Below are 55,962 nucleotides of genomic sequence, written 5' to 3' on the forward strand. Positions count from 1 at the left end.
AGGACCGAGACCAGCCCCTGCGGTGACCAGCCGATCAGGCGCGCGAAGGCACTGTCCGGCGCAAGCGCCACGCCGCCCAGCACCGCCAGCCAGACCAGAACCGCCGCCAGCACCAAGCGCCAGCCGGAAACGCCCAGCCAGATCAGCCAGCCCAGAAAAATCAGATAAAGCAGCAGCCACCACAATTGCGTGACCACGATCATGATGGTCAGGAAAATGAGAACGGGCATCAGCCCCGCCCGGTCGAGCAGCCGCAGGCGCCGCGCGCGCCCCTGGCATCGGTCATGGTATCGGTCATTGCGGTGCCGGGCGCTCTGCTGCGGCGCGCGGCCGATCCGCGATCAGACATACCGGGCATAGTGGCTGACATCCGAACGCCCCCTTTTGAACCGCGCAAACCTAGCAGCATCTTTTCCGGTTAGGAAGGCGGCCGGCTAGCACAGCAACCCGGCCGCGAGCAGCGCGACCGGAATGCCATAAGCCGCCCACAAGGCCAGCCCCGCCAGCGCCAGCGCCAACGCGGCCGCCGCAAGCGCGAACCGATGCCGGCGGGTCAGGGGCGGAAGGGCGCCACTCATTCCGCGGCCTGCAGCCGGGGCAGCGGCGCATCCTTGATCGGCCAATGCAGCAGAGCGGCAAGGACGGCAATGACGATCGAGACCTGCCAGGCGAAATCATATGAGCCGGTGACGCTATAGGCATATCCCGCGCCCCAGGCTCCGAAGAACGAGCCGAGCTGATGCGACAGGAAGACGATGCCGAACAGCGTCGAGACGTAGCGGACACCAAAGATCTGGCCGACAAGGCCGCTGGTCAGCGGAACCGTCCCAAGCCAGAGAAAGCCCAGGGCGCAGGCAAAAAGCGTGGCCGATAGCGCGGTGATCGGAAAGGCAAGAAACAGCGCCATCACCACCCCCCGTGCAAGATAGATGCCGGAAAGGACATGCTTCTTGCGCCAGCGATCCGCCGACATGCCAAAGACATAGGACCCGAGGATGTTGAACAGCCCGACCAGCGCCAGCGCCCTTGCGCCGATCGCCGGGTCCAGCCCCTTGTCGGCCAGAAACGCCGGCAGATGGGTGCCGATGAAGGCGACGTGGAAGCCGCAGACGAAGAAGCCGGCATTCAGCAGCCAGAAACCGGAATGACCGGCGGCCTCGCGCAGCGCCTCACCAAAGCTTTGCGCGCCCGCATGGCCTGTCACCGGCTGCGCCGGCCGTCCGGCCACGCCAATGGCAAGCAGGACCATCACGCCGGCCAGTCCGGCATAGATCAGAAAGGTCTCGCGCCAGCCAAAGGCACCGATCAGCCCCTGCGCGACCGGCACCAGCAGAAACTGGCCGACCGAGCCGCCCGCCGTCACGATTCCGGCCGCCAGCCCGCGTTTCTGGGGCGGGACCGCGCGGATGGCGGCCCCGATCGCGACAACGAAGGTCACGCCCGTCATCGCAAAGCCGACAAGAAGGCCCAGCGTCAGATTGAGCCCGACCGCGCCCGAGATCATCGATGCAAGCGCCAGGCCAAGCGCATAAAGCGCGCCGCCAGCCGCCGCCACGCGCCCCGCCCCGTGCTTGTCGGCCATGGCGCCGACAAAGGGCTGCGCCAGCCCGAGGATCAGGTTCTGAACCGCGACGGCAAGGCCGAAGGCCTCCCGGCCAAGGCCGATATCCTGCTCGATCGGGCGCAGGAACAGGCCAAAGGACTGTCGGATGCCCATAGCGATGGTGACAAGCATTGCCGCACAGATCAGGACGATCCAGGGATTCCTGGGCGCCGCGACGATCCGGGGATCATGGGACTGGGTCATGGGCATACTTCCGTTGGGGAAATCCACCCGAACCAGAATCGGGCTTGAGGAATATAGATAACAATCATAATCTATTTTGGCGAGACCCAATCCGCCAGCAGCAAAAACATCGCACAGGAAGGAAAAGCCGATGAAAGACAACGATCTGCCGAACCGGCTCTATCTGGATGACCTGCGGGTCGGCCAGGAATTCACCAGCGGCGAGCATCACCTCGACGCAGAGCAGATCATCGCCTTCGCGACCGAGTTCGATCCGCAGCCCTTCCATCTTGACCCCGAGGCCGCGCGCGACAGCTTCTTTCAGGGGCTTGCCGCCAGCGGCTGGCACACCATGGCGATCACCATGAAACTGCTGGTCAAAAGCATGCCCTTTGCGCAGGGGATCATTGGCGCAGGAGGCGAAATCTCGTGGCCGCGCCCGACGCGACCGGGCGACATCCTGCGCGCGAAAAGCCGCATCATCGCCATCCGGCCATCGCGGTCAAAGCCCGACCGGGCTATGGTGCAGACCCACAGCCTGACGCTGAATCAGGCGGACGAGATCCTGCAGGATTTCACCGCGAACCTGCTGGTGTTCAGAAAGGAGACCTAGCTTGGGACGATCCTCGGCCGAGCAAGCCCAGCAGAACCGCGCGAGAATCGTCGAGATCGCCAGCGGAATGTTTCGCGCGCGGGGCATCGAAGCGGTTTCGGTCGCCGATATCATGGCGGCCGCCGGCATGACGGTCGGCGGGTTCTACAAGCATTTCGCCTCGAAAGAGGCGCTGGTCGACGAGGCGACCGCGCTTGCCTTCGACGAGGCGCTGGCGCTGTGGGGCAGGATCCTCGGCAAGGACGACGCGACCGCGGAGGCGTTGCGGGCGCGGCTGGTCGAACAATACCTGCGGCCCAATCCGCAGCGGCATTGCCCGATCATCGCCTTCGCCCCCCATGTCGCCCGAAAGGACGGCGACGCCGCCGCGCGCCTTGCCTATGACAAGGGCACCGGGGCGCTTCTCGGGGCGTTTTTTGGTGCGGACCCGCAGGCCATGGCAGAGAACAGGATCGCGGAAGCCGACCCGGAGGTGCTGGTTCTGTTCGCCGCCATGGTCGGGGCGCGCGTTCTGGGCGAGGCTGCCGGCGATGCCGATTGGGTGCGTGCCGTCAAGAAAGCCGTGGTCGATGCCGTGGCGCAGCAAGGATCCGGCTGATCCGTGTGGACAGGGCGCGGGCCCGCCGCCAGCCGTTGGCCTGACGGGCTGCGACGATCAGAGAAACTCGCGATAGGCCCGCGAATCCCATGGATGGTTCCAGTTCGGGATCGGCGTGCGCCAGTCGGGGCCGTAGGTCACTTCCAGATATTTTATCGGATTGCGCGGAATCGGACAGTCGCCGCCAAAGAACCGCAACGTCTGGGTCGGGAACACATCCGGCATCGCCAGACCGCCCCGCGCACTGGGGAACCAGGACACGCGCTCGTCGGGATCGATGAAGCCGATAAAGATATCCGTGCCCGCAAAGCCCTTGCGGGCCGTGGTCAGGTGGCTGATATTCTTGCTTTCCGGGGCGACGAACCCTTCCTCGCCAAGCAGCTGGCGCAGCCTGGCCAAAGTCGCGCCAAAGCTTGCCCCCTCGTTGGCGGGCAGGGCGATGATCAGGTCCATGTCATCGTCATGCGGGATGAAATCATGGTCCCGGATCATTCCCAGAACCGAACCGAAGCCAAAGCTGACATGCGGGGTGATCTCGCGCTTCAGCAGATCGGCGATTTCAAGCGCCCGTTCGACATATTTGCTTTTCTGCGGGTCGCTCCAGAACCGGAATGAGCGCCTGACCCCGTGATTGCCCCATTCCAGCTGCCGCTGGAACAGATAGCCGGCATTCACGGCATTGATGATCTGCTTCTTGTCTTCGGGCGCAAGCGACTTGTCGGCGCGCATCTGGTGATAGGCGTCCCAGAACGCGCCGGCCAGAACCAGGCCACAATAGTGATCCAGCCGCGCGCCGAGGGGATCGCCGTCAGGTGCGGCGGCCCGTCCGTCGACGAGCGCCGCCACCCTTGCGTCCAGCGTCATGCAGCGACCTTCCGGAACACCGTGCGCGCGACATAGGCATCATCCTTGAGGTATTTGGCGAAACCGAAGCCCTCGACCTCATATTCAACCGAAAAGCCGAAGCTCGCGGCATTGGCGATCACCTGCGAGGGCTCGACAAAGCGGCGGTAATGCGCGGCCGTCACCTTTTCGCCCGCCGCGTCGCGGACGGTGCGATATTCGACGGCCAGACGGTCGCCCTCATGCAGGGCGGCGCTCATGCCTTCGAAAAAGGCAAGCTCTTCGGATTCGGTGATCGCGTGCAGGAAGAACCGGGCATAGGCCAGTGCAGGCCCCTCGGAATGGGCACGCGCCTGACGCAGCGCATCGCCGAAACCGGCGCTGCCGACGGTCGAGCAGATGAACGAGATATCACTCAGCGACTGTGCGTTGCGGCTTTCCTCGCATTTCGCGATGGCCGAGGACGAACCGTCAATGGCGACGACCTGAAAACCGTGGCGGGCAAAGAACAGGCTGTCGCGCCCGTTTCCGCAACCGACCTCGATGATCAGATGCGCATCGCCGGCCTCCTGCGCGACGAAGGCCGCGAACTGCGACGGCGCCGACAGCTTCATGACCTCACGCGACGCGTAATATTGGTTCCAGTAATCGCCTTTTTCCTGGGGAACAGCTTGTAGCAACGCCTGGGCCTCCATCTGCGCCTCGTAAATAGATGCGGGAACATTTCATGACAGTAATGCGACGTCAACATCTCCTGCGCCGATAACACCGCCGTCAAGGGGGTCTCGGCCCCCGCCGCCGATCAAGATTGCGCGAAGACCACAAGGCTGAACCCGCCCTCGCCCGGCCTGCGCCGCTGCACGCGATGCGGCAGATCGCAGGCGGCATCCGGCCGGCCGCGACCACATTGGCGGCTTGCCCGGTCCGTTTTCCCCGTGACCATTCCCCGCCAGAGGGCTAACAACGATATCCGAATCGTTGCAAATCGGGGGTTATTTCGTTGCATCCCTATAAGCACTTCCCGGAGCGGGCATTCTGGAACCGGGCTGTATCGAACCGCCATGTCTCGACGCTGTCCGAGCTATTCGATGGAATGGGCCCCTTGGCCAGGGCGCAGATCGCGACCGCAGGAAGCTGCTTCGCCCAGCATATCGGCCGCGCCCTGCGCAAGCGCAATCTGGGCTATCTGGACCTTGAGCCCGCCCCGTCCTTCCTGACCCCGGACGAGGCTAACCGGCTTGGCTACGAGCTATATACCTGCCGCTACGGGAACATCTACACGGTGCGCCAGCTTCTGCAGCTGTTTCAGGAGGCGCATGGCACGCGCCAGCCCCTGGACGGGATCTGGACGACCAAGGGGCGTCATTTCGATGCGCTGCGACCGGGCCTGCAACCCGACGGCTTCGAGACCGAGGACGAGGTGCGCGTCCTGCGCGACGCGCATCTGGCGGCCGTGCGCGAGATGTTCGCGCGCGCCGATATCTTCGTCTTCACCCTGGGCCTGACCGAGGCCTGGGAAAGCCTTGAGGACGGCACCGTCTATCCTTCGGCGCCGGGCGTCATCGCCGGGGATTACGACCCCAAGCGCTATGGCTTCGTCAATTTCCGCTATCCCGAGGTCTACCGCGATTTCGAGACCTTCCTGCATCTGCTGCGCCAGTGCAAACCCGGCGTGCGCGTGCTGCTGACCGTCTCGCCGGTGCCGCTTGCGGCAACCGCCAGCGGCGATCATGTGCTGGTCGCCACCACGCAAAGCAAGGCCACCTTGCGCGCCGTCGCCGGCGATCTGGCCGCGGAACATGACGATGTCTTCTATTTCCCAAGCTATGAGGTCATCACCGGCCAGCCGACCCGCCACGGCTTTTATGCGCCCGACCTGCGCAATGTCGTGCAGGCCGGCGTCGATACGGTGATGCAGCATTTCTTCGCCCCCGAACCCGAGATCGCGCCCCCGGCGCCAAGCGCGCCCGCCCCACCGGACGTGGCCGCCGGCTACGAATATTGCGAAGAGGCCCTGCTGGGGAAACTGTCATGAAGGTCACCATTTTCGGCGATTCCCACCTTCACACGCTGCGCAATAGTGCCGCAGAGCTTGGCGACGAGCACGAGGCCCGATTCCTCGTCAATCATGCGCTGAACTGGATCGCGCCGCAGCTTGTGGCCGAAAAGGGCGGGATCCGCGCGCGGGCCGATAACGTCAAGAACTTCACGCCGCTGAATGTCCTGCTGCTGCCCGAGGGGCGGCTCTATTTCTCGGGCATCCTGCATACCGCGCCATATACCCGCGCGCGCGACTGGCGGAGCTTCTGCCCCTGGTCGATCCAGAAGGACCATCCCGATCTGCAACCGATCAGCGATGCCGCGTTGCAGACCTGGATCGAGCGCGAGACGGCAGCGCGGCTGAGCTTTCTGTTCGAACTGCGGTCGAAGGGCTTCGACATCTGCGTGATCGAGGCACCCCGCCCCTTGGAGCGCGCACCCGGCATGCATGACATCCGACCCGCCGTCATGGCCCGGGTCGACGCGATCTGCCGCAGCTTCATCTTGGCGCGGCTGGCGGAAATCGGCGTGCGGGTGATCGAGGTGCCGCCGGAAACGGTGTCCGGGGGCTTCACCACCGCGGAATTCAGCTCCGGCAATCCCAAGGATCCGCATCACGGCAATCTCGAATATGGCCGGCTGATGGTGCAGCGGATTCGCGACGACCTCGCGAACGTGGCCTGACCGCAAAACCAAGCCCAAGGCATCGATCTTGCCACGATGGTGCGGGTGGAGGGACTTGAACCCCCACGCCTTGCGGCGCCAGAACCTAAATCTGGTGCGTCTGCCAATTTCGCCACACCCGCAACGAGGGGGCTTCTAGCAAAGCCGCAGCGCCGGCGCGAGCGGTTTCTTACGGTGCCGCCGTGATCCGCTCCATGTCGCGAAACAGGCCCGGAATCTCCTCCGGCAGGTCATCGGCGATCAGACCGGGGCCAAAGCGGCGGGCGGCGGCGGCATGCAGTCCTGCGCCGGTCGCGGCGGCGTCCAGAGGCGGCAGGCCGCGCGCGAGCAAGCCGGTGATGATCCCGGCCAGAACGTCGCCCGATCCGGCCGTGGCAAGCCAGGGCACGTCGAAGGCCGAATGGATGATTGCCCGACCGGGAATGGCGGGGCCGTCCGGCAGCACTCTTGGCGCGGGCTCGGCGATGACCGTGTCCGGGCCTTTCAGCAGGATGACGGCGCCGCTGCGGGTGGCGGCGTCCCGGGCCGCGTCCAGCCGGGAATAGGCCGGGCCGCGCATCTCTGAAAGGGCGGCCCGATAAGCCACAAGATCCGGCATGAACCGCGCCATGTCCCTTGGGTCAAGGTCAGGGGCCGGAGGCTGAGGCCCGCTCAGGCGGGCGTCGAGATCGGGGAACAGGCGGGCGAATTCGCCTCGGTGCGGGGTCAGGACGCAGCCGGGATGCAGCCCGCCCATGAGACCCGGATCGGCGGCCAGCGCGGTCAGCGCATCCGCGTCCAGCACGCAGGGACGGCGCGAGGACAGGACCCCTGGTAACAGCGCGGCGGCCCGCCCGACCCCGGCGCCCGGCCCAAGGCAAAGCGCGGTGATCCGTCGATCCTCGAGCAGCGCGCGCAGCGCCCCGGTATCATCGACCGCGCGCCGCATCAGGGCATCGGGCGCGCCGGCATGCTCGGTCAGGGCCGGAGCCGGCGGGCAAAGCGTCACCAGACCGGCCCCGACGCGCAGCGCCGCGCGGGCCGCCAGACGCGCCGCGCCACCCTGACCCGCGCCTCCGGCAAGGATCAGCGCGTGGCCATGGCCGAATTTATGCCCGCCGGGATCGTCGCGCTTGCTGAGCCATGCGGCTTTCCGCCGGTCGTCACCGTCGGATCGGCGGGGATCGGCTATCCCGAAATCGGGCCAGATCGCGGTCAGGCTGGCCGGGCGCTGGCTCCGCCACCCGCCCCGACCGCCCGGCGCCCGGCAGCGCCAGTCCCGCAGCCCGATATCGGCGATCACCAGCTCGCCGCAGCAGTCCGGGCCGCGCTCCAGCAGATGGCCGGGCTTGGGGCTGTCGAAGGCAACCGTCATCCGGGCGCGCAGGTCATATTCGCCCGGCCCCCGTCTCGTGCCAAGAAAGGCCCCACTGTCGAGGCACATGCCGCTGGGGCAATCCACCGCGACCAGCCTGTCGCGGAAAAATCCCCAATCCCCGCCCGAGCCGCCCAGATAGGCGAGGATGCGGGCAATCGCGCCTTCCGGGGGACGGGTCAGGCCGGTGCCGAAGATGGCATCGACATAGACATCGCTGCTTTCCCCCGGGCAGCGCAATTCATCCTCGGTCAGCGGCAGGACCGCGCCGATCTCGCGCCAGCGCCGGCGCATCTCGGTCGCGTCGGGACCGGCGGTATTGTCAAGGCCAAGGACCCGCACCCGCCAGCCGGCCTGCCACAGCGCGCGCGCGATGACATAGCCGTCGCCGCCATTATTGCCCGGGCCGCACAAGACCGTCACCCGGCCGGGCTTTGGCCAGCGCAGGCGGATATGACCGGCGACGGCACCCCCTGCCCGCTCCATCAGCTCAAGCCCGGTGACCGCGCCGCTGGCGATGGCGGCGGATTCCATGGCGCGCATTTGGGCGGCGGTCAGGATTTCGGTTCCAGATATCATTTTCATTGCCTAAATTATACGCACTTCGCACAAACATCAGGCAAAAACCCTGACAGGGCAATTTCCCCGGCCCGATCCGCGCAAGCCTGCTTTACCTGCCAGATCAAACCCGCCAATCAGGGCGCAGGCAAGTCGCGACAGAAGGATCAGGCAATGAAGAAAGTCGAAGCCATCATCAAACCCTTCAAGCTGGACGATGTGAAAGAAGCTTTGCAGGAGGTCGGCGTCCAGGGGCTTTCGGTCACCGAGGTCAAGGGCTTTGGTCGGCAAAAGGGCCATACCGAGCTCTATCGCGGCGCGGAATACGTCGTGGACTTCCTGCCCAAGGTCAAGATCGAGATGGTGCTGCCCGACGATCTGGTCGAAGCTGCCGTGGACGCCATCGTCTCGGCCGCGCGCACCGAAAAGATCGGCGATGGCAAGATCTTCATCCTGCCGGTCGAGCAGGCGATCCGCATCCGCACCGGCGAAACCGGCGACGACGCGGTCTGATCCCCTGAGCCGGCACGGACCCGGCCATGAATATTACCCTTGCCCGGCGGCGGCGCCGGGCCGACTGATGGAGGAAGGAACCCAATGAAAGTCAAGGACGTACTGGATCTGATGAAGGATGAGGATGTCGAATATGTCGACGTTCGCTTCACCGATCCCAAAGGCAAGCTGCAGCACGTCACTCTGGTCGCCGACCTGGTGGACGAAGACCTGTTCGAGGAAGGCTTCATGTTCGACGGCAGCTCGATTGCCGGCTGGAAGTCGATCGACCAGTCCGACATGAAGCTGATCTTTGATCCCTCGTCGGTCTATATCGACCCGTTCTATGCCGAAAAGACGCTGTGTGTGCATTGCAACGTGGCCGAGCCCGACACCGGCGAGGCCTATTCGCGCGACCCGCGCGGCACCGCCGTCAAGGCCGAGGCCTATCTGAAATCCTCGGGCATTGGCGACACCGCCTATTTCGGCCCCGAGGCCGAGTTCTTCCTGTTCGACGACGTGCGCTATTCGGTCACCCCGCAGAAGGTCTCGTTCGAGATCGACGCCGTGGACGCCGCATGGAACACCGACACCGCCTATGAAGACGGCAACCTGGCCCATCGCGCGCCCCACAAGGGCGGCTACTTCCCGGTCAACCCCATCGACACCGCGCAGGATATCCGCGGCGAGATGCTCTCGACCATGAAGCGCATGGGCATCAAGGTCGATAAGCACCACCACGAGGTCGCGACCTGCCAGCACGAGCTGGGCATGATCTTCGGCGGGCTGGTCGAGCAGGCCGACAACATCCAGAAATACAAATACGTCATCCACAACGTCGCCGCCGCCTATGGCAAGTCGGTGACCTTCATGCCCAAGCCCATGAAGGGCGACAACGGCAGTGGCATGCATGTCAACATGTCGATCTGGAAGGACGGCAAGCCGCTGTTCGCCGGCGACAAATATGCGGACCTGTCGCAAGAGGCGCTGTATTTCATCGGCGGCATCCTCAAGCACGCGAAAGCCCTGAACGCGCTCACGAACCCGGCGACGAACAGCTACAAGCGCCTGATCCCCGGCTTCGAGGCCCCGGTTCTGCGCGCCTATTCGGCCCGCAACCGCTCGGGCTGCGTGCGGATTCCGTGGACCGAAAGCCCGAAAGCCAAGCGCGTCGAGGCCCGTTTCCCCGATCCGGCCGCAAACCCCTATCTGGCATTCGCAGCGCTGCTGATGGCTGGCATCGACGGCATCAAGAACAAGATCGATCCGGGTCCGGCTTCGGACAAGGATCTGTACGATCTGCCGCCCGAAGAGCTGGCCGAGATCCCGACCGTCTGCGGCAGCCTGCGCGAGGCGCTGGAAGAGCTTGAGAAGGACATGGACTTCCTGCTGCAGGGCGACGTCTTCACCCGCGACCAGCTGGAAAGCTATATCAAGCTGAAATGGGAAGAGGTCTATGCCTATGAGCATACCCCCCACCCGGTCGAATACGCGATGTATTACAGCTGCTGATCGCTTGTCGCTCACGCAAAAGGAAAGGCGCCCCTCGGGGCGCCTTTCTGGTTTCAGGACCCGGGCCTTACAGCCCCAGCGACCCCAGCAGGATGACCGCGATGGTGGCCAGAACCGGGATCGCCACCGCCACCACGAAGATGTCGCTGTAGCTTTTCTTGTGGGTCATGCCGGTGATCGCCAGAAGCGTGATCACCGCGCCATTATGGGGCAGCGCGTCGAACCCGCCCGAGGACAGCGCGGTCACGCGATGCATCAGCTCCATGCTGATGCCCTGATCGCGGGCCATGGTGGCGAATTGCTCACCCAGCGCATTCAACGCGATGGACATGCCCCCCGAGGCCGAGCCGGTGATCCCCGCCAGCACGTTCACCGCCACCGCCAGCGAGGCGACGGGATTGGTCGGAAACAGCGACAAAACCGCGTCGCGGATGATCGCGAAGGCCGGCAACGAGGCGATGACCGCGCCATAACCCACCTCGGAGGCGGTGTTGAAGATCGGCAGAAGCGACCCCATCGTGCCCGAGTTCACCGTCTCCTTCACATCGGCGAAGCGGCGCCAGTTCAGCCCCAGAGCCAGCAGGATCGAAACGGTCAGCGAGACGATGATCGCCCAGATTCCGGCGACGCTGGGCAGCGTCGTCGCGCCGTATTTCGCATCCGCCAGATAGGCGGCGTCCATGCCCGGGATGATCACATAGGTGCAAAGCGCGTTCAGGACGATCACCGCCACTACCGGCAGGATGGCGACGGCAAAGCCGGGCAGGTCTGCATCCTCGGCAAGCGAGCTGTCGGCGGCGGTGCGGGCATGCTGGCCATAGCCCTCGGAGCGGGCATGGGCGGCGGCAGCGCGGCGGTTCAGCCACATAACGCCCCCGGCCAGCATCACCAGACCGGCAAAGGTGCCCAGGATCGGTGCGGCAAAGACATTGGTGCCGAAAAACGGCATCGGGATCGCGTTCTGGATCGCCGGCGTGCCGGGAAACGCGGTCATGGTAAAGGTGAAGGACCCCAGCGCGATGGTGGCCGGCAGCAGGCGCTTGGGCACATCAGCACGGCGAAACAGCGAATTGGCGATGGGATAGATGGCAAAGGCCACGACAAACAGCGACACGCCGCCATAGGTCAGCACGCCGCAGGCCAGCACCACGGCCAGAATGGCACGCTCTGCGCCGACCTTCTTGACGATCATCTCGGCAATGGTGCGCGCCGCGCCACTGTCGGCCATGACCTTGCCGAATATCGCCCCCAGCAGAAACAGCGGGAAATAGGTAATAACATAGCCGCCCAGCGACTTCATGAACACTTGGGTATAGGTGGCCAGAACCGGTAACCCCCCAGACATCGACACCGCGAACAGCGCCAGAAGCGGGGCGAGGATCAGCACATTGATCCCGCGATAGGCCAGATACATCAACAGGATCAGTGACAGGAAAATACCTAGCAGTCCCACGAATCCCTCCTTTGGATGGTGGTTTCAAAAAATGCCGGAAATCGTCCGGAATATGATCCGCGCGCAAGGCCGCAGCGGACGGGAGGGACCGGATCGGACCCTATCGGGCCTCTTTGGGGGACAGAGCCAGCAGGTGCAAGGCCGCCTCGACCTGCTTTTCAATGCTTGACGCCATGTCGATAACGACGCCGTCCTCGTCAGGACCCAGCATTTCCAGCGTGGCGAGCTGCGAATCCAAAAGCTTGGGCGGAAAGAAGTGTCCCTCGCGATGGCCCAGCCGCTCGGTCAGGATTTTTCGCGTGCCGTGGACATGCAAAAAGCGCACCCGCGGCGCGCCGCTGCGCAGGATGTCGCGATAGGCGCGCTTGAGCGACGAGCACCCCATGACCGAGCTTTGGCCCCGCGCCTCGGCCTTGGCCAGCTCGCCCGCCAGCGCCTGCAGCCAGGGCGCGCGGTCCTCGTCGGTCAGCGGGTGTCCGGCGGCCATCTTGGCGACATTGGCGGCGGGGTGAAAGGCGTCCCCCTCGGTAAAGGGCCAGCCCAGACGCTGGGCCAGCGCGGTGCCGGTGGTGGTCTTGCCGCTGCCCGAGACCCCCATGACGACGATATGCTGAACCCCGCTCACAGCAGCCACCAGCCGATCAGCGCGAGGACAAAGCCGATCGAACCCAGCAGCGTCTCCATCACCGTCCATGTCCGCAGCGTGGTTTTTTCATCCATGTTCAGGAACCTCCCCACCAGCCAGAAGCCGGAATCGTTGAAATGGCTCAGCACGGTCGCGCCGCTGGCAATGGCGATGACCAGAAAACAGCGGTCGAACTCGCTCAGCCCCGTGGTCGCGGCGACGGTCGGCGCGATCAGCCCGGCGGTGGTGGTCAGTGCCACCGTGGCCGAACCCTGCGCAACCCGCAGCGCCGTCGAGATGACGAAGGCCGCGACGATCAGCGGCATGCCGATGGCGTCCAGACTGCCGGCCAGCGCCTGCCCGATGCCGGTGGCGCGCAAGACGCCCCCGAACATGCCGCCCGCGCCTGTCACCAGAATGATGGCGCAGATCGGGGCGAGGGCGCGGTCCATGATCCGCTCGATATCCGCCAGACTGCGCCCCTGCCCCAAAAGAAAGATCGAGGCGATGACCGTGATCAGCAGTGCCACCGGCGTCTGCCCGATCAGCCGCAGGAAGGTGACCCAGACCGCCTCGCCGTCGATCACGCCCATCGTGGCCAGCGTGTTCAGCCCGGTATTGAGAAAGATCAGCACCAGCGGCAGCAACAGGATGGTCAGCACCCGGCTGAACTCCGGCGCCGGCCCGCGCGCGGCGTCGGCCGCATCCACCCCCAAGAGCTCCGGCACCGGCAGATGGATGCGCTTGCCTGACCACAGCCCGAACAGGTAGCTGCCCAGAAACCATGTCGGCAGCGCCAGAATCAGCCCGACGATCAGCAAAAGCCCGATATCGGCGCCCAGCAGATCCCCCGCCGCGACCGGCCCCGGATGGGGCGGCACAAAGGCATGCATGACCGCGAATGCCCCCGCCGCAGGCAGCGCATAAAGCAGGACCGAGCCGCCAAAGCGCAGCGCCACGCTGAAGATGATCGGCAGCATCACCACCAGCCCGGCATCGAAAAAGATCGGAAAGCCGAACATCAGCGAGGCAATGCCCAAGGCCAGCGGCGCGCGATCCGCCCCGAACTTGTTGATCAGCCGGTCGGCCAGCACCTGCGCACCCCCCGAAACCTCAAGCATCCGCCCGATCATCGCGCCAAAGCCCACCAGCAGCGCGACCGAGGCCAGCGTGCCGCCGAACCCCTCCATCAGCGTCGGCACCACCTTGGCATAGGGCACCCCCGCCGCCAGCGCCGTCAGCAGGCTGACCAGCACCAGCGAGACAAAGGCATGCAGCCGGAAACGCATGATCAGGATCAGCAGCAGCACCACCGCCAGCGCCGCGATCGTCAGCAGCACAGGCGTGCTGTAAACCGGTTCAATCGGAGTCATCTTTCCCTCGCGTTAATGCAATTTGCCCAGAAATTCCGCCCGGACAGCAAAGGCAGGCGCCCCGGTCCCGGCATGTGGAACTGCCATCATGCGCGCGCGGCGGTTGCGGGCAAGGGGGCATGGGGCTACAAGCCCCGCAAATACAGGAGAATCCGATGATCCCGCGCTATTCCCGTCCTGAAATGACCGCCATCTGGTCGCCCGAGACCAAGTTCCGCATCTGGTACGAGATCGAGGCCTATGCCTGCGATGCCCAGGCCGATCTGGGCGTGATCCCGCGCGAAAACGCCGAGGCCGTCTGGCGCGCCAAGGATGTCGAATTCGACGTGGCCCGCATCGACGAGATCGAGGCCGTGACCAAGCATGACGTCATCGCCTTCCTGACCCATCTGGCCGAGCATATCGGCGCCGATGAGGCGCGCTTTGTCCATCAGGGCATGACCAGCTCGGACGTGCTCGACACCACGCTGAACGTCCAGCTTGTGCGCGCTGCCGATATCCTGCTGGCCGATATGGACCGGGTGCTGGCGGCGCTGAAAAAGCGCGCCTATGAGCATAAGGACACCGTCCGCATCGGCCGCAGCCACGGCATCCATGCCGAGCCGACGACCATGGGCCTGACCTTCGCCCGCTTCTACGCCGAGATGGACCGCAACAAGGCCCGCCTGCAGGCCGCACGCGAGGAAATCGCGACCGGCGCCATCTCGGGCGCGGTCGGCACCTTCGCCAATATCGACCCCCGCGTCGAAGAGCATGTCTGCAAGATGCTGGGCCTGCGCCCCGAGCCGATCAGCACGCAGGTCATCCCCCGCGACCGCCACGCCATGTTCTTTGCCACGCTGGGCGTCATCGCCAGCTCGATCGAGAACATCGCCATTGAGATCCGCCACATGCAGCGCACCGAGGTGCTTGAGGCCGAGGAATTCTTCAGCCCCGGCCAGAAGGGCAGCTCGGCCATGCCGCACAAGCGCAACCCGGTCCTGACCGAGAACCTGACCGGCCTTGCCCGGCTGGTGCGCATGGCCGTCGTCCCGGCGCTAGAGAACGTGGCGCTGTGGCATGAACGCGACATCAGCCATTCCTCGGTCGAACGCGGCATCGCCCCGGACACCACGATCACGCTGGATTTCGCCCTGAACCGTCTGGCCGGCGTCATCGAAAAGCTGGTGATCTATCCCGAGAACATGCTGAGAAACATGAATAAGTTCAAAGGCCTGGTCATGTCGCAGCGGGTACTTCTGGCGCTGACGCAGGCGGGTGTCTCGCGCGAGGATGCCTACCGCCTCGTGCAGCGCAACGCCATGAAGGTCTGGGAACAGGGCGCGGATTTCAAGACCGAGCTTCTGGCCGATTCCGAGGTGACGGCGGCACTGTCCCCTGCCGAAATCGAGGAAAAATTCGACCTTGGCTATCACACCAAGCATGTCGACACGATCTTTGCCCGGGTATTTGGTGAAAATGCCGCGCATTAAGCCGGGCATTAACCCGTAGTTCGCAAATCTCTGCCAGATTGCCCCTGAAACGGAATGAATCGGGGGCAATTCATGGGCATCGCAGTCATCGCGGGACCGGCGCTGAATGCGCGGCAGAAAGCCGCCATCATCGTGCGGTTGGTCCTTGCCGAGGGCGAGGATATCGACCTTGCCCAGCTGCCACCGGGGCTGCAGACCGATCTGGCGCAAGAAATGGCGCTGATGGGCATGGTGGATCGCAACACCCGCAATGCCGTCGTGGCCGAGTTCTGCGAAAAGCTCGAGGCGGTGGGGCTTTCCTTTCCCGGCGATATCGACAGCACACTGGACCTGCTGGACGGGCATCTCTCGCCCGACACCACCGACCGGCTGCGACGCATGGCCGCCCTGAACGGCGCCGGCGACCCCTGGGACCGCATCTCGAACATGGCGCCGACGCTTCTGACCTCGCTTGCCCGCACCGAGGCAGTCGAGATCGCGGCGGTGATGTTCTCGAAACTGCCGGTGCCGCGCGCGGCCGAAGTCTTTGGCCTGCTGGAGCCGGAGCTGGCGCGGCAGATCGCCTATGCGATGAGCCTGACCGGCGGCATCGATTCGGAGGCGCTGCAGCGCATCGGCAAGGCGCTGATCCAGGCCGCCGATGCCGTACCGCAGCCCCCGCTTGCCGGCAAGGCCGGTGAAAAGGTCGGCGCGATCCTGAACTCCTCCGCTTCCTCGATGCGCGACAGCGTGCTTGAAGGGCTGGACCAGGACGACGCCGATTTTGCCGGCGAGGTCCGCAAGACCATCTTTACCTGGGCCCATATCCCGACGCGGATCGATCCGCGCGACATCGCCCGCGTCACGCGCGAGGTGGACAATGCCGTGCTGATCAAGGCGCTGGCCGGCGCGCGCGGCAAAGATCAGCCGACGGTGGATTTCCTGCTGGGCGGGATTTCCTCGCGTCTGGCCGAAACCATGCGCGAGGAAATGGAGGCGCTTGGCAAGGTCTCGGTCAAGGATGCCGAGGAAGCGATGGATCAGGTCGTCGCCGCCATCCGCCGGATGGAGGCGGCGGGCGATCTGTTCCTGATCGCCAAGGAGGAAGGCGAGGAAGGCGAGCAAACCGAGGGAGGCGAGGAGGAGGCTGACAGCAACGCCCCCGCCCCCGACCATGGCGCCGGTTAAGCCGGTGCCGCGCCCGCATGACGACCTGCTCGCACGCCCGCCCGTCATACCCTTGCCCGTCTTACTCTTGCCCACCCCCACCCTTGCCTGCCCGGGCCGACTGGCCTAGCACGGCGGGCGAGATACCGGTATATGGGCCGCGAACTGCTGGATGGAATTGCCATGACCAATCGGATCGCCCTGGTTCTGGGCCTGCTCATCCTGATCCCGTTTGTGGCCGATGCCCTGGTTCTGCATTCGGGGTTGCCGGTTTTTCTTGGCAAGCAATTCGCCACGCTGATCGAATATCTGAGTTTCTGGCGCTAACCCGAATGCCGCCAGCCTGACCGGCAAGATGCGGCGGCGGCGGGCAATCTCACGACCGCGCAGGAACAACTGGCCTGGCGCGCAGGCCGGCAGCGGGGGCTCGCGCTGGTGCACTACGTCCTGACGGCAACGGGATCGTGCGCCTAGTTTCGGTCCCGGCATACGGCCACGGGGCTGTTTCGGACAGCATTGCCGGTCATCCGGCACGGATTTCCTGCCAATTCCATCCGGGCCGGTACGCAGACATTTGCATCCGTATCGAATGCGGGCTATCTGCAGACCGAACATCATCAGCGGCGGAGGAACCCCATGGCTGTCAAGGTGGCGATCAACGGCTTTGGCCGGATCGGTCGGAACGTGCTGCGCGCGATCATCGAATCGGGGCGCAAGGATATCGAGGTCGTGGCGATCAACGATCTGGGTCCGGTTGAAACCAATGCGCATCTGCTGCGCTACGATTCGGTCCATGGCCGCTTCCCTGCCACGGTCACCGTCAATGGCGACACGATCGATGTCGGCACCGGCCCGATCAAGGTCACCGCGATCCGCAACCCGGCGGATCTGCCCTGGGGCGATGTCGACGTCATCATGGAATGCACCGGCATCTTCACCTCCAAGGAAAAGGTCGCGCCGCATCTGTCGACCGGCGCCAAGCGTGTGCTGATCTCGGCCCCCGGCGAGGATGCCGACAAGACCATCGTCTTCGGCGTTAACGACAAGACGCTGACCAAGGACGATATCGTCGTCTCGAACGCCAGCTGCACCACCAACTGCCTGTCGCCGGTGGCCAAGGTGCTGAACGACACCGTCGGTATCACCCGCGGCTTCATGACCACCATCCACAGCTATACCGGCGACCAGCCGACGCTGGACACGATGCACAAGGACCTGTACCGCGCCCGCGCCGCAGCGCTGTCGATGATCCCGACCTCGACCGGCGCCGCCAAGGCCGTGGGTCTGGTCCTGCCCGAACTGAAGGGCAAGCTGGACGGCGTCGCCATCCGCGTGCCGACCCCCAATGTCTCGGTCGTCGATCTGGTCTTCGAGGCCGCCCGCGACACCTCGGTCGAGGAAATCAACGCCGCGATCAAGGCCGCCGCCGATGGCCCGCTGAAAGGCATCCTGGGCTATACGAACGAAAAGCTGGTCTCGTCGGACTTCAACCACGACTCGCACAGCTCGATCTTCCACATGGACCAGACCAAGGTGATGGAGGGCAAACTGTGCCGCATCCTGACCTGGTATGACAACGAATGGGGTTTCTCGAACCGCATGTCGGATACTGCGGTCGCCATGGGCAAGCTGATCTGATCAGCCCCCCTTTGGAATGAAACAAGCGCGCCCCGGCAACGGTGGCGCGCTTTTGTTTTCGACCGCCCGCATCGGCCCGGTCACCATAGTTCTATCCGGCACCGGTCCCAATGCCCGGCCCCTCGCTGCGATATCTTGCCGTCGTCGTCAGGCCTTGCGTGACAGGCGCCGCACATTGGCACGCGTGCGCCGGCGATAGGGTCGCAACGCCGCCGCCATGACGCGGTCAGCCCGCTCGCCCCGACCGGCAGCCCGCAACGCGGCCTGCATCGCCTCGGTGGCCGCATCGGCCTTTTCCAGCACCATGCGATGCGGTTCGGAATGGTCCTGTCTCAGCACGCCCATCATGCCGGCAGTGCGTAGTGCAATGACCATCTGCGCTTCCCAGGCCATCTGGGCCATCTGCTGCCAAAGCAGCATCGGCGTGCGCAACGCCGAGAAATCCAATACACCGTAACTCATACCCGTTTCCTTTTAACCATACGGTAGCATGTAAGAATCTGCACGCACATGACAACCATGCCAAGTCATCCTTTCGTTTAGGCCGCGGCTCCTATGGCCATGCACCGCTTGCCAGTATAGAGGAAAAGAATGACCAAATTCGTAACGCTCCGACGCCCTGACGACTGGCACCTGCATCTGCGCGATGGCGAGATGCTGCGGGCAGTCGCCTCATATTCCAGCCATTTCGGCCGTGCGATCATCATGCCCAATCTCGTGCCGCCGGTGGTGACCGGGGCGCAGGCCAGCGCATATCGCGACCGCATCACCGCCGCGCTGGGACAGAAGATGACGTTGCGTCCGCTTATGACGCTTTATCTGACCGAATCGACCGATCCGGCCGATGTGGTCGCCGCCCATGCCGCCGGGATCATCTCGGCGGTCAAGCTGTATCCGGCGGGCGCGACGACGAATTCCGCCTCGGGCGTGCGCGATTTCGACAAGGTGCGCGGCGTGCTGGACGCCATGGCCGAGGCTGGCATCCCGCTGTGTTTCCATGGCGAGGTAACCGACCCCGCCATCGACATCTTCGACCGCGAGGCCGTGTTTATCGACCGCGTGCTGGATCCGATCCGCCGCGCCACGCCCGGCCTGAAAGTGGTGATGGAACATATCACCACCTCGGACGGGGCCGAATATGTCAGCGCCAATGACAATATCGGCGCGACCATCACCACGCATCACCTGGTCATCAACCGCAACCATATCCTCGCGGGCGGCATCCGGCCGCATTACTATTGCCTGCCGGTCGCCAAGCGCGAAACCCACCGCCTGGCGCTGCGCCGCGCCGCGACCTCGGGCGATGCGCGCTTCTTCCTCGGCACCGACTCGGCCCCGCATCCCGACCGCGCCAAGGAATCGGCCTGCGGCTGCGCCGGCTGCTTCACCGCCCCGAACACCATGTCGATCCTCGCCCATGTCTTCGAGGAGGACGGCGCGCTCGACCGGCTCGAGGGTTTTACCTCGCTCAACGGTGCCGCCTTCTACGGCATGGCGGCAAATGACGACACGATCCGTCTTGTCAAACGCGACGTCCCGGCCGAATACCCCAGCCACATTCCCGCCGGGGACGAGACCGTGACCGTCTTTGACCCCGGCTTCCCGCTCTACTGGCATGTCGAGGACCCCGCATGACCCTGCCCTTCCCCCCGCGCGAGGAAATCGCCCGACTGACCGCCCGCATGCTGCTGGAGATCAAGGCCGTGCATTTCAACACGGCCGAGCCTTTCACCTATTCCTCGGGCCTCAAGGGGCCGACCTATATCGATTGCCGCAAGCTGATCAGCTATCCGCGCATCCGTTCGACGCTGATGGACTTCCTGACCGCAACCGTGCTGCGCGACGCGGGCTTTGATGCCTTCGACAATATCGCCGGCGGTGAGACGGCGGGCATCCCCTTCGCCGCCCTCGTGGCCGAGCGGATGGAACTGCCGATGACCTATGTGCGCAAGAAACCCAAGGGTTACGGCCGCAATGCCCGCATCGAAGGCACCATGACCGAAGGCCAGCGCGTGCTGCTGGTCGAGGATCTGACCACCGATGGCGGCTCCAAGCTCAGCTTCGTCGATGCGATCCGCGAAACCGGCGCGACCTGCGCCCATACGGCGGTGATCTTTTACTACGGCATCTTCCCTGACACCACGCAGCGCCTGGCCGATCACGGTGTACAGCTGCATCACCTGTGCACCTGGTGGGACGTGCTGGCCGAGGCAAAGGCGCAGAACTTCTACGACGCCGCGACCCTGGCCGAGGTCGAAAGCTTCCTCAGCGACCCGCGCGCCTGGCAGGCCGCGCATCCCTGACCCTTTCTTCTTCACATAAATATCCATGCGACCGCGCCACCCGACAGGCGGCGCGGTCTTAGGCACTATCGCCCATGGACCCAAGCCCCCCCGATATGGAATAAGGGGGCCTTGCGAGAATCGGACACCAGCCGGAGCCATCACGGATGAGCGAATTGCGCGCCGTTGAAATCAGGAGACCCAGCGAGATCGCCTCGATCGTGGCCGAACAGGCTGTCCCCTTCTCGATCGAGGCCGAGCAGCAGCTTCTCGGCGCACTCCTGACCAATAACGAGGTCTATGACCACGTCTCGCGCATCATCGGCGCCAAGCATTTCTACGACCCCGTGCACCGCCGCATCTATGAAATCAGCGCCGAGCGCATCGCCAAGAACGCGCTGGCCAGCCCGGTGACGATCAAGGCCTTCATGGAACATGATGCGGGCCTCAAGGAACTGGGCGGGCCGGCCTATCTGGCCCGTCTGGCGGGGGCAGCGATCTCGTCCCATGCCGCGCGCGACTATGCGCAGATGATCCGCGAATTCGCCCTGCGCCGCGAACTCATCAACCTTGGTCAGGACATTTCCTCGCGCGCGCAGACCGTCTCGGTCAGCGATTCGGCCGAGGACCAGATCAAGGAGGCCGAGCAGGTCCTTTACAAGCTCGGCGAGCAGGGCGTGGCCGAGCGCGGCTTTCAAAGCTTTCTGGCCGCCGTCACCGGGGCGCTGAATGCCGCCAATGCCGCCTTCAGCCGCGGCGGCGGGCTCTCGGGCGTGTCCTCGGGTCTGACCGATCTGGATGGCAAGATGGGCGGCCTGAACCGCTCGGACCTGATCATTCTGGCCGGACGCCCCTCGATGGGGAAAACCTCGCTGGCGACCAACATCGCCTTCAACGTCGCGAAAGCCCACAAGATGGGCGAATTGCCCGATGGCAGCCATGGCACGGTCGCGGGCGGCGTCGTCGGCTTCTTCTCGCTGGAGATGTCGGCCGAACAGCTTGCCGCCCGTATCCTCTCCGAAGCGGCCGAGGTGCCCAGCGAATCGATCCGCCGCGGCGACATGACCGAGGACGAGTTCCGCCGCTTCGTCAAAGCCGCGCATGACCTGCAGAACTGCCCGCTCTTCATCGACGACACGCCGGCGCTGCCGATCAACCAGCTGGCCGCCCGCGCCCGCAAGCTCAAGCGCACCATGGGCCTTGACCTACTGATCGTGGACTATCTTCAGCTTCTGCGCGCCGCCACCGCCAAGGACAGCCGCGTGAACGAGGTCTCGGAAATCACCCAAGGGCTGAAGGCCATCGCCAAGGAACTGGACATCCCGGTGATCGCGCTGTCGCAGCTGTCGCGTCAGGTCGAAAGCCGCGAAGACAAGCGCCCGCAGCTCTCCGACCTGCGCGAATCCGGCTCGATCGAGCAGGACGCCGATATCGTCATGTTCGTCTTCCGCGAGGAATATTACCGCGAGCGTGAAAAGCCCGCCGACCACGATCTGGACAAGATGGCTGCATGGCAACAGATCATGGAATCCTGCCATGGCAAGGCCGAGGTCATCATCGGCAAGCAGCGCCACGGCCCTATCGGCACGGTGGAGCTCAGCTTCGAGGGCCGCTTCACCCGCTTTGGCAACCTTGAAAAGCACCGCAGCTGGGACCGCGCTGAATGAACCTGCCGGTCCCGCTGGTGACCGTCGGGCTGCTGATCGCGTCGAACCTGTTCATGACCGTCGCCTGGTACGGGCATCTGAAGTTCAAGGCCGCACCGCTGATCACGGTGATTCTGGTCAGCTGGGGCATCGCCTTTTTCGAATATGTCCTGCAGGTGCCCGCGAACCGCATCGGTTACGGGCATTTCAGCGCCGCCCAGCTGAAAACCATCCAGGAGGTCATCAGCCTGTCGGTCTTCGTGCTGTTTTCATGGGCCTATCTGGGCGAAAAGCTGACCTGGAACGTGGCGCTCGGCTTTGCCTTCATCTGTCTGGGCGCCTTCCTGATCTTTCAGAACTTCGGCGGCTCCGGGCATTGATACCTGCGCCCGGCGCATGCGGGCGGTTGCCATTTCCCGCCGCAAGCGGGAAACAATGGGCATGAGTCCCGAAAATCCCCCCTCAGCCCCGCCCGCGCCCCGACGCCCCAGCCTTGTGACGCTGGTCGCGATCTCGGCGGCAGGCGCCTTCAGCATGAACATCTTTCTGCCGTCCCTGCCGGGCATGGCCGAGGATTTCGGCGTCGATTACGCGCTGATGCAGCTTTCCGTCTCGGCCTTTCTGGGGGTCAGCGCGGTGGTGCAACTGTTCTGTGGACCGATCAGCGACCGCTATGGCCGCAGGCCCGTGGTGCTGTGGTCGCTGGCGATCTTTCTGCTGGCGACGCTGGGCACGCTCGTTGCACCCACGGCCGGGTGGTTTTTGTTCTTTCGCATGGTGCAGGCGGTGATCACCACCGGCTTCGTGATCAGCCGCGCGGTGGTGCGCGACATGGTCCCGGCCGAACAGGCCGCCAGCATGATCGGCTATGTCACCATGGCGATGTCGCTGGTGCCGATGGTGGCGCCGGTCCTTGGCGGGACGCTGGACGAGCTCTTCGGCTGGCGCGCCAGTTTCATGGCCATGGCGATGGTCGGGGCGGCAGTGCTGATGCTGTGCTGGTTCGACCTTCATGAGACCGCGCGCGGCGGCGGCATCCCGATGCGCCAGCAGGTCGCCACCTATCCGGTGCTGGCGCGCTCGCAGCGGTTCTGGGGCTATTCTCTGGCCGCGACGCTCAGCGCCGGGTCGTTTTACGCCTATCTGGGCGGCGCGCCCTTTGTGGGCCGGCATGTGCTGCACCTGTCGCCGGCCGAGGTCGGCTATTGGTTCGCCGCGCCCTCGATCGGCTATGCCCTGGGGAATTTCGCCTCGGCGCGGTTCTCGATCCGGGTGGGGATGAACCGGATGATCCTGCTCGGGGCGCTGATCTGCGCGCTGGCGCTGACGGTGGCGCTGGCGCTGGACCTGATGGGCCATCACGAACCCCTGGTGTTTTTCGGCGCCGTCGCCTGCATGGGCCTCGGCAATGGCATGCTGCTGCCCAATGCCAATGCCGGCATGATGAGCGTGCGCCCCGAGCTTGCCGGCACCGCCAGCGGCCTTGGCGGCGCCATGTCGGTGGCGGGCGGCGCCGGGCTTGCCGCGCTGTCGGGCGCATTCCTGCATGAAGGCGCAACCGCCGCGCCGCTTCTGGTCATCATGGCCGGTTCGGCGGGCGGCTCGGTGCTGGCGATCCTGTGGGTGCTCTGGCGCGAACGCCAGATCATGCAGGGCCGCTGAGCCCTCTTGCGGGCACGGCTTTGCAAAGCGTATTCCTGCCTTTGCAAAGGCAGGTATCGCGATGGCCACCCAAAAGATCTATGCAGGCGCCTCGTTGCGCGAAACCCGGGGCCGCGCCGGCCTGACCCAGCGCGCATTCGCCGACCGGCTGGGCGTGTCGCTGCCCTATCTGTCGCAGATGGAGAACAATCACCGCCCGGTCTCGGCGGGCGTGCTGTTGCGGCTGGCATCGGAATTCTCGGTCGATCTGGGGGCGATGGCGGTGGGCGACGCCGACCGCATGGTTCTGGACATGGCCGAGGCGCTGGCCGATCCCTTGTTCGACAGCCCGCCGCCCCGCGCCGATCTGCGGCTGGCCGCAACCAACGCCCCCGCATTCGCGCGCGCCTTCCTTGACCTTTACCGCGCCCATCGCGAGGGACAGGAACGCCTTGCCGCCATGGACGAGGCGCTTGGCGCCGGCGCCCAGAACGCCACCTCATCGCCATGGGAGGAAGTGCGGGACTTTTTCCACTATTGCGACAACTATATCGACGCCGTCGACCGCGCCGCCGAGCATTTCGCCCGCCAGCGCCCCGACATGCCGCCCCTGCAAGGCGCCATCAATGCGCTGTCGGATCGCGGCATCGACGTCGCCATGGCCGAACTGGGCAGCGGCCCGGTCTATCTGCGCGACGGCAAGCGCATCACCCTGAATGCCACCGCCGAGCCCGCCACGCAGGCATTCCAGCTTTTGCACCTGCTGGCGCTGGAAACCCGCGGCGACCTGCTGGAGGCGACGCTGGAACTGGCGCGGTTCCGCAGCCCCTCGGCCCGCAATATCGCCCGGCTGGGGCTGGCCAATTACTTCGCCGGGGCCGCGATGATGCCTTACGCCCGCTTTCTCGAGGCGGCGCGGGCCCAGCGTCACGACCTCGAACGGCTCGCGCATCTGTTCCATGCCTCGCTGGAGCAGGTGGCGCACAGGCTTTCAACCATGCAGCGCGGCGGCAACCGGGGCGTGCCGTTCTTTTTCGTCCGCGTCGATCAGGCCGGCACCATCACCAAGCGCCATTCCGCGACGCGGATGCAATTCGCGCGCTTTGGTGGTGCCTGTCCGCTGTGGAACGTGCATCAGGCCTTTGAAACGCCGGGCCGCTTTCTGCGCCAACTCGCCGAGACCCCGGACGGCAAGCGCTATCTGCTGCTGGCGCGGGACGTCTCGAAACCCGGCGGCGCCTTTGGCGCGCCGGTGCGCCGCTTTGCCATCGGCCTTGGCTGCGAGATCAGCCATGCGCGGGAAATGGTCTATGCCGACGGGCTGGATGTCGGAAACCCGCAGCTCTTCGAGCCGATCGGCGTGTCCTGCCGGATTTGCCCGCGCCCGAATTGCCACCAGCGTTCGGTGCCGCCGATGGATCGCCATATCCGCATCCCGCAGGACCGTCCCGGCCCCCTGCCCTATGAGATCACCTGAGGGCGCCGCAAACGCGAGCCGGCGAATATGGTTCCGGTGACGCTGCGAAAACAGGGCGGGGAATCGTCCGGAATCACCCGGCGATTCCCTGTCCCGACGCGGTTTTGCCCAGCCGGGCGGCATCTCCGGGGGCGATCCGTCGCTTTGCAGCGCCACAACCGAAACCGACCCAGACTAAAGTTTTATATGCTACATTTCTATTACAATTCATCCCATTGCGATGAATTCCGCGAATTTCGTACTTGCAGCAAAATTCAACCCCCAGATGATCACCGGCAATAATCCACCCGTTTCGATGTTTCCTGTCGGCATCATTCCGCCCAAAACCCGGACGGGGCCTGCGGGATTGTTGCGCTTTGAGCACAGCTCGGATTTATCCATCCTCGATCCAGACCGTCCATGCTCGACCGGTCCGGCACAAACAACATGGAACCCGGGACATTGCGCATCACCCATAGCCTGAATTCGGTGCTTGAGCGCTGGCTGCCAGAACAGCGCCTCTTCCTGAAATCGGATCGCTCCACCCGCTTCCTGCGGCTGCGTCCGGTCACCCAGCTGATCGCTCTGGGCGGTATCGCCCTGGTCTTCGGCTGGTCGATCATCGCCAGCTCGATCCTGGTGATCGACGCGATCAGCGCTGGCTCCCTGCGCGACGAGGCCCGGCGCTCGCAAGGCGCGCTGGAGGCCCGGCTGACCGACCTGTCGGTCGAGCGCGACAGCCGCGCCGCCGAAGCCGTCGCCGCGCAAAACCGCTTTGCCGTGGCGCTGGACCAGGTGTCGCGCATGCAGTCGCAACTGTTGGACTCCGAGGCCCGCCGGCGCGAGCTGGAAACCGGCATCGGCGTGGTGCAGACCAGCCTGCAAGAGGCCGTCGAGGCCCATCATCAGGCCGAGGCCAAGGCAGGCGGTCACGCCGACGAGGCCATCGCCCCCGCCCGCACCGCCGAATTGCAGGCCGCGCTGGACATCCTGTCGAGCGAGCTGAAACAGGCTTCCAGCCAGCGCAGCCAGGCGGTGCAGGACGCCGAGGATGCGAAACGTCTGGCCGAGGCCGTCACGCTGGAGCGCGACCAGATCGTCGCCCGCAATGACGAGATCCTGTCGCAGGTCGAGGACGCGATCAGCGTCTCGGTCGAGCCTCTGGACGACATGTTCCGCAGCGTCGGCATGAACCCGGATGAAGTCCTGCGCACCGTGCGCCGGGGCTATTCCGGCCAAGGCGGCCCGCTGAACCCCATCGGCTATTCCTCAAGCGGCGATGCCGAGATTTCCGAGCGCGAGGCCAAGGCCAAGGAAATCCTGATCACGCTGGATCAGATGAACAGCTACCGCATCGCGGTGTCCAAGATGCCCTTGGCGATGCCGGTCAAATCGGCCTTTCGCTATACCTCGCCCTTCGGCCGCCGCTGGGGCCGCGCGCATGAAGGCATCGACATGGCCGGCCCGGTCGGCACGCCGATCTTTGCGACCGGCGACGGCGTGATCACCTTTGCCGGCTGGCAAAGCGGCTATGGCAACCTGATCAAGATCGAACACGAGCTGGGCACCGAGACCCGCTACGGTCACCTTTCCAAGATTCGCGTGAAAGTCGGCCAAAAGGTATCGCGCGGCAGCCGGATCGGTGATATGGGCAATACCGGTCGCTCGACCGGATCGCATCTTCACTATGAGGTCCGCGTGAACGGTCGCGCCGTGAACCCCATGAGCTTCATCAAGGCAGCCCAAAATGTTTTCTAAGACCCGCGTCACCGAACCCGGCCCCCGCAACCAGACGCCCGAACAGGCCGAAGCGCCGCGCAGTCTTGACTCGAATTACGACGTCCCTGCCTCGGCCGCGCCGTCGCGCCCGCGCACCAGCGGCCCCTCGGTCCTGTCCTCGGATCTGACGGTCAAGGGCAATATCCAGACCCAGGGCGACATTCAGGTCGAGGGCACCATCGAGGGCGATATCCGCGCCCATCAGCTGGTCGTCGGTGAAAGCGCCACCATCCGCGGCGAGATCGTCGCCGAGGAAATCGTGGTCAATGGCCGCGTCATCGGCCGCGTGCGCGGCCTGAAAGTGCGCCTGTCGGCCACCGCCCGCGTCGAGGGCGACATCATCCACAAGACCATCGCCATCGAATCCGGCGCCCATTTCGAGGGCTCGGTCCAGCGTCAGGAAGATCCGCTGGCCAATGGCGTGACCCCGAAGCTGGCGCCGCCGGTCAATCGCGGCAACGCCGCCGACGAATGATCGCGGCGACGGACAGTCTTGCAGATCGGGCGGCCCTTGGGCCGCCCTTTGCTTTTGCGCCTATTGCGGCAGGTTGTCGTCGGGCATCAGCTGGCGATACATGTGCCAGCTGGCGTGCCCCAGCACCGGCAGCACGATGAACAGGCCCAGAAACATCGGCATGATGCCGATGAACAGCATCCCGGCAATGATCGCGGCCCAGACCAGCATCACGACCGGATTGGCCGCAACCGCCTGAACGCTGGCGATGATGGCCGAGATCAGGTCCACCTCGCGGTCCAGAATCAGCGGCAGCCCGACCACGGTGATCGAGAACAGCACCGCCGCAAATCCGGCCCCGATCACGGTGCCGACCAGCAGCATCAGCAGCCCGCGCCCCTGAAACAGGATCTCGGGCGAGCTGCTGACATTGGTCAGCGACGACACCCCCATGAACAGCGCGAATGTGGTATGGGCGACAAAGACCCAGAACATGAACATCAGCAGCACGACCATCGCCATCGAGGGCACCTGCCGGTCTTTTTGCGCCACCACGACCCCCAGCACCTGCCGCCAGTCAAGAGCCTCGTCCGCCTCGATCCGGCGGCTGACCTCATAAAGGCCGACGGCGGCAAAGGGGGCGATCAGCGGAAAGCCGACGACAAAGGGCATCAGCCACCATTCCTGCCCCGCGGCGGTGGCGACGGCGGCCAGGACCAGCCCGCCCGCAACATAGAACGCGGCAAAGAACAGGCCAAAGGCCGGGGCGCGGCGGAAATCGCGCCAGCCAGCGCGCAAGGCCGCCGGGATCGCGTCCATGCCGACGATATCGGGAATGGGAATCTCATCGGGGCCGCGATCGGGCGCCGGATCGGGCAGCGGCGGGCGCTCGGGATCGGGGATCGGCATGGGCTTGGGGTCGGACTGGGTTGCGGACATCTGCTCCTCCGGTTGCAAGGGAAGGTTAGCAGGACCGCGCCAAAGGAAAAGTCTCTATTCGGGGCCGGATATCCGCCCCCTCCCCTTTCTCGGCCAAAGAGCGGCCCGGCTAACCGTCGAACCGCGCGCCCAAGGCGGAGTTGACGGCGGGCGTGACGAATTTCGACACATCGCCCCCCAGCCGGGCGATTTCCTTGACCAGTTTCGATGCAATGGCCTGCCGGCGCGCATCGGCCATCAGAAAGACTGTCTCGATGCTGGAATCCAGCGCCCGGTTCATGCCAACCATCTGGAATTCATATTCGAAATCCGCCACAGCCCGCAGCCCGCGCACAATCACCCCGGCGCCGACATCGCGGGCGCAGTCGATCAGCAGGTTCTCGAACGGATGGACATGGATTTCGCCACCGGTACGGGCGGTGATGGCGTCGCATTCGGCACGGACCATGGCCACGCGTTCCTCAAGGCTGAACAGCGGCCCTTTGTCGCGGTTGATCGCCACGCCGATCACCAGCCGGTCCACCAGCGCCATGGCGCGGGTGATGATATCGACGTGACCCAGCGTAATCGGGTCAAACGTCCCCGGATATAGCCCGATCCGCATATGGGGATCCTCCTTGAGAGCAGGGTGGCAACGAACAGGTTTTCAGATGCAGATGCAAGGGGATGCAGCCATCCCGCTGCCCATCCTGCCGCCGCGTCAATTGCCCATGATCATCCCGGTCAGCGCCTCTTTCTCGGCGGCGAGCTCCTTCAGCCGCGCCGAGACCGCATCCCCGATCGAGACCAGGCCGATCATCGCGCCCGCGTCATTCACCACCGGCAGGTGGCGGAAGCGGCCGGCGGTCATGCGCTCAAGGATCTCCAGCGCGTCCTCGCCGGTGGCGCAGGTCACCAGCTTCTTGGTCATCAGCTCGCTGACCGGCAGTGTCAGCACATCGGCGCCGCGCCTGCCCAGTTCGCGCACGATGTCGCGTTCCGACAGGATGCCCAGCGGCACCTTACCGTCATCGGAGACCACGATCGCACCGATGCGCTTTTCCGAAAGCAGCTTGGCCGCATCGGCCACGCTGGCCGCGGGCGCGATGGTGATGATATCGCCGCTGGGCTTCATCGACAGGATCTGGTTGACGAGCATGGCATTCCTCCTCGGATCGGGCTCGGATCGGGGCGCGTTTCGGCCCAGCGTCACCGCAACCCGCGCTTGCGTCAAGTGGGCTGTTGTCCATCCGTGTTTCAGGGCGCGACCTGTGTCTGCAAGCGCGCGACCTCGGCGCGGATGCCCTGCGCCAGGGCATCCGCAAGCCGGTTCATGCGCTGCGACCGGCGGTCATCGGCATGGCGGATCAGCCAAAAGCTGCGGCTGAGCGAGATCTGCTCGGTCAGCAGCCGCCGCACGCCCGGGCAAAAGGGAATGGCGAAATCATGGACGATCCCCAGCCCCGCCCCCGCCCGCACCGCCTGCATCTGCACCGAGACGGAATTCGAGGTCAGCTGTGCCAGTTCCATTCCGGTTTCGGCCAGATAGTCCAGCTCGCGGTCGAAGATCAGGTCGGGGATATAGCCGATCATGCGATGGCCGCGCAGGTCCTCGCGCTCGCGGATCGGGGGATGGGCGCGCAGGTAATCCTCATGCGCGGCCAGATGCAGGCTGTAATCGGTCAGGCGCTGCACCACCAGCCGCCCGGCCTGCGGCTGCGACACGGCGATGGCCATATCCGCCTCGCGCTTGGACAGGTTGAAGACCCGGGGGAGCGCGACGATCTGGATTTCCAGCCCCCGATGCGCCTCGCAAAGGCGGGCAGCGACCTGTGGCAGCAGATAATTGGCGCAGCCATCCGGCGCGCCGATGCGCAACTGCCCGCCAAGATCGCCCGGGCCAGAGAGCGCATCCTCGGCCCCCGCAAGCGCCGTCTCGGCCGCCTCGGCATGGGGCATCAGCCGCTCGCCCCCCTGCGCCAGCGCATAGCCCTGCGGGGTCTTCACGAATAGCGCCGTTCCCAAGGCCTGCTCCAGCCGCGCCACCCGCCGGCCCACGGTCGAGGCGTCGATCCCCAGCCGCCGCCCCGCCGCCGACAGGCTGTCGGCGCGCGCGACGGCCAGAAAAATGCGCATATCGTCCCAGTCCATGACCCGCCCCCTCGTCATACCCTTTGCAAAAATGCAAAACCCTTTTGCCAGACTTCCTCTTTTGCCGGCAATGCTGCAAGTGCTATGGTCGTCTCCAACATGAATATTCCACCTCAGGAGGACGCGATGAAAGAACTCAGCCACTGGATCGACGGCAAAGAGGTCAAAGGCACCTCGGGCCGGTTCTCGGACGTGATGAACCCGGCGACGGGCGAGGTGCAGGCGCGCGTGCCGCTGGCCACCCCGGCCGAACTGGACGCCGCCATCGCCAGTGCCGCCAAGGCGCAGGTCGCATGGGCCGCCACCAATCCGCAGCGTCGCGCGCGCGTGATGATGAAGTTCGGCGATCTCATCAACCAGAACATGGACATGCTGGCCGAACTGGTCAGCGCCGAACATGGCAAGACCCTGCCCGACGCGCGTGGCGACGTGCAGCGCGGCCTTGAAGTGATCGAGGTCTGCATGGGCGCCCCCGCCATGCTCAAGGGCGAATATACCGACAATGCCGGCCCGGGCATCGACCTTTATGCCATGCGCCAGCCCCTGGGCGTGGTTGCGGGCATCACGCCCTTCAACTTCCCGGCCATGATCCCCTTGTGGAAAATGGGTCCGGCACTGGCCGCCGGCAACGCCATGATCCTGAAACCCTCCGAGCGCGTGCCCTCGACCTCGATCGCGCTGGCGAAACTGGCGCAGGAAGCCGGCCTGCCGGACGGCGTGCTGCAGGTCGTCAATGGCGACAAGGAAATCGTCGATGCGATCCTGGACCATCCGGTCATTCAGGCGGTGGGCTTTGTCGGTTCGACCCCGATTGCGCAATATATCTATGGCCGCGCCGCCTCGAACGGCAAGCGAGCGCAGTGCTTCGGCGGCGCCAAGAACCACATGCTGATCATGCCCGATGCCGATCTGGACAAGGCGGCGGATGCGCTGATCGGCGCAGGCTACGGTGCGGCGGGCGAACGCTGCATGGCGATCTCGGTCGCGGTTCCGGTGGGCGAAAAGACCGCCGACGCGCTGATCGAGCGGCTGGTGCCGCGCATCGAAAAGCTGAAGGTCGGCCCCTATACCGCCGGCAATGATGTCGATTTCGGCCCGGTCATCACCAAGGCCTCGCAGGACCGCATCAACCGCCTGATCGCCTCGGGCGTGGATCAGGGCGCGAAACTGGTCGTCGATGGCCGCGGGCTGAAGATCCAGGGCTATGAGAACGGCTTTTTCTGCGGCCCGTCGCTGTTTGACAACGTCACCCGCGACATGGACATCTACAAGGAAGAGATCTTTGGCCCGGTCCTGACCACCGTGCGCGCCCAAAACTATGAGGACGCGCTGAACCTTGTCATGGACAATGACTATGGCAACGGCACGGCGATCTATACCGCCGATGGCGACACGGCGCGCGACTTCGCCAGCCGGGTGAATGTGGGCATGGTCGGCATCAACTTCCCGATCCCGGTGCCGCTGAGCTACTATTCCTTTGGCGGCTGGAAGAAATCGGCCTTTGGCGACCTGAACCAGTACGGCCCCGACGCCTTCCGTTTCTATACCAAGACCAAGACCGTCACCGCCCGCTGGTTCTCGGGCATCAAGGACGGTGTCGCGCTGAACTTCAAGGCGCTGGACTGATCGATCCGGGCGGGGCAAAACCCCGCCCTTTTCGTTTGCCGCGGGGCTCGTGCAAAACTTGCGCAACATTTCCCCGTCAGAACCCGCACGAAAGACATGAAGGGAAGATCATGGATTTCGCTCTCAGCGAGGAACAACAGGCCATTTTCGACATGGCCCGCGATTTCGGGGCCGAATATATCGCCCCCCATGCCCGCGCCTGGGAAGAGGCCGGGACCATCCCGCGCGATCTGTGGCGCCGCTGCGCAGAACTTGGCTTAGGCGGCGTCTATGTCGCCGAGGATTTTGGCGGCACCGGCCTCTCGCGTCTGGACGCCACCCTGATCTTCGAGGGGCTGGCCATGGCCTGCCCCTCGGTCGGGTCGTTCCTGTCGATCCACAATATGTGCGGCGGCATGATCGACAAGTTCGGCACGGACGCCAACAAGGCCCGCTGGCTGCCCGATCTGTGCAGCATGGAAAAGGTGTTCTCCTATTGCCTGACCGAGCCAGGATCGGGCTCGGACGCCGCCGCATTGCGCACCCGCGCCGAACGCGTCGATGGCGGCTGGAAGCTGAACGGCACCAAGGCCTTCATCTCGGGCGGCAGCTATTCGGACGCCTATCTGGTCATGGTCCGCACCGGCGAGGGCGGTCCCAAGGGTATCTCGACCGTGGTGGTCGAGGCAGGAACGCCCGGCCTCAGCTTTGGCGCGCTGGAGCACAAGATGGGCTGGAAAGCGCAACCTACCGCGCAGGTGCAATTCGACGATTGCGTGATCCCGGCCGAGAACCTGATCGGAGAGGAAGGCCGGGGCTTTACCTACGCCATGGCCGGGCTTGACGGCGGTCGGCTGAACATCTCGGCCGGCGCGCTTGGTGGCGCGCAGGCGGCGCTGGACGCGACCCTGCGCTATATGGGCGAGCGCCGCGCCTTTGGTCAGACGCTGGACCAGTTTCAGTCGCTGCAGTTCCGCCTGGCCGAGATGGAGACCGCGCTGCAATCCTCGCGCATCTTCCTGCAGCAGGCTGCGTGGAAGCTGGACCGGGGCGACCGCGACGCCGCCAAATTCTGCGCCATGGCCAAGCTGCATGTCACCGACCGCGCCTTTGACGTCGCCAATCAATGCCTGCAACTGCATGGCGGATATGGCTATCTGGCCGATTACGGGATCGAAAAGATCGTGCGCGACCTGCGCGTGCATCAGATCCTTGAAGGCACCAATGAAATCATGCGGCTGATCGTCAGCCGCGCCCTGCTGGCTGAGAGGAACTGATGGCCGATATCCTGATCCGCAAGGACCGCCGCGCCGGACGCATCACCTTTTCGCGTCCGCAGGCACTGAACGCGCTGAACCACGACATGGCGCTGGCCATCAACGCCGCGCTGAAAGCCTGGCAGGACGATCCCGAGGTGGCGCTGGTCATCATCGACGCCGAGGGAGAGCGCGCCTTTTGCGCCGGGGGCGATATCGCGGCGCTCTATCATGCCGCGCGGGCGGGCGACCATCAGGTCGGGCGGGTGTTCTTTCGCGACGAATACCGCATGAATGCCCGTATCGCCGAATATCCTAAACCCATCACCGCCTTCATGCAGGGTTTCGTCATGGGCGGCGGCGTCGGCGTCGGCGGCAATGCCAGCCACCGCATCGTCGGCGCGACCACCCAGATCGCCATGCCCGAGACCGGCATCGGCATGATCCCCGACGTGGGCGGCAGCTGGATCCTCGCCCATGCCCCGGGCCGCGCGGGCGAATATCTGGGTCTGACTGGCGCACGCATGGGGCCGGGCGACGCGATCTGGGCCGGCTTTGCCGACAGCTATATCCCCGAATCCGAATGGCCGGCGCTGATCGGCCTGCTGGCCGAGACCGGAGATGTCGCCCGGATCAACGGCCAGCCCCATCCCGGCGCGCCCCTTGCCGCCATGGATCTCTCGGCTTTTTCCGGCGCGACCGTGGCCGAGATCATCGCGGCCCTTGAGGCGGCGGGCGACGAGGCGGCGCTGAAACCCTTGCGCCGCGCCTCGCCCCTGTCGATGGCCGCGACGCTGGAGCTGGTGCGCGCGGCGCGGGGCGACGTCAGCATCCGTGACAGTCTGGCGCGCGAGATGCGCTTTACCGCGCGTACCACCGAATTTGGCGATTTCCTTGAGGGCGTGCGCGCCCAGATCATCGACAAGGACCGCAATCCGCAATGGCGCGCCGATGCCAGCCCCGCCCATGTGGCATGGATGCTGGCATCGCTGGGCAAGGACGAAATCACCTGGGAGGACGAATAATGAAGATCGGTTTCATCGGGCTTGGGAATATGGGCGGGCCGATGGCCGCCAATCTGGCGAAGGCCGGGCACGAGGTCGCGGGCTTCGATCTGACCGCCCCCATGCCCGAGGGCGTGACCAAGGCCGCCAGCGCGACTGAGACGGCACAGGGCGCCGATGTCGTCATCACCATGCTGCCCAATGGCGCCATCCTGCGCAGCGTCGCGGCCGAGGTGATCCCGGCCATAGCCGCCGGTGCGGTGCTCTGCGACTGCTCGACCGTCGATGTGGACAGCGCCCGCGCGGTCGCGGATCAGGCCGCCGCCGCGGGGCTGGGGGCGCTGGACGCGCCGGTTTCGGGCGGGATCGGCGGGGCGGCGGCGGGCACGCTGACCTTCATGATCGGCGGCACCGATGCGGGTTTCGCCAAGGTCCTGCCGCTCTTCGAGATCATGGGCCAGAAGGCCGTGCATTGCGGCGCGGCGGGCGCGGGTCAGGCCGCCAAGATCTGCAACAACATGATCCTGGGCGTGACCATGATCGCCACCTGCGAGGCCTTCGCGCTGGCCGACAAGCTGGGGCTGGACCGCCAGAAGATGTTCGACGTGGTCTCGACCAGCTCGGGCTATAGCTGGTCGATGAACGCCTATTGTCCGGCGCCGGGGGTGGGACCGAAATCCCCCGCCGATAACGATTACAAGCCCGGTTTTGCGTCCGAGCTGATGCTCAAGGACCTGCGCCTTAGCCAGCAGGCCGCCGAATCGGCCGATGCCGACACGCCGATGGGCCAGCTTGCCGCCGCGCTTTACGCCCGCTTTGTCGAGGATGAGGACGGTAGGGGCCGCGACTTCTCGGCCATGCTGCCCAGATTTACGCAGCGTCACCGCGAAAGCTGATTTCTCGCCTTTGTGAGGGAGCCAATCCGCGACTTGCGGCGTTTAACTTGGAATCAATGAGTTTGTGCCAAGCTTAACGCCATGTTCCAGAAGCGTTTATCCCTGGTTCTTGCCCTGTGGATCGCCGCCGCCCTTGCTTCGGTGGCGATCGCCCAGCAGGATCCGAATACATCCGCCGACGCCTCCGCGCGGGCGAAACAGGCCGCCCCGGGTGAGGGCGTCAGCGTCGGCGCCGCGGTGGCGCCGGGCAAATTGCACCGTGTCAGCCGTCCCGGCCTTTACGGGATGAGCGAGCCCCCCGTTGGCAGTGCCTACGGCATTGTCGACAACCGGCTGATCCGGTTCGACCCGGAAAGCGGCAAGGTCCTGTCGATCATCCGGCAGGTGGATGAGGTCCTCGACTAGAGCGGGGCTTCGCCCGAGGGTTTCCGCATTCCGCGGCGTCCCGCTTCAGGATCGAAAACAGCGGGGCTTCCTGCCGCCGCGCGTGAAAGGCGGTCTGTTGGCGCCCGATTCCGCCGGGATATCGCGGCCCGGTCCCCTTCTGCCTGACCGCATGCCGCATCTGATCGCCAATCCGGTCAAAGATGCCTGACGCGCCGGTCAGGGACAGCCGGAACCGCCTCGGTTCCGGGTCCGCCATGCTGCGAAAGCGGCTGAGGGTCAGGCGGGCGCGGTCAGCTCTGAAAGACTTTTGCGCTGGCGCCCCTCGGCATCGAAATTGTCGGGCGACAGCCAGGCCGCATGGGCGCGGGCCAGATCCGGCCAGTCGCGGTCAAGGATTGCATACCATGCCGAGTCGCGGTTCCGGCCCTTGACGATCATATGCTGGCGGAAAATGCCTTCGAAGACAAAGCCATAGCGCAGCGCCGCCCGGCACGAGGGCTCATTCAGCGCATTGCATTTCCACTCGACGCGGCGATAGCCGGCATCGAAGGCCCAGCGGATCATCAGCGAAATGGCTTCGGTCGCGGCGGGGGTCTGCTGCAGGACGGGCGCGATCTCGATATGGCCGATCTCGATGACGCCATTGGCCGGATCGATGCGCAGATAGGAGGCAAGGCCGCCGATCCGGCCGCTGGCCTTGTCGCGCAGCGCATAGAAGAACGGATCGGCCTTGGCCGCCATCGCCGCCTGCCAGTCGCGATAGACGGCCAGATCGGCGAAGGGGCCGTAGGGCATATAATCCCAGACCCAGTCCTGATCACGGTTCGCCGCAAAGAGATCCTCGACATGGCGGGCGGGGTCCAGCCGCTCAAGCGTGACAAAGCGGCCCTCGATCCGGCCGGGGCCGGGTGCGGACGGTGCGGTGAAATCGGCCACGACCGGGCCGACAGGACGCTTGGACATCGACATTCCCCCTGCCTTGTCAGGCAAGGATTCCCGGATCGTCGCCAAGGTCAAGCCCCGGAAAGATCGTCTGCTCCAGCACGTCGCGCCCGGTTCCGAACAGCCCCCGCATCGCCCAGGCCGCATAGGCGCGCACATCGCGCGTGGGCATCAGGTCGCGGCCGGCGTATAGCTGCCCCTCGCCCAGCCCCGGCCAGTCGCCATAGGCCCGTCCGCCGCGAATCGCCCCGCCCGCCATCAACAGCGCGCCGCCGGTGCCATGGTCGGTTCCGGCCGAGCCGTTCTCGCGCACGGTCCGGCCGAATTCGGTCATCGCCATCACGGTCGTGCGTTCCCAGTTCGGACCCAAGCCGTCACGAAGCGCAAGGATCGCCGCCGCCAACCGGTCCAGCGCCCGGCCCAGCACCGCCTCCTGACTGGCATGGGTGTCCCAGCCGGCGATCGAGAAGGCGGCAATCCGGCTTTGATCGTTCAGCCGGCTGGCGGCAAAGGCCCCCAGCGCCCGCGCATCCGCAGCCGGACCCTGTGTCTTGTCCATCATCGGGGTTTCCGCCCCGATCTGCGCCGCATCACGCGCCGCGTCGCGAAACAGCGGATCGTCGTGATAGACATGCTCAAGCAGCAATTGCGCCTGCGGCGACATGCGCAGCGAGGCCGAGGGGGCCCAGCTCAGATGTGCCGCCGCCCCCGAAAGGATCTTCATCTGCTCGACGCCCACGGAATAGGCGGTTTCGGCGGTACTGCCGGGAATGGCCTGCAAGAGCCGGTTCAGCCAGCCGCCGATGCGCCGGTCCACGGGCAGGTCATCGCCGGTCCCCGCCTCCAGCAGGTCCTGACCGTCGAAATGGCTGCGCTTGTCGCGGTAAGGGGTCGAGACCGCATGGGCAAAGGCCAGCTCGCCCTTTTGCCACAGCGGCAGCAGCGGCAGCAGCTGCGGATGCAGCGCGTAGAAGCCGTCCAGATCGGCGGCGCCATTTTGCGGACCAAGCGACAGCTTGCTGCGCAGCTTGCGCAGCATCGGGTCGCCATAGGGCTGGATGGCGTCGAGCCCGTCCATCGCCCCGCGCAAGATGATGACGACCAGCCGGTTGTCACCGGGCAGCGCCGCGAAGGTCATCGAGCTCATCAGCGGATGCGCCGCCGCCGAGCAACCGATCAGCGCGGCACTTTTCAGGAAGAACCGGCGGTTCAGGTTCAGGTTCGGCATCGGCCCTCTCCTATCGGCGGTTGAAATCGCTGGAGGCCAGGATCAGCGCCACGCCTTCGGCGGCGCTTTCGGCCTTGGGCACGGCCCAGGCCAGTGCCGCCGATTGCGTGCCGCCCAGGCTTGCCTGCATCAACTCGCGCGGGTCCGGCAACTGTTCAAGCATCCGGCGCGGCATGCTCAGCGACCAGTTGATGCGCGCCGCCAGCTGTTGTGGCGCGATCCAGGCCTCGGCCTCTTCGGGCCAACCGTCGGGACCGGCTTGTCGCCCCCAGGGCTGGCCCATGCCGTTCATCGGGTCAAAGGTCATGCGCGCGTTCAGCGGATGCTCCAGCCCCGCGATCTGTGCCCCGGAGACGCCAAGCGCGCGGAACCCGGCGACCAGCAGGTCATAGGGCTGGCGCACCTTCTGGCGCAGCGTGTCGGCCAGCGCCGGATGGGTGACCAGCACCCGATAGACCTGCGGCAGATCGCCCTGCGAGTCGCGCCAGACCGCCGTCATCGCCTGCACCAGATCCTCGGGTGGATCGTCCGAGACGAAATGCACCGCCAGCTTGCGCGCGACATATTGCGCGGTCTCGGGCCGGCGCGCGATATCGGTCAGCGCCGCGCGGATCGCCTCCAGCCCGTCGCGCTTGCCCCCGCCATAGCTTTTGCCCAGCACCGTCTCGGCCCCCGGCTCGGCCATCTGCGGGCGATAGGCAAAGCCCTGCTCGCGGCTATAGGTCAGGCCGGTCAGCAGCTCGGCCAGTTCGCGCACGTCCTTCTGGGCATAGGGGGCGCCGACGCCCATCGAATGCAGTTCCAGCGCCTCGCGGGCGAGGTTCTCGTTCAGGCCGAAGCCCTTGGCCTTGCGCTTTTTCGCAAAGGTCGAATTCGGCCCGCGGCTTTCATTCTGGTTCAGATAGACCAGCATCATCGGATGGGTGTCGGCGGCGAAGAACATGTCCTCGAAACGGCCATTCACATGCGGGCGGATCGCCTCGTCGACAAAGGCCAGCCCCAGCGGCTGCACCGCCGCGCCAAGGGGGCGGGTGGTGAAGTGATCGGACCAGAACTGCACCAGCCTTTCGCCAAATCCCACCGGATCGTCCACCGCGCGCGCGATGCGGCGCTGCAGGTCGGTCAGCATCATCCGGCTGAGCATGCGGCCAAAGGCGCGGTATTCCTCGGCGGCGGCCTCGCCTGCGGTCTTGCTGGCCTCGCCCATCTCGCGCAGGCGCAGCGACATCTCCCTGGCGTCGTCGGTGCTGACGGCCTCGGGCCCGGGACCGGCGGTGTCGACACTGGCCAGCACCGCCCCGACATCGGCGGGGGGCGGCATCAGGGGCGACAGGCCATAGCCCAGCCTGATCGCGGCAAGCTCGGGAAAACCAAAGGACATGCGGGCACCTTTCACGGCGGGGCGCCATGCGCCCCGGGCGACCTTATGCCACGATCCGCGTGCCGCGTCAGATCACGCTTTCTTCAAATGCCGCGAAACGGCAAGGCCCCGCCGAGGGCGGCAGCCTTACTCTTTCGGCAGAACCCGCAGGCGCAGATCGCGCAGCTGCTCGTTCGTCGGCTCGGAGGGCGCGCCCATCATCAGGTCCTCGGCGCGCTGGTTCATCGGGAACATGATGACCTCGCGGATGTTCTGCTCATCCGCCAGCAGCATGACGATGCGGTCGATCCCCGCCGCACAGCCACCGTGGGGCGGCGCGCCATAGCGGAACGCCTTGACCATGCCGCCAAAACGCTTTTCGACCTCGTCATGGCCGTAACCGGCCAGCTCGAAGGCCTTGAACATGATGTCGGGGCGATGGTTGCGGATCGCGCCCGAGATCAGCTCATAGCCGTTGCAGGCCAGATCATACTGATAGCCCTTGACCGCCAGCGGATCGCCCGACAGCGCATCCAGGCCCCCCTGCGGCATGCTGAAGGGGTTGTGCGAAAAGTCGATCTTGCCCTCGTCGGATTTCTCATACATCGGGAAATCGACGATCCAGGCGAATTTGAACTGGTTCTCGTCGGTCAGACCCAGTTCGCGGCCGATCTCGTTGCGGGCGCGGCCGGCGACGGCCTCGAAGCTTTCGGGCTTGCCGCCAAGGAAGAAGACCGCATCGCCCTCACCCAGACCAAGCTGGATGCGGAGTTTCTCCGTTGCCAGCGGCCCCAGCGCTTTTGCGATCGGGCCAGCAGGCTCTATTCCCGATCCGAGCATACCTCGACAAAGCCTCTCAAGCTCTTCATTTCCTTCTTCGACGGCTTGGCTGAGCCCTTCCAGGACGTCACTCCAATATCCTTCCTCTGGGGAATCCTGAAACCAAATTTGCCAAGCAAGATTGCGATAGTGTGAGGGCTCAAGATCGGCGATCTCAGCTGCTCTCGCAGTGGCCTCTTCAGCCGATAGCTTGTGTCCAGCCTCGCGCCAGAAGATATAGCCCATGCCGGGTAGGCCCTGTTGCTGGGCGAATGCGTTCATGCGGTCGGCGAACTTGCGAGAGCCGCCGGTCGGCGCGGGGATGGCGCGAACCTCGGTGCCCTCTTGTTCCAGCAGTTTGGCAAAGATGCCAAAGCCCGAGCCGCGGAAATGCTCGCTGACGACCTGCATCTCGATCGGGTTGCGCAGATCGGGCTTGTCGCTGCCATATTTCAGCATCGATTCCGCATAGGGGATGCGCGGCCAGTCCGCATCGACCGGGCGGCCATTGCCGAATTCCTCGAACAGGCCCTGAATGACCGGCTGGACGGTGTTGAAGACATCCTCCTGCTCGACAAAGGACATCTCAAGGTCAAGCTGATAGAAATCGGTCGGGCTGCGGTCGGCGCGGGGATCCTCGTCGCGGAAACAGGGCGCGATCTGGAAATACTTGTCAAAGCCCGCCACCATGATCAGCTGCTTGAACTGCTGCGGCGCCTGCGGCAGCGCATAGAACTTGCCCGGATGCAGGCGCGAGGGGACCAGAAAGTCGCGCGCCCCTTCGGGGCTGGATGCGGTGATGATCGGGGTCTGGAATTCGGTAAAACCCTGATCCCACATACGGTTGCGGATCGAACGCACGACCTTGGAGCGCAGCATGATGTTGTTGTGCAGGCTGTCGCGGCGCAGATCGAGGAAGCGGTAGGCCAGACGGGTTTCCTCGGGATAGTCCTGATCGCCAAAGACCGGCAGCGGCAGATCGTCCGAGGGGCCAAGCACCTCAGTATCGGTGGCATAGACCTCGATCTCGCCGGTGGGCAGCTTGGGGTTGATCAGCGACGCATCGCGCAGCTTGACGCGGCCATCGATGCGGATCACGGTTTCGGCGCGCAGCTTTTCCAGCGCGGCAAAGGCCGGGCTGTCACTGTCGGCGATGACCTGAGTGATGCCGTAATGGTCGCGCAGGTCGATGAACAGCACCCCGCCATGGTCGCGGACGCGGTGGACCCAGCCCGACAGACGGACCTCGGTTCCGGCGCTGGCGGCGGTCAACTCGCCGCAGGTATGGCTGCGATAGGCGCTCATCACTTTTCCCCTTGCTATCAGCGGACGCATCAAACGCGCCACGCCGGGGAAGTCAAGCGATCTAGAAGGGGCGCACCACCGCGCCCGACCAGAAATAGGCCCCCATGCCGACGCTGAACAGCATGTTCCCCGCGATCCCGTGCAGGATCCACGCCGAGGGGAACCCCCGGATCAGATAGGCGCGGGCAAATATCCAGCCCCCGATCAGGGTCAGGACGGCGACCACGATGGACCAATACATCAGATGCGCGAAGGAAAAGACAAAGGCATTGACCGCGACCGCCGTGCTGCGGTCGGGAAACAGGCTGCCAAAGCGGTGAAAGAACAGCGGCCGGAAGATCAGCTCTTGCGGCAGCGCCGACAGGATCGGGTAAAGCAGCCAGATCACCCCCAGAAAACGCAGCCGCGCCGGCGTCAGCGGGCGGACATATTCGGGCCGTGTGATCTGGATGATCGCCCAGCCGGCCAGCCCGACGATCAGCCCGAACAGCACGACCTGCCAGACCGGGATCTGCCGCCAGCCCCGCACGAGGCTGCGCCAGTCGAACCCGCCCGTCCGCCACAGCAGTGCCATTCCGGCAAGGCTGAAGACAGCCAGCGCCGGAAACAGCAGATTGCCGGGCATGAACAGCGCAATGCCCAGCGGCGCCCCGATATAGAGCGCCGCGAACTCGGCCCAGAGCAGGCCGCGATTTACTGCATGCGCCCGTTCAGCCATGCCCGCCACTCGCCCGGCGAACCGGCGAATACGTTCAGATCGACGTCGCCGCCGATGCCCGGCACCCGGCCCGTGCCGGTATATTGCCAGAAGGTATAGCGCTGGCCCGGATAGACATGGCGCGGATGGCCCGCGACCGAACGCAGCCAGAACTCTTCGGGCCAGCGGCGCAGGTCATTGTCACGGTAGAAATCGACCGTGGTATAGATGATCGGGCGCTGTCCGTAATGGCGGTGCAGGATATCCTTGAAGATCTTGGCCTCGCGCAGGACCTCCCAGCTTGGCGGGCGGCGCGGGCAGGTCTTCGAGACCGTCCATTCCAGGTCGATCACCGGCGGCAGCGCGCCGCGTTCGCGCGGGACATTGGCGATGAACCATGCCGCCTGCTGCGCGCCCGAGCGGCAGAAGTAGAAATAGTGATAGGCGCCGCGCGGAATGCGGGCCTGCGCCGCCTCGTGCCAATAGCGGCGGAAATTCGGGTCGGCATGGTCGCCCCCCTCGGTCGCCTTGATGAAGGCGAAGCTGACGCCCGAGCTGCGCACCCGGTTCCAGTTGATATCGCCCTGATAGCGCGAGATGTCGATGCCATGCACCGGATGGTCATAGGGATGCCCGCCGACCCAAGCATGGGGCGCGCTGTCGCCAAATTGCGGCCCCGAGCCCTGCCCGACCATCACCGCCGGTCCGCCGCGATGACCACCGCCGCCGCAGGCCGCCAGCGCGGCCAGCGTCACCACCATCAGAAACCTGTTCAGAATTCTCATTACTGCCCTCTGCCCATGCGCCCTTATGCGGGCGCTTTGTTAACTTATCGCAAAGCACGCGTGCAAAGTCACGCTGGCGTGACCATCACGAATTTGTCAGGATCGGCAAAGTTCAGATCGGCAAGGATTTTGATGGAGCATCTTCAGACACATCGCGTCATCTTGCGCCCCTTTACCCCTGCCGACGCGCCCGAGGCCTTTGCCTGCATCACCGACCGCCTGACCCGCTATCTGGCCTGGGATCCGCCGCAGACCATCCATGAATTCCACCCGGTCTGGGAGGGCTGGATCAAGGCGGCGCGGGCGGGAACCGACCTGCATTTCACCGCCCGCCTGCCCGAGACGGACGAATTCCTGGGCCTTCTGGGCCTGCATGACATCCCCAGCGGCCATCCCGAGATCGGCATCTGGCTGCGGGACGAGGCGCAGGGTCAGGGCCACGGCCATGACATGGTGGTGGCGCTGATCCGCCGCGCCACGGCCCGCTATGCGCCGCCCTATTTCCGCTATCCGGTCGCCGTCGAGAACCGCCCCAGCCGCCGCATCGCCGAAAAGCTTGGCGGCACCATCATCGGCCGCTACCGGACGCAGAAATATGACGGGGTGATCTACGCCATCCCGCCGATCGGCTGAACGACACCCGCGTCATTGCCTGCCCCCGGTCGCATCGAAGCGCGCGCGCATGACGCGCGGAACATAGGCGTTTGCGCCCGCCACCACGGTTTCAACCGTCGCATCGAAGCGCGCGCGCATGACGCGCGGATCGGCTCAGACGCGTTCGCGCATCGGCGCGACGACAAACGCCGCGGCGATATTTTCCGGATGCCGGCGCTGTGGATGCAGGCCCATGCCCTCAGTTCATATCGGGCAGCATCTTGCCCGGGTTCATGATCCCCGTCGGGTCCAGAGCCGCCTTGATCGCCGCCATGACGCCAATCGCCGCGCCGTGCTGGGCGCGCATCAGCGGGCGCTTGCCCACGCCGACGCCATGCTCGCCGGTGATGGTGCCGCCGACGGCCAGCGCGCGCTCGGCCATGCGGGTGGCGATGCCCTTGGCGGCAGCGAGTTCCTCGGCATTGCCCGGCATGATCAGCAGCTGCGAATGAAAATTGCCGTCACCGACATGGCCGACCATCGGGCCGACCAGACCGGAGGCCTTGATATCGGCAGCGGCGGCGGCCACGGCGGCGGGCAGATGCGACATCGGCACGCAGACATCCGTCACCACCGCCGTCGCGCCCGGGCGCAGCGCAAGGCAGGCGCGATAGGCGCCGTGGCGCATCCTCCACAGCGCGGCGCGGTCCTCGGGCGTGGTCGCCCAGTCAAAGCCGGTGCCGCCGAAATCGGCCGCAAGCTCGCCGAAACGCTCGGCATCGTCCTTGACCGTGGCGGGCGAGCCGTGAAACTCGACCATCAGATGCGGGCCTTCGTGCAGATGGGTGCCGGCATATTGGTTGAAGGCGCGCGCCGCCTCGCCATCGACGAATTCGATCCGCGCCATCGGAATGCCCGACTGGATCGTCGCGGTCACGCATTCGACGGCCTGATCCAGCGTCGGGAACCCGCAAACGGCCGAGGCCACCTCTTCGGGCTGGCCATGCAGGCGCAGGGTCAGTTCGGTGATGATGCCCAGCGTGCCCTCGGATCCGACGAACAGCCCGGTCAGGTCGTAACCCGCGCTGGATTTCGCCGCCCGCGTGCCGGTGCGGATCACGGTGCCGTCGGCCAGCACCACCTCAAGCGCCAGCACATTGTCGCGCATGGTGCCGTAGCGCACGGCGGTGGTGCCGCTGGCGCGCGTCGCGGCCATGCCGCCAAGGCTGGCATTGGCGCCCGGATCGACCGGAAAGAACAGCCCCGTGGCGCGCAGTTCGGTGTTCAGCGCCTCGCGCGTGACGCCGGGCTGGATGCTGGCCTGCATGTCCTCGGCCCGGACCTCAAGCACGCGGTCCATCTTCATCAGATCGACGACCAGCCCGCCATGGGTGGCCAGCGCGTGCCCCTCGAGCGAGGTGCCGGTGCCCCAGCCGATCACCGGCACGCCATGGGCGTGACAGATCGCCAGCGTCTTCGACACCTCGTCGGTCGAAACGGGCCATGCCACCGCATCGGGCGGCGGGGCGGTGTGAAAGGTCTCGGACTGGCCGTGCAGATCGCGATCGGCCACGCTGGTCGAGAAGCGCGCCCCCAGAAGCGCGGCAAGGGCGTCCTGCGCCGGAGCGGGAATCGGCATGGCGGGTCTCCTGCTGTTGGTTTGAAGATTGCATATTCCCGGCCCTGCCCCAAAGGCAAGCGCGGCGGCTGGACGCAGGCCCGGCTTTGTGGTCCGTTCGGGGGTATGACGGGCATGCGGAACGCAACCTCCAAGGGCTGGGGCCGGCAGGGCTGGCGGCATCTGCGCCGCCATATCGCGCATGGCTGGCAGGTGCTGGTCACGCGCGGCCCCGGTCAGGTCGAATTCTGGATCATCGCCCTGTTGATCGGCATTTGCGCGGGGCTGGCGGCGCTGATCTTTCGGCTGGGAATCGGGGCACTGCAAACGCTGATCTACGGCACTGACGACATGACCATGGCCTCGGTCGCAGGGGGCTTGCCGTGGTGGTGGGTGCTGATCGTGCCGATCATCGGCGGGTTTGTCGTCGGGCTGATCCTGGATCGTTTCACCCCGGACGGGCGGGTGCGCGCCGTCTCGGACGTGATCGAAGGCGCCGCACTCGAAGGGGGCCGGGTCGAGACCCGCGAAGGCTGGGCCTCGGCCGCGGCGTCGATCATCACGCTGGGCACGGGCGGGTCCTCGGGGCGCGAGGGGCCGGTCGTGCATCTGGCGGGCGTCATCTCGACCTATGTCGCGAACCGCATCAACGCCAGCGCCGTGACCGGGCGCGAGCTGCTGGGCTGCGCGGTCGCAGGCGCCGTCGCCGCCAGCTTCAACGCCCCCATCGCCGGCGCGCTGTTTGCGCATGAGGTGGTCCTGCGCCATTTCGCCAGCCGCGCCTTTGCGCCCATCGCGATTGCCGCCGTCGCCGGCACCGTCATCAACCGGTTGCGCTATGGCGGGTTGACCGAGTTCGACCTGCCCACCACCGGCAACTTTGGCCTTTATATCGAGTTGCCGGCCTTCATGCTGCTGGGGTTGATCTGCGCGCTGGTCGCGGCGGCGATGATGGCCGCGATCTTTCGCGCCGAGACCATCGGCAACCGCGTCATGGCCCGCACCGGCTGGCCGCGCTGGCTGCGTCCGACGCTGGCCGGCGCGCTTCTGGGGCTGATCGCCATCCCATTTCCCCATATCATCGGCGTCGGCTACGAGACGACCGCCGCCGCGCTCAAGGGCAATCTGGACCTGTGGACGGTGGTGATCTTTGCGCTGGTCAAGGCCTTCGCGGTGGCGATCACGCTGGGCGGGCGCATGGGCGGCGGCGTCTTTTCGCCCGCACTGGTCATGGGCGCGCTGACAGGGCTGGCCTTTGGCATCATCGCCACCGCCGTCGCGCCCGAATATTCCGGCAGCCACAGCCTTTACGCGCTGGCCGGCATGGGCGCGGTCGGCGCGGCGGTGCTGGGGGCGCCGATCTCGACCGCGATGATCATCTTCGAGATGACCGGCCATTGGCAGACCGGGATCGCGGTGATGACCTCGGTGTCGCTCTCGTCGGCGCTGGCCTCACGGCTGGTGCATCGCTCGTTCTTCCTGACGCAGCTGGAACGGCGCGGCATCCGCATCGCCGAGGGGCCGCAGGTCTGGCTGCCTCAAAAGATGCGGGTCACGGCGGTGATGCGGGCCCTGGGTGCGCGGGACGCCCCCTCGCCCGACCTCATGCGCAATATGGTCGCCGCCGGACAGGGCATTGCCGACAGCACCACGCTGGATCAGGCGCTGCGCCGTTTCGACGCCGAGGGCGCGGCGTTTCTGCCGGTCATCCATGCCGGCGAAAATGAAAGCGCGCCAGAAATCCTTGGCGCGCTTTACCATGTCGATGCGCTGCGCGCCCTGAATGCCGCCCTGGCCGCCACCGCGGCCGAGGAACACGGCTGAAGGGCTCAGGCCCTGGCGCCGAACAGCCCCTTGACCGCCCCGATCAGCGGCGAGACGACATAGTTCGCGACCGGGATCAGGATCAGGCCAAGCATCAACCCGAACACCCCGTCAAAGAAGGCCGTCACCGCCCAGTTCACCAGACCGGCCGCCTGCGGCACGGCATGGGCAGCGGCCTCGGCCGCGTGGTGGATCCATTCATAGGGCTGGTGCTGGCCCAGCTCGTGCATGCCATGGATGACGATCTGGCCGCCGACCCAGATCATGGCGGCGGTGCCCACCACCGTCAGCACCTTCATGAAGGGCGGCATGAAATGCACGATGCCGCGCCCCAGCGCGCCCAGCGGGCCGCCGCGCTCGGCCAGATGCAGGCCGAAATCGTCGGCCTTCACGATCAGCGCCACAAAGCCATAGACCGCCGCCGTGATGCCAAAGGCGACCACGACCAGGATCAGCGCCTTCATCCACAGCGGGTCCTCGGCCGGGATGGCGGCGAGGGCGATGGTCATGATCTCGGCCGACAGGATGAAGTCGGTCTTGATCGCACCCTTGACGCGCTCTTCCTCAAGCCCGGCGCCGCCCTCGGCGGTCTGGGTCAGATGCGGGTCGTTGCCATGGTCATGGGCCAGCGCGTGCCAGACCTTTTCGGCGCCCTCAAAGCACAGATAGGCACCGCCGATCATCAGCAAAGGCGCAATCGCCCATGGCGCAAAGGCCGACAGAAGCAGCGCGATCGGCAAGAGGATCACCAGCTTGTTGAAGAGCGAGCCGCGCGCGATCTTCATGACGATGGGCACTTCGCGCGCCGCCGAAAAGCCATGGACATATTTCGGCGTCACCGCCGCGTCGTCGATCACCGCCCCCGCCGCCTTGGCGCTGGCCTTGACCGCCTGCCCCGCCACATCGTCGACCGAGGCCGCCGCGATCTTGGCAATTCCCGCCACGTCGTCCAGCAGCGCCAGCAATCCGCTCATCTTGTCATTCCTTACCGTTTCCCTGCCCTCGTTGCCGCAAAACGGCGTTCCGGGCAAGGGTTTGCGGCCCGCGCGCTTGCACCCGAACGGCGAATCATTCATCAAGCACAGGACAATCGAAAGGGCCGCCCGATGCTGGATCAACACGCGAAACCGACCGAGGAAATCGACCTGCGCGAGGTCTTTGGTCTCGACAGCGACATGAAGGTCAAGGGCTTTGCCGAACGATCCGACCGCGTGCCCGAGATCGACAGCACCTATAAATTCGATCCCGACACCACCTTGGCGATCCTTGCGGGCTTTGCCTATAACCGCCGGGTGATGATCCAGGGCTATCACGGCACCGGGAAATCGACCCATATCGAGCAGGTCGCCGCGCGGCTGAACTGGCCCTGCGTGCGCGTGAACCTTGACAGCCATGTCAGCCGGATCGACCTGATCGGCAAGGACGCGATCAAGCTGGTGGACGGCAAGCAGGTCACGGTGTTCCACGAAGGCATCCTGCCCTGGGCGCTGCGCAACCCCACCGCCATCGTCTTTGACGAATATGACGCCGGCCGCGCCGACGTGATGTTCGTCATCCAGCGCGTGCTGGAGGCGGATGGCAAGCTGACGCTGCTGGACCAGAACGAGGTCATCACCCCGAACCCCTATTTCCGGCTGTTCGCGACCGCGAATACCGTGGGTCTGGGCGACACGACCGGGCTTTATCACGGCACCCAGCAGATCAACCAGGGCCAGATGGACCGCTGGTCGCTGGTCTCGACGCTGAACTATCTGTCCCACGACGCCGAGGCCGCCATCGTTCTGGCCAAGAACCCGAACTACAACACCGAAAAGGGCCGCAAGGTCATCAGCCAGATGGTGACGCTGGCCGATCTGACGCGCACGGCCTTCATGCAGGGCGACCTGTCGACGGTGATGTCGCCGCGCACGGTGATTTCATGGGCGCAGAACGCGCGCATCTTCGACAACAATGTCGGCTATGCCTTCCGCCTGACCTTCCTGAACAAATGCGACGAGCTTGAGCGCCAGACCGTGGCCGAGTTCTATCAGCGCCTGTTCGACGAGGAACTGCCCGAAAGCGCGGCGGTCAAGGCGGGGTGACAAGGGCCAGAGCGAAACGCGCCATCATCCCGGCAGGGCATAGTTGGTCAGCTCAACAAATATCAAGGCAGGAGACCATTTTGAGAAATTTCATTGCCGGTGCCCTGGCGCTCCATATGGTTTTGGCGGCAGGAGCGGCGCTTGCTGCCCCCAAGGGATGCAGCCTGCCGGCCGCAAACCAGCGCGGAAAACTGCCCGGCGGCGAGACCGTTCAGATCGCCACGCTACCCGATCAGCAGTTTCTTGCGATGATGATTGTTGACAATGGTAGCATCTCAGTATGGCCTCCGCTGCCCAAAGGCGGAATACAGGGCAAGGATCTGTGCGGCGGCACCACTGTCATTGCCAAAAATCCGGAACTGTTCCTCTCGACGCTTCGCGTCGATCCGTCTGTGGATCTCAGCAAATCCTACCCGGCGGCCTTCAAGTCGGCGGCGAAACGGGATCAGATCATTGTTGCACGGGCGGGAAAATATGCGGTCTTCCCGGTATCCGGGAAAGATGACGCACACACGACCCTCAACAAACATTGGGATGGCAAGGTCATGGATGGGGGCGCACCCGCCTTTCAGGTGGGTGATCAGCTCTATGTCCGCCTTACGATCAAATAGGGGGCGTCATGAAACCCGCCGGCAACCCGCTCGATCCGTTCCGCCCCCTCATCTGACGCATGATCTGAACCGCAGGGAAAACCCTCTTTCACCGAGACAGCGCAATGGCGACGGAACTGGCCGATTTCCTGCCCCAGCTTGACCGCGACATCCGCGCCATGGCGGATTGGGGCAAGGTCGCCGATTACATCCCCGAACTCGCCCGTGTCGATCCGGCGCAATTCGGGATCGCCGTGGCGCTGGCCGATGGCTCGATGGTGACGGCGGGGGATGCGCAAAAGCGCTTTTCGATCCAGTCGGTCTCCAAGGTGTTTTCGCTGGCCTGCGTGCTGGGCCGCATTGGCGAACAGATCTGGACGCGGGTCGGGCGCGAGCCCTCGGGGTCGCGGTTTGACTCGATCCTGCTGCTGGAACTTGAAAAGGGCCGGCCACGCAATCCCTTCATCAATGCCGGCGCGCTGGTCACCACCGATGAGCTGCTGACCGGCCGCAGCCCCCGCGATGCACTGTCAGAGATCCTTGGCTTTCTTGCCGCCGCGACGGGTGATGCCGACATCCATATCGACAAGTTCGTCGCCCAGTCCGAGGCCGAGACCGGCTTTCGCAATGCCGCGCTGGCGAATTATTTGAAATCATTCGGCAATCTCAAGAACCCGGTGGATTATGTGCTGGGCACCTATTTCCACCAATGCGCCATCGAACTGACCTGCGAACAGCTGGCCCGCGCCGGGCGCAGCATCGCCGGCCTGCCCGGCGCGCCGCGCCTTCTGACCCCGCAAAAGGCCCGGCGGCTGAACGCGCTGATGATGACCTGCGGGCATTACGACGGCTCGGGCGATTTCGCCTTTCGCGTCGGCCTGCCCGGGAAAAGCGGCGTCGGCGGCGGCATCCTGCTGATCGCGCCGGGCCTCGCCTCGATCGGGATCTGGTCGCCGGGGCTGAACGCCTATGGCAACTCGCAGGCCGGCACCGTGGCCGCCGAAAAACTGGCCCGGAAAATGGGCTGGTCGGTCTTTGGATAGCGTGGCATCCCCTTGCCGCAGCCGGCCCGTGATGCTCTATGTAGGTGGTGATGAACAAATCCGATAACCCCGCCGATCCGTTCAAAAAGGCCCTGGCCGAGGCCACCCGCGCCATGGCCGAGGATCACGAGCTGAACGTGACCTTTACCGCCGACCCTTCGGGGGTGACGGGCGACACCATGCGCCTGCCGCAGGTCAGCCGCCGCATGACCCGCGACGAGGTGCTGCTAGCACGCGGCACCGCCGATGCGCTGGCGATGAAGCTGCGCCACCACGATGCCGGGACGCATGCGAAATACGCCCCGCCCGGCCCGATGGCGCGCGACCTCTATGAAGCGATGGAGACCGCCCGCTGCGAGGCGCTTGGCGCCCGCGACATGCCCGGCGCGCTCAGCAATATCGACGTCAAGATCGGCCATGAGGCCGAGCGCAAGGGCTACGGCCAGATCAAGTCCCCTGCCGACGCGCCCTTGGCCGTCGCGGCAGGCTATCTCTTGCGGCAGAAGGCCTCGGGGCGGCCGCTGCCCCCGGCGGCCCAGCATGTCGCCGACCTGTGGCGGCCCTTTGTCGAGGAGCAGGCCGGCGCCGATCTGGAGCATGTGAACGAGGTTCTGGCCGATCAGGCGGCCTTCGCGCGGCTGGCGCGCAAGGTCATCGCCGATCTGGGTTACGGCGACCAGTTGGGCGAGGACCCGGACGAGCCGCAGGACGACGACTCCGAAGACAATGCCGAGCAGGACGAAGAGGCCGGCGACAACCAGTCCCGCGACCAGAACGAGGACGAGGATGCCGAGGCATCCCCCGAACGCACGCAGGACCAGACGCAAGAGGAACGTCAGGCCCAGGTCAGCATGGACGACCAGTCCGACGAGGAACTGGCCGACGAGGCCGAGATGACCGAGGCGGAAAGCCCGCCCGACCTGCCGCCTCCGGTCAGCGATGCCAGCGCCGATTACAAGGTCTATGCGCAGGAATTCGACGAGGAAATCCGCGCCGAGGATCTGGCCGATGTGGCCGAACTGGAACGCCTGCGCGCCTATCTGGACAAGCAGCTTGAGCCTTTGCGCGGCGCCGTCAGCCGGCTGGCCAACAAGCTGCAGCGCCGCCTGCAGGCGCAGCAGAACCGCAGCTGGGAATTCGACAAGGAAGAGGGCGTTCTGGACGCCGGACGCCTTGCCCGCGTGGTCGCGAACCCGACCACTCCGCTGAGCTTCAAGGTCGAAAAGGACACCGAGTTCCGCGACACGGTGGTGACGCTCCTGCTGGACAATTCCGGCTCGATGCGCGGACGCCCGATCTCGATTGCCGCGATCTGCGCCGATGTGCTGGCGCGCACGCTGGAACGGTCGCAGGTCAAGGTCGAGATCCTTGGCTTTACCACCCGTGCCTGGAAAGGCGGCCAATCGCGCGAGAAATGGCTGGCCAATGGCCGCCCCGCCCATCCCGGCCGCCTGAACGACCTGCGCCATATCATCTACAAGGGCGCCGACGCGCCATGGCGGCGGGTGCGCCCCAATCTGGGCCTGATGATGAAAGAGGGCCTACTGAAGGAAAACATCGACGGCGAGGCGCTGGAATGGGCGCATCGGCGGCTGACCCGCCGCCCCGAACAGCGCCGCATCCTGATGGTCATTTCCGACGGCGCGCCGGTCGACGATTCCACGCTGTCGGTCAATCCGGCGAATTTTCTGGAAAAGCACCTGCGCGACGTGATCGCCATGATCGAGCGGAAACGGCAGGTCGAACTGCTGGCCATCGGCATCGGCCATGACGTGACCCGCTATTACCAGCGCGCGGTGACGATCACCGATGCCGAACAGCTGGCCGGCGCCATGACCGAACAGCTTGCCGCCCTGTTCGAGGCCGATCCCAGAAAGCGCGCCCGCGCCATGAACATGCGGCGGACGGGTTAAGCCTGTCCTTTCGGATCGCTTGATTTCCGCCCCCGCTCCGTGTCACCAATTTTGGCGAAGCGGGGTGCGGGCATCCCGCAGACAAAGGGCATTTCGTGCTGCGCATTGGCTTTTTCATTCCCGAGTTTCCGGGCCAGACCCATATCTTCCTGTGGCGCGAGCGGCAGGCGCTGGCCGAACTGGGGATCGAGGCCGACCTGATTTCGACCCGGCCACCGCCGCGCGCGGTCGCCTCGCATAGCTGGGCTGCGGATGCGCAGGCCCGGACCCGCTATCTGCTGCCCCTGCGCGGCGAGGGGCTGGGAATGGCGACGGAATTCCTGCGCGCGGGGCCTGCGGGCTGGGCGCGGGGCTTAAGCGCGGCGCTGACCGCCGAGACCTCGGGCGGGGTCAAGGGCCGGGCAAGGATGCTGGCGCTGCTGGGCATGGGCGCGCGGCTGAAACGCATCGCCCGCGAACAGGGCTGGAGCCATGTCCATGTCCATTCCTGCGCCGACAGCGCCAATATCGCCATGCTGGCCGAACGGCTTGGCGGACCCAGTTACAGCCTGACCCTGCACGGCCCGACGCTGGAAGGCTACGGCCCGAACCAGCGCCAGAAATGGCGCCATGCCCGTTTCGCCACCATCATCTCGCGCCTGCTCGCGGGGGTGGTCGATCGCGAACTGGCCGGCGACGCGCCCGAGATCATCAATATCGCCCCGATGGGCGTGGATCTGGAGCAGATCAAACGCAGCAGCCCCTGGCAGCCCCCGGCCCCGGGCGGGCCGGTCCGCATCTTCAGCTGCGGGCGGCTGAATGCTGTGAAAGGCCATGACCACCTGATCGAAAGCATCAGCATCCTGCGTGACCAGGGTATCGACGCCCGGCTGGAAATCGCTGGCGAGGACGAACAGGGCGGCTCGGGATATCACCGGCAATTGCAGGCGCTGATCGACGCCAAAGGGCTGAATGATGCCGTCACGCTTTTGGGTGCGGTCAGTGAGACCCGCGTCCGCGACGGGCTTGAGGCCGCGCATATCTTCGCGCTGGCCAGCCTGAACGAGGGGATCTCGGTCGCGATCATGGAGGCGATGGCGATGGAAATGCCCGTGGTCGTCACCGATGTCGGCGGCAATCACGAGCTGATCACCTCGGGGCGCGATGCGATCCTTGTGCCGCCCGAAGAGCCCAAGGTGATGGCCGCCGAGATCGCCGGTCTTGTCGCCGATCCGGCCTATGCCCAGCGGCTGGCCGCGGCTTCGCGGGCGCGGGTTGCCACGGATTTCCACCATCGCCGCAGCGCCGAGGCGGTGGCCGACGGGCTGGCCCGCAGCCTGCCCGAGGCCGCCCGCGTGCTTGGCCGCGGCACCGCCTGATCTTTTGACGCAGAACCCCGGAAAGACGATGTTTCAAAGCTTTGACAGCAAGTCCTCGCCCGAAATCCACCCGCCGCGACTGGCCGATCTGCGCCGCGAACTGGCACGGCGCGATCTGGACGGGTTCATGGTGCCGCGCGCGGATGCGCATCAGGGCGAGTATGTCTCGGGCCGCGATGCGCGGCTGGCATGGCTGACCGGCTTTACCGGCAGCGCCGGATTCTGCGTCGTCACCCCCGATCAGGCCGGGGTGTTTGTCGATGGCCGCTATCGCGTGCAGGTAAAGACCGAGGTGGATCTTGCCCATTTCACCCCCGTCAACTGGCCCGAGACCAAGCCCGCGATCTGGCTGGCCGAGGCCCTGCCCGAGGGCGGGCGCATCGGCTATGACCCATGGCTGCATACCCGCCGCGAAATCACCGAGCTGGAAAAGGCGCTGACGGGATCGGGCATCGCGCTGATCGCGCAGGCCACAAACCCGGTCGATACAATCTGGCCCGACCAGCCCGAGGCGCCGGTGGGGCCGGTGCGGCTGTGGCCCGACGCGCTGGCGGGCGAGACCGCGGCCGAAAAACGCGCCCGCATCGCCGCTGACCTGCGCAAGGCCGGCCAGCATGCCGCCGTGCTGACCCAAGCGGATTCGCTCTCCTGGCTGTTGAACATCCGCGGCGCCGACATTCCCAAGAACCCGGTCGTGCAGGGTTTTGCCATCATCGAGGAAAACGGCCATGTCGCCGTCTTCACCAACCCGGCCAAGTTCCCGGGTGAGGTGCGGGCCGCCTTGGGAAACGAGGTGCAGATCCTGCCGCTTGAGGCCCTGACCCCGGCCCTGACCAATCTTTCGGGCCCGGTGCGGCTGGATGCGGGCACCGCCCCCGATCAGGTCTTTGCGCTTGTCGAAAGCATGGATACCGAAATCGCCGAGGGGCGGGACCCGGTCATCATGCCCAAGGCCTGCAAGAACCCCGCCGAGATCGCCGGCATGCGCGCGGCCCATCTGCAGGACGGCGCGGCAGTGAGCGAGCTTTTGTGCTGGCTGGACGCGCAGGCCCCCGGTCTTGCCGCCGCGCCCCTGACCGAGATCGACGTGACCCGCAAGCTTGAGGAGTTGCGTGTCGCGCGGGGCATTCTGGACATCAGCTTTGACAGCATCGTCGGCGCCGGACCGCATGGCGCCATCATGCATTACCGCGTGACCGAGAAAAGCAACCGCCGCATCCTGCCCGGCGACATCCTGCTGGTCGATTCCGGCGGCCAATATGACAATGGCACCACCGACATCACCCGCACCCTGCCGATGGGCCGCGATTACGATATCGGCGTGCGCAGGCCCTATACCCGCGTGTTGCAGGGCATGATTGCAATATCGCGCGCGCAATTCCCGCGCGGTGTCGCCGGCGCGCATATCGATGCACTGGCCCGCGCGCCCCTGTGGTCCGAGGGCATGGACTTCGATCATGGCACCGGGCACGGCGTCGGCGCCGGCCTGTCGGTGCATGAGGGGCCGGTTCGGATCTCGCGCGTGTCGGATATTCCGCTGCGGCCGGGGATGATCCTGTCGAATGAACCGGGCTATTACCGCGAGGGTGCCTTTGGCATCCGGCTGGAAAATCTGATCGTCCTGCGCGAGGTCGAAAGCCCCGACGGGCGCGACATGCTGGGCTTCGAGACGCTGACGCTGGCGCCGCTGGACCGGCGGCTGATCGAGCCGGGCTTGCTCTCGGGCGAGGAAATCGGCTGGCTGGATAGCTATCACGCCCGGGTCTGGGACGAGATATCTCCGCTGGTCGGCCCCGAGGTGCGCGACTGGCTCTATCTGGCGACGCGGCCTTTGGGGCGGCTCGTGTAATTCGCGCCGCCCGGGCCAATGGCGCGGGTGGCATGGATATTTGAACATGGAAGATGGCAGGGGCCGCGCGGAAATGGGTGCGGCTTTTGCTATTCGGCGCTGTCGCCGTTCTGGCGCCGCCAGGCCAGCGAGCTGAGGAAGGCCATGCCGATGAAGCCCGCGCCCAGAAGACCGGTGATGACCTCGGGGATCGGGCGCAGGGTTTGGGCGAACATCAGGATCGACAGGACGAGGATCGACCAGAAGGCGCCGTTTTCCAGATAGCGGAATTCGGCAAGCGTGCCGCGCTCGACC

55 protein-coding genes and 1 tRNA gene (2 of these 56 cut by a window edge) are annotated in these 55,962 nt (G+C 65.4%); 31 read left to right on the forward strand and 25 right to left on the reverse strand.

What is annotated here, in order from left to right; translation table 11 throughout:
- From DFP89_RS05365 to DFP89_RS05370, 3 genes are all read right to left on the reverse strand, one after another.
- A protein-coding gene (locus tag DFP89_RS05365) for a HesA/MoeB/ThiF family protein (RefSeq protein WP_114348382.1) crosses the window boundary here: on the reverse strand, positions 1–230 show its beginning. 907 nt of this gene lie to the left of the window's left edge; 230 of the gene's 1,137 nt are visible here — the first part of the coding sequence; its start codon is at positions 228–230; its stop codon lies beyond the left edge, outside the window.
- Positions 231–434: 204 nt separating this feature from the next.
- A complete protein-coding gene (locus tag DFP89_RS20275; RefSeq protein WP_181870258.1) occupies positions 435–578 on the reverse strand; it encodes a hypothetical protein in 144 nt (47 codons plus the stop codon).
- Positions 575–1,807 carry an MFS transporter gene (locus tag DFP89_RS05370; RefSeq protein ID WP_220269815.1) on the reverse strand — a complete coding sequence of 411 codons (1,233 nt, stop codon included), beginning with the start codon at positions 1,805–1,807 and terminating at the stop codon, positions 575–577. The genes DFP89_RS20275 and DFP89_RS05370 overlap by 4 nt, the downstream gene beginning before the upstream one ends.
- Positions 1,808–1,937: 130 nt before the next feature.
- On the opposite strand from DFP89_RS05370, the gene DFP89_RS05375 reads away from it, so the two are divergent.
- Both DFP89_RS05375 and DFP89_RS05380 read left to right on the forward strand, forming a co-directional pair.
- Positions 1,938–2,399, forward strand: coding sequence for a MaoC family dehydratase (locus DFP89_RS05375; RefSeq protein WP_114348384.1), 462 nt, complete (start codon positions 1,938–1,940; stop codon positions 2,397–2,399).
- Position 2,400: 1 nt separating this feature from the next.
- On the forward strand, positions 2,401–2,997 hold the full coding sequence (locus DFP89_RS05380) for a TetR/AcrR family transcriptional regulator (protein ID WP_114348385.1): 597 nt from the start codon (positions 2,401–2,403) through the stop codon (positions 2,995–2,997).
- A gap of 57 nt (positions 2,998–3,054) precedes the next feature.
- Here the strand turns inward: DFP89_RS05380 and DFP89_RS05385 are convergent, their stop codons facing one another.
- Together DFP89_RS05385 and DFP89_RS05390 are read right to left on the reverse strand one after the other, a co-directional pair.
- Positions 3,055–3,861, reverse strand: a complete 807-nt coding sequence (locus DFP89_RS05385) for a hypothetical protein (protein ID WP_114348386.1) — start codon at positions 3,859–3,861, stop codon at positions 3,055–3,057.
- Complete coding sequence (locus tag DFP89_RS05390; protein ID WP_114348387.1) at positions 3,858–4,535, reverse strand: class I SAM-dependent methyltransferase; 678 nt, start codon at positions 4,533–4,535, stop codon at positions 3,858–3,860. The genes DFP89_RS05385 and DFP89_RS05390 overlap by 4 nt, the downstream gene beginning before the upstream one ends.
- 407 nt (positions 4,536–4,942) lie before the next feature.
- Here DFP89_RS05390 and DFP89_RS05395 point away from each other — a divergent pair, with 407 nt between their 5' ends.
- Entirely contained in the window at positions 4,943–5,875 is a 933-nt protein-coding gene (locus tag DFP89_RS05395) for a GSCFA domain-containing protein (protein ID WP_220269816.1), read from the forward strand.
- Positions 5,872–6,564, forward strand: coding sequence for a hypothetical protein (locus DFP89_RS05400; RefSeq protein ID WP_114348390.1), 693 nt, complete (start codon positions 5,872–5,874; stop codon positions 6,562–6,564). Before DFP89_RS05395 ends, DFP89_RS05400 begins: the two co-directional genes overlap by 4 nt.
- A gap of 37 nt (positions 6,565–6,601) precedes the next feature.
- Here DFP89_RS05400 and DFP89_RS05405 read toward each other — a convergent pair.
- A tRNA-Leu gene (locus DFP89_RS05405) sits at positions 6,602–6,686 on the reverse strand.
- Between the two features lie 47 nt (positions 6,687–6,733).
- Positions 6,734–8,497, reverse strand: coding sequence for an NAD(P)H-hydrate epimerase (locus DFP89_RS05410; protein ID WP_114348391.1), 1,764 nt, complete (start codon positions 8,495–8,497; stop codon positions 6,734–6,736).
- Positions 8,498–8,650: 153 nt separating this feature from the next.
- Between DFP89_RS05410 and DFP89_RS05415 the strand changes: the two genes are divergently transcribed.
- On the forward strand, positions 8,651–8,989 hold the full coding sequence (locus DFP89_RS05415; protein WP_114348393.1) for a P-II family nitrogen regulator: 339 nt from the start codon (positions 8,651–8,653) through the stop codon (positions 8,987–8,989).
- A gap of 84 nt (positions 8,990–9,073) precedes the next feature.
- On the forward strand, positions 9,074–10,480 hold the full coding sequence (gene glnA, locus DFP89_RS05420; protein WP_114348394.1) for a type I glutamate--ammonia ligase: 1,407 nt from the start codon (positions 9,074–9,076) through the stop codon (positions 10,478–10,480).
- A 67-nt stretch (positions 10,481–10,547) separates the two neighbouring features.
- Here glnA and DFP89_RS05425 read toward each other — a convergent pair whose 3' ends face one another.
- From DFP89_RS05425 to DFP89_RS05435, 3 genes are all read right to left on the reverse strand, one after another.
- On the reverse strand, positions 10,548–11,933 hold the full coding sequence (locus DFP89_RS05425) for a GntP family permease (RefSeq protein ID WP_114348396.1): 1,386 nt from the start codon (positions 11,931–11,933) through the stop codon (positions 10,548–10,550).
- 100 nt (positions 11,934–12,033) lie between these two features.
- Positions 12,034–12,558 carry a gluconokinase gene (locus DFP89_RS05430; RefSeq protein ID WP_245948606.1) on the reverse strand — a complete coding sequence of 175 codons (525 nt, stop codon included), beginning with the start codon at positions 12,556–12,558 and terminating at the stop codon, positions 12,034–12,036.
- Positions 12,555–13,931, reverse strand: coding sequence for a GntP family permease (locus tag DFP89_RS05435; RefSeq protein ID WP_114348400.1), 1,377 nt, complete (start codon positions 13,929–13,931; stop codon positions 12,555–12,557). Before DFP89_RS05435 ends, DFP89_RS05430 begins: the two co-directional genes overlap by 4 nt.
- A 155-nt stretch (positions 13,932–14,086) precedes the next feature.
- Between DFP89_RS05435 and purB the strand changes: the two genes are divergently transcribed.
- The 4 genes from purB (at position 14,087) to gap (ending at position 18,187) form a co-directional block, all read left to right on the forward strand.
- The gene (purB, locus tag DFP89_RS05440; RefSeq protein WP_114348401.1) at positions 14,087–15,403 is read left to right on the forward strand and encodes an adenylosuccinate lyase; all 1,317 of its coding nucleotides are present in this window, start codon (positions 14,087–14,089) and stop codon (positions 15,401–15,403) included.
- Positions 15,404–15,475: 72 nt separating this feature from the next.
- Positions 15,476–16,570 (forward strand): flagellar motor switch protein FliG, encoded by a 1,095-nt coding sequence (locus DFP89_RS05445; RefSeq protein ID WP_114348402.1) that lies wholly within the window; start codon positions 15,476–15,478, stop codon positions 16,568–16,570.
- Positions 16,571–16,732: 162 nt separating this feature from the next.
- Positions 16,733–16,876, forward strand: a complete 144-nt coding sequence (locus DFP89_RS20280; protein WP_181870259.1) for a hypothetical protein — start codon at positions 16,733–16,735, stop codon at positions 16,874–16,876.
- A 309-nt stretch (positions 16,877–17,185) separates the two neighbouring features.
- Entirely contained in the window at positions 17,186–18,187 is a 1,002-nt protein-coding gene (gene gap / locus DFP89_RS05450) for a type I glyceraldehyde-3-phosphate dehydrogenase (RefSeq protein ID WP_114348403.1), read from the forward strand.
- A 147-nt stretch (positions 18,188–18,334) separates the two neighbouring features.
- Here gap and DFP89_RS05455 read toward each other — a convergent pair whose 3' ends face one another.
- Positions 18,335–18,649 carry an antibiotic ABC transporter gene (locus tag DFP89_RS05455; protein ID WP_114348404.1) on the reverse strand — a complete coding sequence of 105 codons (315 nt, stop codon included), beginning with the start codon at positions 18,647–18,649 and terminating at the stop codon, positions 18,335–18,337.
- Positions 18,650–18,778: 129 nt separating this feature from the next.
- On the opposite strand from DFP89_RS05455, the gene pyrC reads away from it, so the two are divergent.
- From pyrC to DFP89_RS05485, 6 genes are all read left to right on the forward strand, one after another.
- Positions 18,779–19,822 carry a dihydroorotase gene (gene pyrC, locus DFP89_RS05460; RefSeq protein WP_114348405.1) on the forward strand — a complete coding sequence of 348 codons (1,044 nt, stop codon included), beginning with the start codon at positions 18,779–18,781 and terminating at the stop codon, positions 19,820–19,822.
- Positions 19,819–20,490 carry an orotate phosphoribosyltransferase gene (locus DFP89_RS05465; protein WP_114348406.1) on the forward strand — a complete coding sequence of 224 codons (672 nt, stop codon included), beginning with the start codon at positions 19,819–19,821 and terminating at the stop codon, positions 20,488–20,490. Before pyrC ends, DFP89_RS05465 begins: the two co-directional genes overlap by 4 nt.
- Positions 20,491–20,636: 146 nt before the next feature.
- Complete coding sequence (locus tag DFP89_RS05470; RefSeq protein WP_114348407.1) at positions 20,637–22,136, forward strand: replicative DNA helicase; 1,500 nt, start codon at positions 20,637–20,639, stop codon at positions 22,134–22,136.
- On the forward strand, positions 22,133–22,495 hold the full coding sequence (locus tag DFP89_RS05475) for a DMT family protein (protein WP_114348408.1): 363 nt from the start codon (positions 22,133–22,135) through the stop codon (positions 22,493–22,495). Before DFP89_RS05470 ends, DFP89_RS05475 begins: the two co-directional genes overlap by 4 nt.
- Before the next feature lie 61 nt (positions 22,496–22,556).
- Positions 22,557–23,777, forward strand: coding sequence for a multidrug effflux MFS transporter (locus DFP89_RS05480; RefSeq protein WP_114348530.1), 1,221 nt, complete (start codon positions 22,557–22,559; stop codon positions 23,775–23,777).
- Positions 23,778–23,838: 61 nt separating this feature from the next.
- A complete protein-coding gene (locus DFP89_RS05485) occupies positions 23,839–25,233 on the forward strand; it encodes a helix-turn-helix domain-containing protein (RefSeq protein ID WP_114348409.1) in 1,395 nt (464 codons plus the stop codon).
- Positions 25,234–25,440: 207 nt separating this feature from the next.
- Here DFP89_RS05485 and DFP89_RS20285 read toward each other — a convergent pair whose 3' ends face one another.
- A complete protein-coding gene (locus DFP89_RS20285) occupies positions 25,441–25,614 on the reverse strand; it encodes a hypothetical protein (protein ID WP_181870260.1) in 174 nt (57 codons plus the stop codon).
- Between the two features lie 45 nt (positions 25,615–25,659).
- Here DFP89_RS20285 and DFP89_RS05490 point away from each other — a divergent pair, with 45 nt between their 5' ends.
- Both DFP89_RS05490 and DFP89_RS05495 read left to right on the forward strand, forming a co-directional pair.
- Positions 25,660–26,970, forward strand: a complete 1,311-nt coding sequence (locus DFP89_RS05490) for a M23 family metallopeptidase (RefSeq protein WP_245948607.1) — start codon at positions 25,660–25,662, stop codon at positions 26,968–26,970.
- Positions 26,960–27,466 carry a bactofilin family protein gene (locus DFP89_RS05495; protein WP_114348410.1) on the forward strand — a complete coding sequence of 169 codons (507 nt, stop codon included), beginning with the start codon at positions 26,960–26,962 and terminating at the stop codon, positions 27,464–27,466. Before DFP89_RS05490 ends, DFP89_RS05495 begins: the two co-directional genes overlap by 11 nt.
- 60 nt (positions 27,467–27,526) lie before the next feature.
- Here DFP89_RS05495 and DFP89_RS05500 read toward each other — a convergent pair whose 3' ends face one another.
- The 4 genes from DFP89_RS05500 to DFP89_RS05515 all read right to left on the reverse strand — a co-directional run bounded on the left by DFP89_RS05500 (position 27,527) and on the right by DFP89_RS05515 (position 30,514).
- Positions 27,527–28,384, reverse strand: a complete 858-nt coding sequence (locus DFP89_RS05500; RefSeq protein ID WP_114348411.1) for a DUF2189 domain-containing protein — start codon at positions 28,382–28,384, stop codon at positions 27,527–27,529.
- A gap of 109 nt (positions 28,385–28,493) precedes the next feature.
- Complete coding sequence (gene coaD, locus DFP89_RS05505; RefSeq protein WP_114348412.1) at positions 28,494–28,988, reverse strand: pantetheine-phosphate adenylyltransferase; 495 nt, start codon at positions 28,986–28,988, stop codon at positions 28,494–28,496.
- A 96-nt stretch (positions 28,989–29,084) separates the two neighbouring features.
- Entirely contained in the window at positions 29,085–29,522 is a 438-nt protein-coding gene (locus DFP89_RS05510; protein WP_114348413.1) for a CBS domain-containing protein, read from the reverse strand.
- A 98-nt stretch (positions 29,523–29,620) separates the two neighbouring features.
- Entirely contained in the window at positions 29,621–30,514 is an 894-nt protein-coding gene (locus tag DFP89_RS05515; RefSeq protein WP_114348414.1) for a LysR family transcriptional regulator, read from the reverse strand.
- A gap of 126 nt (positions 30,515–30,640) precedes the next feature.
- Between DFP89_RS05515 and DFP89_RS05520 the strand changes: the two genes are divergently transcribed.
- From DFP89_RS05520 to DFP89_RS05540, 5 genes are all read left to right on the forward strand, one after another.
- Positions 30,641–32,140: a CoA-acylating methylmalonate-semialdehyde dehydrogenase gene (locus tag DFP89_RS05520; protein ID WP_114348415.1), complete on the forward strand. Its 1,500-nt coding sequence runs from the start codon at positions 30,641–30,643 to the stop codon at positions 32,138–32,140.
- A 110-nt stretch (positions 32,141–32,250) separates the two neighbouring features.
- Positions 32,251–33,396 carry an acyl-CoA dehydrogenase family protein gene (locus DFP89_RS05525; RefSeq protein ID WP_114348416.1) on the forward strand — a complete coding sequence of 382 codons (1,146 nt, stop codon included), beginning with the start codon at positions 32,251–32,253 and terminating at the stop codon, positions 33,394–33,396.
- The gene (locus DFP89_RS05530) at positions 33,396–34,400 is read left to right on the forward strand and encodes an enoyl-CoA hydratase/isomerase family protein (RefSeq protein WP_114348417.1); all 1,005 of its coding nucleotides are present in this window, start codon (positions 33,396–33,398) and stop codon (positions 34,398–34,400) included. The genes DFP89_RS05525 and DFP89_RS05530 overlap by 1 nt, the downstream gene beginning before the upstream one ends.
- Positions 34,400–35,275: a 3-hydroxyisobutyrate dehydrogenase gene (mmsB, locus tag DFP89_RS05535; RefSeq protein WP_114348418.1), complete on the forward strand. Its 876-nt coding sequence runs from the start codon at positions 34,400–34,402 to the stop codon at positions 35,273–35,275. Before DFP89_RS05530 ends, mmsB begins: the two co-directional genes overlap by 1 nt.
- 81 nt (positions 35,276–35,356) lie before the next feature.
- Entirely contained in the window at positions 35,357–35,680 is a 324-nt protein-coding gene (locus DFP89_RS05540) for a hypothetical protein (protein WP_114348419.1), read from the forward strand.
- Between the two features lie 258 nt (positions 35,681–35,938).
- Here DFP89_RS05540 and DFP89_RS05545 read toward each other — a convergent pair whose 3' ends face one another.
- The 6 genes from DFP89_RS05545 to DFP89_RS05570 form a co-directional block, all read right to left on the reverse strand.
- A complete protein-coding gene (locus tag DFP89_RS05545) occupies positions 35,939–36,625 on the reverse strand; it encodes a GNAT family N-acetyltransferase (protein ID WP_114348532.1) in 687 nt (228 codons plus the stop codon).
- Between the two features lie 19 nt (positions 36,626–36,644).
- Entirely contained in the window at positions 36,645–37,832 is a 1,188-nt protein-coding gene (locus tag DFP89_RS05550) for a DUF1501 domain-containing protein (protein WP_114348420.1), read from the reverse strand.
- A 10-nt stretch (positions 37,833–37,842) separates the two neighbouring features.
- Positions 37,843–39,213, reverse strand: coding sequence for a DUF1800 domain-containing protein (locus DFP89_RS05555; RefSeq protein WP_114348421.1), 1,371 nt, complete (start codon positions 39,211–39,213; stop codon positions 37,843–37,845).
- A 126-nt stretch (positions 39,214–39,339) separates the two neighbouring features.
- Positions 39,340–41,316, reverse strand: coding sequence for an aspartate--tRNA ligase (aspS, locus tag DFP89_RS05560; protein WP_114348422.1), 1,977 nt, complete (start codon positions 41,314–41,316; stop codon positions 39,340–39,342).
- 61 nt (positions 41,317–41,377) lie between these two features.
- Positions 41,378–42,034 carry a CPBP family glutamic-type intramembrane protease gene (locus DFP89_RS05565; RefSeq protein WP_114348423.1) on the reverse strand — a complete coding sequence of 219 codons (657 nt, stop codon included), beginning with the start codon at positions 42,032–42,034 and terminating at the stop codon, positions 41,378–41,380.
- On the reverse strand, positions 42,010–42,798 hold the full coding sequence (locus DFP89_RS05570; protein ID WP_114348424.1) for a glycoside hydrolase family 25 protein: 789 nt from the start codon (positions 42,796–42,798) through the stop codon (positions 42,010–42,012). Before DFP89_RS05570 ends, DFP89_RS05565 begins: the two co-directional genes overlap by 25 nt.
- 132 nt (positions 42,799–42,930) lie before the next feature.
- Here DFP89_RS05570 and DFP89_RS05575 point away from each other — a divergent pair, with 132 nt between their 5' ends.
- Positions 42,931–43,431 (forward strand): GNAT family N-acetyltransferase, encoded by a 501-nt coding sequence (locus DFP89_RS05575; RefSeq protein ID WP_114348425.1) that lies wholly within the window; start codon positions 42,931–42,933, stop codon positions 43,429–43,431.
- A gap of 220 nt (positions 43,432–43,651) precedes the next feature.
- Here DFP89_RS05575 and DFP89_RS05580 read toward each other — a convergent pair whose 3' ends face one another.
- On the reverse strand, positions 43,652–45,031 hold the full coding sequence (locus tag DFP89_RS05580) for an FAD-binding oxidoreductase (RefSeq protein WP_114348426.1): 1,380 nt from the start codon (positions 45,029–45,031) through the stop codon (positions 43,652–43,654).
- Positions 45,032–45,145: 114 nt separating this feature from the next.
- Here DFP89_RS05580 and DFP89_RS05585 point away from each other — a divergent pair, with 114 nt between their 5' ends.
- Complete coding sequence (locus DFP89_RS05585; protein ID WP_114348533.1) at positions 45,146–46,834, forward strand: chloride channel protein; 1,689 nt, start codon at positions 45,146–45,148, stop codon at positions 46,832–46,834.
- A gap of 5 nt (positions 46,835–46,839) precedes the next feature.
- Here DFP89_RS05585 and DFP89_RS05590 read toward each other — a convergent pair whose 3' ends face one another.
- Positions 46,840–47,808 carry a DUF808 domain-containing protein gene (locus DFP89_RS05590; RefSeq protein WP_114348427.1) on the reverse strand — a complete coding sequence of 323 codons (969 nt, stop codon included), beginning with the start codon at positions 47,806–47,808 and terminating at the stop codon, positions 46,840–46,842.
- 132 nt (positions 47,809–47,940) lie between these two features.
- Between DFP89_RS05590 and cobS the strand changes: the two genes are divergently transcribed.
- From cobS to DFP89_RS05620, 6 genes are all read left to right on the forward strand, one after another.
- Positions 47,941–48,915, forward strand: a complete 975-nt coding sequence (cobS, locus tag DFP89_RS05595; protein ID WP_114348428.1) for a cobaltochelatase subunit CobS — start codon at positions 47,941–47,943, stop codon at positions 48,913–48,915.
- Between the two features lie 80 nt (positions 48,916–48,995).
- On the forward strand, positions 48,996–49,526 hold the full coding sequence (locus tag DFP89_RS05600; RefSeq protein ID WP_114348429.1) for a hypothetical protein: 531 nt from the start codon (positions 48,996–48,998) through the stop codon (positions 49,524–49,526).
- A gap of 104 nt (positions 49,527–49,630) precedes the next feature.
- Positions 49,631–50,548: a glutaminase gene (locus DFP89_RS05605; RefSeq protein WP_114348430.1), complete on the forward strand. Its 918-nt coding sequence runs from the start codon at positions 49,631–49,633 to the stop codon at positions 50,546–50,548.
- A 50-nt stretch (positions 50,549–50,598) separates the two neighbouring features.
- A complete protein-coding gene (gene cobT / locus DFP89_RS05610; RefSeq protein WP_114348431.1) occupies positions 50,599–52,461 on the forward strand; it encodes a cobaltochelatase subunit CobT in 1,863 nt (620 codons plus the stop codon).
- A 95-nt stretch (positions 52,462–52,556) separates the two neighbouring features.
- Positions 52,557–53,819 carry an exopolysaccharide biosynthesis GT4 family glycosyltransferase EpsE gene (epsE, locus tag DFP89_RS05615; RefSeq protein ID WP_114348432.1) on the forward strand — a complete coding sequence of 421 codons (1,263 nt, stop codon included), beginning with the start codon at positions 52,557–52,559 and terminating at the stop codon, positions 53,817–53,819.
- A gap of 28 nt (positions 53,820–53,847) precedes the next feature.
- A complete protein-coding gene (locus DFP89_RS05620) occupies positions 53,848–55,668 on the forward strand; it encodes an aminopeptidase P family protein (RefSeq protein ID WP_114348433.1) in 1,821 nt (606 codons plus the stop codon).
- A gap of 89 nt (positions 55,669–55,757) precedes the next feature.
- On the opposite strand, the gene DFP89_RS05625 is transcribed toward DFP89_RS05620, so the two are convergent.
- A protein-coding gene (locus DFP89_RS05625) for a DUF475 domain-containing protein (RefSeq protein WP_114348434.1) crosses the window boundary here: on the reverse strand, positions 55,758–55,962 show its 3' end. It continues 845 nt past the right edge of the window; only the last 205 of its 1,050 coding nucleotides appear in the window; its start codon lies off the right edge, out of view; its stop codon occupies positions 55,758–55,760.

Origin of the sequence: Paracoccus lutimaris, assembly GCF_003337565.1 — a bacterium.
Taxonomy (GTDB): domain Bacteria; phylum Pseudomonadota; class Alphaproteobacteria; order Rhodobacterales; family Rhodobacteraceae; genus Paracoccus; species Paracoccus lutimaris.

Bases quoted from the DNA above. Each gene is read 5' to 3' on its own strand.
- DFP89_RS05415 (WP_114348393.1), top strand. From the start codon at position 8,651: ATGAAGAAAGTCGAAGCCATCATCAAACCCTTCAAGCTGGACGATGTG.
- DFP89_RS05500 (WP_114348411.1), bottom strand. From the start codon at position 28,384: ATGTCCGCAACCCAGTCCGACCCCAAGCCCATGCCGATCCCCGATCCC.
- DFP89_RS05470 (WP_114348407.1), top strand. From the start codon at position 20,637: ATGAGCGAATTGCGCGCCGTTGAAATCAGGAGACCCAGCGAGATCGCC.
- DFP89_RS05490 (WP_245948607.1), top strand. From the start codon at position 25,660: ATGGAACCCGGGACATTGCGCATCACCCATAGCCTGAATTCGGTGCTT.
- DFP89_RS05485 (WP_114348409.1), top strand. From the start codon at position 23,839: ATGGCCACCCAAAAGATCTATGCAGGCGCCTCGTTGCGCGAAACCCGG.
- DFP89_RS05530 (WP_114348417.1), top strand. From the start codon at position 33,396: ATGGCCGATATCCTGATCCGCAAGGACCGCCGCGCCGGACGCATCACC.
- DFP89_RS05525 (WP_114348416.1), top strand. From the start codon at position 32,251: ATGGATTTCGCTCTCAGCGAGGAACAACAGGCCATTTTCGACATGGCC.
- DFP89_RS05455 (WP_114348404.1), bottom strand. From the start codon at position 18,649: ATGAGTTACGGTGTATTGGATTTCTCGGCGTTGCGCACGCCGATGCTG.
- mmsB (WP_114348418.1), top strand. From the start codon at position 34,400: ATGAAGATCGGTTTCATCGGGCTTGGGAATATGGGCGGGCCGATGGCC.
- DFP89_RS05565 (WP_114348423.1), bottom strand. From the start codon at position 42,034: ATGGCTGAACGGGCGCATGCAGTAAATCGCGGCCTGCTCTGGGCCGAG.
- DFP89_RS05435 (WP_114348400.1), bottom strand. From the start codon at position 13,931: ATGACTCCGATTGAACCGGTTTACAGCACGCCTGTGCTGCTGACGATC.
- DFP89_RS20285 (WP_181870260.1), bottom strand. From the start codon at position 25,614: ATGGATAAATCCGAGCTGTGCTCAAAGCGCAACAATCCCGCAGGCCCC.
- DFP89_RS05545 (WP_114348532.1), bottom strand. From the start codon at position 36,625: ATGTCCAAGCGTCCTGTCGGCCCGGTCGTGGCCGATTTCACCGCACCG.
- DFP89_RS05570 (WP_114348424.1), bottom strand. From the start codon at position 42,798: ATGAGAATTCTGAACAGGTTTCTGATGGTGGTGACGCTGGCCGCGCTG.
- DFP89_RS05605 (WP_114348430.1), top strand. From the start codon at position 49,631: ATGGCGACGGAACTGGCCGATTTCCTGCCCCAGCTTGACCGCGACATC.
- DFP89_RS20280 (WP_181870259.1), top strand. From the start codon at position 16,733: ATGACCAATCGGATCGCCCTGGTTCTGGGCCTGCTCATCCTGATCCCG.
- coaD (WP_114348412.1), bottom strand. From the start codon at position 28,988: ATGCGGATCGGGCTATATCCGGGGACGTTTGACCCGATTACGCTGGGT.
- DFP89_RS05575 (WP_114348425.1), top strand. From the start codon at position 42,931: ATGGAGCATCTTCAGACACATCGCGTCATCTTGCGCCCCTTTACCCCT.
- DFP89_RS05555 (WP_114348421.1), bottom strand. From the start codon at position 39,213: ATGTCCTTTGGTTTTCCCGAGCTTGCCGCGATCAGGCTGGGCTATGGC.
- DFP89_RS05620 (WP_114348433.1), top strand. From the start codon at position 53,848: ATGTTTCAAAGCTTTGACAGCAAGTCCTCGCCCGAAATCCACCCGCCG.
- DFP89_RS05385 (WP_114348386.1), bottom strand. From the start codon at position 3,861: ATGACGCTGGACGCAAGGGTGGCGGCGCTCGTCGACGGACGGGCCGCC.
- DFP89_RS05370 (WP_220269815.1), bottom strand. From the start codon at position 1,807: ATGACCCAGTCCCATGATCCCCGGATCGTCGCGGCGCCCAGGAATCCC.
- DFP89_RS05495 (WP_114348410.1), top strand. From the start codon at position 26,960: ATGTTTTCTAAGACCCGCGTCACCGAACCCGGCCCCCGCAACCAGACG.
- DFP89_RS05375 (WP_114348384.1), top strand. From the start codon at position 1,938: ATGAAAGACAACGATCTGCCGAACCGGCTCTATCTGGATGACCTGCGG.
- DFP89_RS05475 (WP_114348408.1), top strand. From the start codon at position 22,133: ATGAACCTGCCGGTCCCGCTGGTGACCGTCGGGCTGCTGATCGCGTCG.
- DFP89_RS05445 (WP_114348402.1), top strand. From the start codon at position 15,476: ATGGGCATCGCAGTCATCGCGGGACCGGCGCTGAATGCGCGGCAGAAA.
- DFP89_RS05590 (WP_114348427.1), bottom strand. From the start codon at position 47,808: ATGAGCGGATTGCTGGCGCTGCTGGACGACGTGGCGGGAATTGCCAAG.
- DFP89_RS05580 (WP_114348426.1), bottom strand. From the start codon at position 45,031: ATGCCGATTCCCGCTCCGGCGCAGGACGCCCTTGCCGCGCTTCTGGGG.
- DFP89_RS05410 (WP_114348391.1), bottom strand. From the start codon at position 8,497: ATGATATCTGGAACCGAAATCCTGACCGCCGCCCAAATGCGCGCCATG.
- DFP89_RS05390 (WP_114348387.1), bottom strand. From the start codon at position 4,535: ATGGAGGCCCAGGCGTTGCTACAAGCTGTTCCCCAGGAAAAAGGCGAT.
- cobT (WP_114348431.1), top strand. From the start codon at position 50,599: ATGAACAAATCCGATAACCCCGCCGATCCGTTCAAAAAGGCCCTGGCC.
- DFP89_RS05540 (WP_114348419.1), top strand. From the start codon at position 35,357: ATGTTCCAGAAGCGTTTATCCCTGGTTCTTGCCCTGTGGATCGCCGCC.
- gap (WP_114348403.1), top strand. From the start codon at position 17,186: ATGGCTGTCAAGGTGGCGATCAACGGCTTTGGCCGGATCGGTCGGAAC.
- DFP89_RS05465 (WP_114348406.1), top strand. From the start codon at position 19,819: ATGACCCTGCCCTTCCCCCCGCGCGAGGAAATCGCCCGACTGACCGCC.
- DFP89_RS05510 (WP_114348413.1), bottom strand. From the start codon at position 29,522: ATGCTCGTCAACCAGATCCTGTCGATGAAGCCCAGCGGCGATATCATC.
- DFP89_RS05515 (WP_114348414.1), bottom strand. From the start codon at position 30,514: ATGGACTGGGACGATATGCGCATTTTTCTGGCCGTCGCGCGCGCCGAC.
- aspS (WP_114348422.1), bottom strand. From the start codon at position 41,316: ATGAGCGCCTATCGCAGCCATACCTGCGGCGAGTTGACCGCCGCCAGC.
- DFP89_RS05480 (WP_114348530.1), top strand. From the start codon at position 22,557: ATGAGTCCCGAAAATCCCCCCTCAGCCCCGCCCGCGCCCCGACGCCCC.
- DFP89_RS05520 (WP_114348415.1), top strand. From the start codon at position 30,641: ATGAAAGAACTCAGCCACTGGATCGACGGCAAAGAGGTCAAAGGCACC.
- purB (WP_114348401.1), top strand. From the start codon at position 14,087: ATGATCCCGCGCTATTCCCGTCCTGAAATGACCGCCATCTGGTCGCCC.
- cobS (WP_114348428.1), top strand. From the start codon at position 47,941: ATGCTGGATCAACACGCGAAACCGACCGAGGAAATCGACCTGCGCGAG.
- DFP89_RS05400 (WP_114348390.1), top strand. From the start codon at position 5,872: ATGAAGGTCACCATTTTCGGCGATTCCCACCTTCACACGCTGCGCAAT.
- DFP89_RS20275 (WP_181870258.1), bottom strand. From the start codon at position 578: ATGAGTGGCGCCCTTCCGCCCCTGACCCGCCGGCATCGGTTCGCGCTT.
- pyrC (WP_114348405.1), top strand. From the start codon at position 18,779: ATGACCAAATTCGTAACGCTCCGACGCCCTGACGACTGGCACCTGCAT.
- glnA (WP_114348394.1), top strand. From the start codon at position 9,074: ATGAAAGTCAAGGACGTACTGGATCTGATGAAGGATGAGGATGTCGAA.
- DFP89_RS05585 (WP_114348533.1), top strand. From the start codon at position 45,146: ATGCGGAACGCAACCTCCAAGGGCTGGGGCCGGCAGGGCTGGCGGCAT.
- DFP89_RS05550 (WP_114348420.1), bottom strand. From the start codon at position 37,832: ATGCCGAACCTGAACCTGAACCGCCGGTTCTTCCTGAAAAGTGCCGCG.